Raw genomic sequence first — 53,741 nt, forward strand, 5'->3', positions numbered from 1 at the left:
GACAGCTGCCATCCGCCCTGGAACGGGGTGAACTCCATCGGGAAGGTGAACTCGCGGTGCTGCGGGTTGGCGGTGGTGACCACGACGGTGGCCATCGCGTTCGACGGGTTCTGACTTGACCAGGCGATGTTGTTGGCGACGAACGTCATCGGCAGGTAGCCGCCGTCACGTGCGGCGGTGGTGAAACGGTCCAAGGCGCCGACGGTATCCGGACCGGAGCCCTGAACAAGATTCAACTTCTCGGCACCAGGCACGGCTGGATCGGCAAGCCGAACCAGGATGTCGCTGAGAGCTTCGGGCGCGGGCAGGGGAGCGGTTGGCGGGGCGGCCGGTGCGCTCGACGAGGCAGCTGGCAGCGACGAATCGTTGGCGCCCATATTCTTTGCGGTGTCATGCGAACAGCCAGCTATCGCGACCGCCGCTGTGACGAGGGCGGCGCTCAGTGTTACGCGGACGTTGCGGGACATTCGTTTGCGGGCGCGGTTATCGCCGATAAGTGGGTAACCAGCGGAATGAAACGTAAGTCACATCCGGGCTTGCGCAGCCTGTCGTCGCATCGATAAGAATGCCTGTGGCTAGGGATTTCGTCGTCACAGAAGTCCTTTCGCGCGGCCCGAGTAGAACCCGAGATTACCAGCGTGACCCAACTTGTAACTTTTCAAGGGCATTTGACTGCGCACATCATTCGCGGTTGGCCGGTAGCTTGGATGTATCCGCCACGCCATTCCTGGTGCGGGAAAGGAGCGCAACATGGGTGACTCAGAGCGTTCTGAAGCATTCAAGAACCCCCGCGATATCCCCCTGTCCAGCGAAGATGCTGCCGAGTTGGAACAGTTGCGTCGTGAAGCAGCAGTGCTGCGCGAGCAACTGGACAACGTAGCGGCCCATCAGAGCTCCACGCGCACGGCCCGCGACGTCCATCAACTCGAAGCCCGTATCGACTCACTCGCCGCGCGCAATTCCAAATTAATGGAAACTCTTAAAGAGGCTCGCCAACAACTGCTGGCGCTGCGCGAAGAAGTGGACCGGTTGGGGCAGCCGCCCAGCGGTTACGGCGTGCTACTCGGCACCCACGAGGACGAGACCGTCGACGTGTTCACCTCGGGTCGCAAGATGCGTCTGACGTGCTCGCCGAACATCGACACCTCGTCGATGCGGAAGGGCCAGACCGTCCGGCTCAACGAGGCACTGACCGTGGTCGAGGTCGGGACGTTCGAATCGGTCGGTGAGATCTCTACGCTGCGTGAGGTGCTCAACGACGGGCACCGGGCGTTGGTGGTCGGCCACGCTGACGAGGAGCGCATCGTCTGGCTGGCCGAACCGCTGGTCGCTGAGGACCTGCCCGAAGGGCATCCCGACGCCCTCAACGACGACAGCCGCCCCCGCAAACTGCGGCCGGGTGACTCGCTGCTGGTCGACACCAAAGCCGGCTACGCGTTCGAGCGCATCCCGAAGGCCGAGGTCGAGGACCTGGTGCTCGAAGAGGTGCCGGATGTCAGCTACTCCGACATCGGTGGTCTGACCCGTCAGATCGAGCAGATCCGTGACGCCGTCGAGTTGCCGTTCCTGCACAAGGATCTGTACCGCGAGTACGCGTTGCGTCCGCCCAAGGGTGTGCTGCTCTACGGCCCGCCCGGTTGCGGTAAGACCCTGATCGCCAAGGCGGTGGCAAACTCGCTGGCGAAGAAGATGGCGGACCTGCGTGGGGACGACGCCCGCGAGGCCAAGTCCTACTTCCTCAACATCAAGGGCCCCGAACTGCTCAACAAGTTCGTCGGCGAGACCGAGCGGCACATCCGGCTGATCTTCCAGCGGGCCCGGGAAAAGGCCTCCGAGGGCACCCCGGTGATCGTGTTCTTCGACGAGATGGACTCGATCTTCCGCACCCGCGGCACCGGCGTCTCCTCGGACGTCGAGACCACCGTGGTGCCGCAGTTGCTGTCCGAGATCGACGGTGTCGAGGGACTCGAGAACGTCATCGTGATCGGCGCCTCCAACCGCGAGGACATGATCGACCCGGCCATCCTGCGGCCCGGCCGTCTGGACGTGAAGATCAAGATCGAGCGCCCGGATGCCGAAGCGGCACAGGACATCTTCTCCAAGTACCTGGTGGACACGCTGCCGGTGCACGCCGACGACCTCGCCGAGTTCGAGGGCGACCGCGGTGCCTGCATCCGGGCGATGATCGAGAAGGTCGTCGAGCGGATGTACGCCGAGATCGATGACAACCGGTTCCTGGAGGTCACCTACGCCAACGGTGATAAGGAAGTCATGTACTTCAAGGACTTCAACTCCGGGGCAATGATCCAGAACGTCGTCGACCGGGCGAAGAAGAACGCGATCAAGTCGGTGTTGGAGACAGGCCAGCCGGGTCTGCGCATCCAGCACCTGCTCGACTCGATCGTCGACGAGTTCGCCGAGAACGAGGACTTGCCCAACACCACCAATCCCGATGACTGGGCGCGGATTTCGGGCAAGAAGGGTGAACGGATCGTCTACATCCGCACCCTGGTCACCGGCAAGTCGTCGAGCGCGTCGCGGGCCATCGACACCGAGTCGAACCTGGGTCAGTACCTGTAGCCCAGGCGCGTTCAGACTCAGGTCACCAGCGAATAGCTGTTGGTCAGGTCATCCTGCAGTACCTGAGCGGCTTGGGTGGTGGTGTCGACGCGCAACTCGTCGGAGAGCACACGCGAGTGATACGCCCAGCCCGTCGGCAGGTTGAGTCGCTCGCCGAGCTTGGGCAGATCCGCCCGCGACAGGTTGGGGTCGGCCACCTGGCTCCAGGTTTGCATCACCCACTGCCGGCCGTGCGGGTCCTGAAGTTCGTAGATCTCCTGGCCGGCGTCGAAGACGAACACCGTGTTGCGGCTCACCTGGTTGACGGTGTACGGCGACGGGTTCATCGACGAGAGCAGCACAGTGGCCTGCAGCAACATGTCGATGCCCCCGAAGGTCTTGATGATCTGCATTCCCGCAGAGGGCTTCTCGATGCTGTTCATCAACCAGTAGCGCGGACCGTTGAGTAGCGCTGTGGCCGCACCGTTTTCGGTTGCGATGGCGTGAGCGTCCAGAGCCGACCAGAGCTCGGCCGGACAGTCGTTGAGCGGGAAGCTGTTGTAGACGGTGGCTTGCGGACCCGCCTCGCCGGGGGTTACGAGAAGTACTTCGCCGTAACGCTTCCCGGACAGGTCACCCGCGGCATGGCGGGATGTGGAACTCGATTGTGGGGCTGACACAGGGTGAACCTAATCACCCAGCTCACCAGCGTCAATCATCGGCGTAGTCGCTACCGGACCGCGATACCGGCCACGCGCTACCAGGGCGGCCCGCAGGTCGGCGATCAGCGGGTCGACGAACGTCGCGCGGTAGTCGTCGTCGCCGGCCGCGCGGGCGCTGACGTACATGAAGGTCAACGCCCCCAGGAATAAGCACAAATGAGTCAGCGAATCAGGCACGGGAACCGTCAGGTTCAGAATCGTCGAGTTGGCCTCGGTGGTGCGGGCCCACTCTTTGAGCAGGGCCGGAGTCAGCACGATCAAACCGAGGACCACATAGATCCCGCTAGTGAGCGCCGCGACCACCGTGATCTGGGTCAGTTGCGAGGCGACCAGCACGAAAACTACGTTGACGCGCTCAATCCTGCTCAACGCGGGTGCGTTCGGCGGGTCCGGCATCGCCGCAAAGGGCGTGTCGGTTAGGCGTTCTGCCTCGTCGGTGACCCCGGTTGGCGAGCGCAGCATTGGCCGGATACGTTCTGCGGTCGCAGAGACCACGAACGCGGCGGCGATGCCGACCAAGAACACCACTGCGAGCGCCAATCGGCCGCCGGTGATTGTCGCCGACATCAGCCAGACATTGCCATTGAAGAAGACCAGGGTGGTCAGCAGAACTACCGGCAGCGCCCGAACCGCGAGGCCGCCGATCGTGGTGAGGTGCGACAGCGTCATGCGGGCCGACCAACCGGCGACGGACCCGACCCCAAGTCCGGTCAACAGCATCAACACCGCGGCGGTGCCCGCAGCGTTGCCGAGATGCTGCGGTCCGTTCTGGAGAGCAATCACGATCCCCACCAGCGCTGTAGACACCGTCGAGGCCGTCGCGCGTCTACGACGGTCCGCCATCCGCGACACCAGCCAACCGACGACCGCCATCGCCACCGGGGCCAGTCCGAGGAGCACCAATAGGAAAAAGTCCCGAGGGGTGAGCTGTCCTTCGATCACGATGTGTTCCGGGTCCGCGACGAACAGGATCGGCAGAGTCCAACAGTGCAGCGTGGCGTAGGCCGCCAACATCGGCGCCGACCGCGGCCAGAGTCGTCGCCACCGCCCGCGTGTCGTCAGCACCGACGGCAGACCGCGCTGCAAGAACCAGCTTTCCGCCTGGTCCGTGGCCGATGATGGGCTCATGGCGGGTCACACTAGCCCGTTCACTCTGCGGGCAGGGTGCGGCTTAGTCGCACTTTGTCGCCCTAGACGCAGAGCCAAGGGCGGGGGAGCAGCCCCCGCAGGGGCTGCATCGTCGGCGGGCTCGGCTTGATTGCCCGCCTCCTCACCAGCCCCCGCAGGGGCTGCATCGTCGGCGGGCCTAGGCTTCAAGGCATGCAACGGATTATCGGGACGGAGGTCGAGTACGGCATCTCCTCGCCGTCGGACCCGACCGCCAACCCGATCCTCACCTCGACCCAAGCCGTTCTGGCCTATGCCGCGGCCGCCGGCATCCAGCGCGCCAAACGTACCCGCTGGGATTACGAGGTCGAATCGCCGCTGCGCGACGCGCGTGGGTTCGATCTGAGCCGCTCGGCCGGACCGCCACCCGTCGTCGATGCCGACGAGGTCGGCGCGGCCAACATGATCCTGACCAATGGGGCCCGGCTCTACGTCGACCACGCCCACCCGGAGTATTCGGCGCCGGAATGCACCGACCCGATGGACGCGGTGATCTGGGACAAGGCCGGCGAACGGGTGATGGAGGCGGCCGCACGGCATGTCGCCAGCGTGCCCGGTGCCGCGAAACTGCAGCTCTACAAGAACAACGTCGACGGCAAGGGTGCGTCCTACGGATCGCACGAGAATTACCTGATGTCGCGGCAGACGCCGTTCTCGGCCATCATCGCCGGCCTGACGCCGTTCCTGGTGTCGCGGCAGGTGGTGACCGGATCCGGGCGCGTCGGCATCGGCGCCTCCGGTGATGAGGCCGGCTTCCAGTTATCGCAACGGTCGGACTACATCGAGGTCGAAGTCGGCCTGGAGACCACGCTCAAGCGCGGCATCATCAACACCCGCGACGAACCGCACGCCGACGCCGACCGGTACCGACGGCTGCACGTCATCATCGGTGACGCCAACCTCGCCGAGACCTCGACCTACCTGAAGCTGGGCACCACCGCCCTAGCGCTGGACCTGATCGAGGAAGGGGTCGACCTCAGTGACCTGGCCCTGGCGCGCCCGGTGCACGCCGTGCACGCGGTCAGCCGCGACCCGTCGCTGCGTCAGACCGTCGCGCTGGTCGACGGTCGCGAGTTGACGGCCCTTGCGCTGCAACGGATCTACCTCGATAGGGTCGCCAAGCTGGTCGACAGCCGCGACCCGGATCCCCGTGCCTCGCACGTCGTGGAAACCTGGGCACACGCACTCGATCTGCTCGAACGGGACCCGATGGAGTGTGCCGAGCTGCTGGACTGGCCGGCCAAGCTGCGGCTGCTGGAAGGGTTTCGCCAGCGCGAGAACCTGAGCTGGTCGGCGCCGCGGCTGCACCTGGTGGATCTGCAGTACTCCGACGTGCGATTGGACAAAGGCCTGTACAACCGCCTGGTGGCGCGCGGATCGATGAAGCGCCTGGTTAGCGAGCATCAGGTGCTCGAGGCGGTGGACAACCCCCCGACGGACACCCGCGCATACTTCCGCGGCGAGTGCCTGCGCCGGTTCGGGGCCGACATCGCCGCGGCCAGTTGGGACTCGGTGATTTTCGACCTCGGCGGTGACTCGCTGGTACGGATCCCGACGCTGGAGCCGCTGCGTGGCAGCAAAGCACATGTGGGGGAGTTGCTGGATTCGGTGGACAGCGCCGTGGAGCTGGTGGAACAGCTGACGCGGTGACCGGTTGACGGCGTGGTCAGACCGACGAAATGTCGGGGCCGACCGGTAGGGTAGAGAAAAGTCAACGGGCGAATGGACACCCGCCCGAAGGGCGTATGACGAGCAGGAGGCGGCGATGGCGCAGGAGCAGACCAAACGCGGCGGTGGCGGCGGCGATGACGACGACGTCACCGGTGCGGCGGCCGCTGGCCAGGAACGCCGCGAGAAGCTGACCGAGGACACCGACGATCTGCTCGACGAGATCGACGACGTCCTGGAGGAGAACGCCGAGGACTTCGTGCGGGCATACGTCCAAAAGGGCGGCCAGTGACCTGGCAGTCGCCCGATCGCCTACCCATCAACTCAGCACTTCCCGGATCCTCAGGCATAGACCTGTCGTCGTTTGCTGACTTCCTGCGCCGTCAGGCACCGGAGTTGCTGCCCGTCGGGGTCACTGGTGCCTCGCTCGGCGACCAGCTGCCGCACGGCACCACCATCGTCGCGCTGAAGTATCCGGGCGGAGTCCTGATCGCCGGAGACCGGCGATCCACGCAGGGCAACATGATCGCCGGGCGCGACGTGCGCAAGGTCTACATCACCGACGACTACACCGCCACCGGCATCGCAGGCACCGCGGCGATCGCGGTCGAATTCGCCCGCCTCTACGCGGTCGAACTCGAGCACTACGAGAAGCTCGAAGGCGTGCCGCTGACGTTCGCCGGCAAGGTGAACCGGCTGGCGATCATGGTGCGCGGCAACCTGCCCGCCGCCATGCAGGGCCTGGTGGCGCTGCCGCTGCTGGTCGGTTACGACATCCATGCCGCCGACCCGGAGTCGGCGGGTCGCATCGTGTCCTTCGACGCCGCCGGCGGCTGGAACATCGAAGAGGAGGGCTACCAGTCGGTGGGCTCGGGCTCGATCTTCGCCAAGTCGTCCATCAAGAAGCTGTATTCCCAAGTCGCCGACGCTGATTCGGCCCTGCGGGTCGCGGTCGAAGCGCTCTACGACGCGGCCGACGACGACTCCGCGACGGGCGGTCCGGACCTGGTCCGCGGCATCTATCCCACCGCGGTCACCATCGACGCCGACGGGGCGATGGAGATCCCGGAGCGCCGGATCGCTGAACTCGCGCGCGGTGTCATCGAAAGTCGTTCGCGCGCTGATACTTTCGGCCCCGATGGCGGTGAGAAGTGAGCTTCCCGTATTTCATCTCGCCCGAACAGGCGATGCGCGAGCGCAGCGAGCTCGCCCGCAAGGGCATTGCCCGCGGACGCAGCGTGGTGGCTCTGGCCTACGCCGGTGGCGTGCTGTTCGTCGCGGAGAATCCCTCGCGATCGCTGCAGAAGATCAGCGAGCTGTACGACCGGGTCGGTTTCGCCGCGGCCGGCAAGTTCAACGAGTTCGACAACCTGCGCCGCGGCGGCATCCAATTTGCCGACACCCGCGGCTACGCGTACGACCGTCGCGATGTCACCGGCAGGCAGCTCGCCAACGTCTACGCCCAGACGCTGGGCAGCATCTTCACCGAGCAGGCCAAGCCCTACGAAGTGGAACTGTGCGTGGCTGAAGTCGCCCACTACGGCGAGACGAAGGCCCCGGAGCTCTACCGGATCACCTACGACGGGTCGATCGCCGACGAGCCGCATTTCGTGGTGATGGGCGGCACCACCGAACCGATCATCAACGCACTCAAGGAGTCATTCGCCGAGGAAGCCGAGCTGCCCGACGCCCTGCGGATGGCGGTGGAAGCGCTGCGCGCCGGCAGTGCCGACTCCAGTAGCAACGGCCAGGCCAGCGTAGGTGTGGCCAGCCTGGAAGTCGCGATCCTCGACGCCAACCGGCCGCGGCGGGCGTTCAAACGCCTCACCCGGTCGACGGTGGAAAGCCTGCTGCAGGACGGCGAGCCGGAATCGGACAGCGCTGCAGAGTCCGAAGGCGAGTCCCCCGAGTAGGCGCGGCACCGGAGTGCGCCGCGGGTCTGCCGGAAACAGGTCCGACGCGTCCGGTCACAGTTGCGGCACAGGCGCGGCTTGCTGACTGCAGCGGTAGGACAGCAAGTACCCTCGATAACGTGCAGCGACGAATCATGGGCATCGAGACCGAGTTCGGTGTCACCTGCACCTTCCACGGGCATCGTCGACTCAGCCCGGACGAGGTGGCCCGCTATCTGTTCCGCCGCGTGGTGTCGTGGGGACGCAGCTCCAACGTGTTCCTGCGCAACGGCGCCCGGCTCTACCTCGACGTGGGCAGTCACCCCGAGTACGCCACCGCCGAATGCGACAGCCTGGTGCAACTAGTCACCCACGACCGCGCCGGCGAATGGGTGCTGGAAGACCTGCTGGTCGACGCCGAACAGCGGCTCGCCGACGAGGGCATCGGCGGCGACATCTACCTGTTCAAGAACAACACCGACTCCGCGGGCAACTCCTACGGCTGCCACGAGAACTACCTGATCGTGCGCGCCGGCGAATTCTCCCGCATCTCCGACGTGCTGCTGCCGTTCCTGGTCACCCGCCAGCTGATCTGCGGGGCCGGCAAGGTGCTGCAGACCCCCAAAGCCGCGACGTTCTGCCTGTCCCAGCGCGCCGAACACATCTGGGAAGGTGTGTCCAGCGCGACCACCCGCAGCCGCCCCATCATCAACACCCGCGACGAACCGCACGCCGACGCCGAGAAGTACCGCCGTCTGCACGTCATCGTGGGTGACTCCAACATGTCCGAGACCACCACCATGCTCAAGGTCGGCACCGCTGCGCTGGTGCTGGAGATGATCGAGGCGGGGGTGGCGTTCCGGGACTTCTCCTTGGACAACCCGATTCGCGCCATCCGCGAAGTCAGCCACGACGTCACCGGTCGCCGCCCGGTCCGGCTGGCCGGCGGCCGTCAGGCCAGCGCGCTGGACATCCAGCGGGAGTACTACAGTCGCGCGGTCGAGCACCTGCAGAACCGTGAACCCAACGCGCAGATCGAGCAGGTCGTCGACCTGTGGGGCCGCCAGCTCGACGCCGTGGAGAGCCAGGACTTCGCCAAGGTCGACACCGAGATCGACTGGGTCATCAAGCGCAAGCTCTTCCAGCGCTACCAGGACCGCTACAACATGGAGTTGTCCGACCCCAAGATCGCGCAGCTCGACCTGGCCTACCACGACATCAAGCGCGGCCGCGGTGTCTTCGACCTGCTGCAACGCAAGGGTCTGGCCACCCGGGTCACCACCGACGAGGAGATCGCCGACGCGGTGGACCACCCGCCGCAAACCACCCGCGCCCGGCTGCGCGGGGAGTTCATCAGCGCAGCCCAGGCTGCCGGTCGTGACTTCACCGTCGACTGGGTGCACCTGAAGCTCAATGACCAGGCGCAGCGCACGGTGCTGTGCAAAGACCCGTTCCGGGCGGTCGACGAGCGGGTGAAACGACTCATCGCGAGTATGTGACCGAACCCGGCGCTACTCGAACCTGCGCATAAGCTCGCGCCCGCGCATGAAAAGGAGTCGAGGCATCTAACCTAGGACGGATGCCCACTTCGAAAGTCGAACGGCTGGTCAACCTCGTGATCGCCCTGCTGTCCACGCGCGGCTACATCACCGCCGAGAAGATCAGGTCCAACGTCGCCGGCTACTCCGAAAGCCCCACCGCCGAAGCGTTCTCGCGGATGTTCGAGCGGGACAAGAACGAGTTGCGCGACTTGGGCATCCCGCTCGAGGTCGGCAGAGTGTCCAATCTGGACCCCACCGAGGGCTACCGCATCAACCGCGAGGCCTACGCGCTGCCGGAGGTCGAGTTGACTGCCGCCGAGGCGGCGGCGGTCGCGGTCGCCACCCAGTTGTGGGAATCGCCGGAGCTGATCACCGCCACTCAGGGCGCCCTGCTCAAGCTGCGCGCGGCCGGTGTGGAGGTCGATTCCGGTGCCCCGGTGGCCATCGCCTCACCGCCCGGTGTTCCCGGCCTGCGGGGCTCGGAAGACATCCTGGGAATCCTGTTGGCGGCCATCCAATCTCGGCAGGCCGTCCAGTTTCCGCACCGCCCGTCGCGCGCCGAACCGTTCACCACCCGCACGGTCGAACCGTGGGGCGTCGTCACCGAGAAAGGCCGCTGGTATCTCGTCGGGCATGACCGGGACCGCAACGCCACCCGCACGTTCCGACTCTCGCGGATCGGTCCCGGCGTCACGCCCATCGGGCAGCCCGGCGCGGTCACCGTGCCCGAGGATGTTGATCTTCCCGGGATCGTGGCCGCCGCCGTCGCCGAAGCACCGACCGGCGCGCAGGCCAGCGTCTGGGTGGCCGACGGACGCGGCACCGCATTGCGGCGCACCGGCAGGCCGGTCGGCCCGCAGCGACTGGCCGGCCGCGACGGCGACGTGATCGAGATCGACATCGGATTCAGCGACCGACTGGCCCGTGAGATCGCCGGATATGGCGCCGACGCGATCGTGTTGCAGCCGCAATCGCTGCGCGAGGATGTCCTGGCGCGGCTCCGGGCGGCGGCCGCTGTGGCGGAGGCGCCGGCGTGACCCAACTGTCCAACCGGCTGGTGCGGCTGCTGAACATGGTGCCCTACCTGATGTCGAATCCGGAGATCACCAAAGCCGAGGCGGCCGCCGAACTCGGCGTGTCCGACAAGCAGTTCGAAGCCGACCTCAACCAGCTCTGGATGTGCGGTCTGCCGGGCTATTACCCCGGCGACCTGATCGACTTCGAGTTCTCCGGCGACACCGTCAAGGTGACGTTCTCGGCGGGAATCGACCGGCCGCTCAAACTGACGTCGCCGGAGGCAACCGGGCTGTTGGTGGCATTGCGCGCGCTGGCCGACATTCCCGGTGTCGTCGATCCGCAGGCAGCGCGCAGCGCGATCGCCAAGATCGCCGCGGCGGCCGGCGCCGTCGGACATGAGGACACCGTGTCCGCGGTGGAGGAACCGGCGCCGGTGGAGAGCCGCGCCGCAGCGGTCGTACGTGCGGCCATCCGCGACGGACATGCGCTGACCCTCGACTATTACGCCGCCTCGCACGACTCGCTGACCCAGCGGACCGTCGACCCGATCCGGGTGCTGCTGATCGGCGGCCACAGCTACCTGGAAGCGTGGTCGCGCGAGGCCGAGGGGGTCCGACTGTTCCGGTTCGACCGCATCGTCGACGCCACCGACCTGGGTGAACCCGCCTCGCCGCCGGAACCGGCCCGGCAATCGCCGCCGGACACCTCGCTGTTCGACGGCGACCCGTCCTTGCCGTCGGCGACGCTGCTGGTGGCGCCGTCCGCGTCGTGGATGTTCGAGTACTACCCGTTGCGGGAGGTACGCGAACACTCCGACGGCTCCTGCGAGGCGACGATGACCTATGCCTCCGACGACTGGATGGCGCGGCTGGTGCTGGGCTTCGGATCCGAGGTCAAGGTGCTGGCGCCAGAGTCGCTCGCGTCCCGGGTCCGATCCGCCGCGGAGGCGGCCATCGCGGCCTACCAGGCCGCTGAACTCGGCTGATGCCGGTCGCGCCGACGGCGCGCAGCGCGCGTGTCCCGGTGCGGCAGCCGTACTGCGGTAACATCAGGGCCAACGTCTGGAGGTAATCAAAGTGGGCAGTCTTCAACCGTGGCACTGGCTGATCCTGGCCGTTGTGGTGATCGTGCTGTTCGGTGCCAAGCGGCTCCCCGATGCAGCGCGCTCGCTGGGCAAGTCGCTGCGGATCTTCAAGTCCGAGGTCCGCGAGATGCAGAGCGAGAACAAGACCGACGCCGCCATCGAAAACCCCACGCCGGTGCAGTCGCGGCGCGTCGAACACCCCGCGCCCGCGGAGCAGGGTCACACCGAGGCGCGGCCGGCCTAGCCCGGCGGCATTCTGACCGAATGTGGTGAAAGGTTCCAGGGCCTCAGCGCGCGCTCTCGGTCCGCTGAGACGGCTGAACCCGCGTAACCGGCGCAGCCGGGTCAATCCCGACGCGACCATGTCGCTGGTCGACCACCTCACCGAACTGCGGGCCCGGCTGCTGGTCTCGCTGGGCGCGATCGTGGTTACCACGGCGTTCGGATTCATCTGGTACTCCCACCCGATCTTCGGGGTGGAGAGCCTGGGCGAATGGCTGCGCCAGCCGTACTGCGCACTGCCGCAATCGGCGCGCGCCAGTATCAGCGCCGACGGGCAGTGCCGGCTGCTGGCCACCGCGCCGTTCGATCAGTTCATGCTGCGGCTCAAGGTTGGGATGACGGCCGGGATCGTGGCCGCCTGCCCGGTGTGGTTCTACGAGCTCTGGGCGTTCATCACGCCCGGCCTGTACAAGAAGGAACGCCGGTTCGCGGTGGCGTTCGTGATCCCGGCGGCGTTTCTGTTCGTCGCCGGCGCGTTTCTGGCCTATCTGGTGTTGTCCAAAGCGCTCAGCTTCCTGCTGACGGTCGGCAGCGACGTGCAGGTGACCGCGCTGTCGGGCGACCGGTACTTCGGCTTCCTGATCAATCTGTTGGTCGTATTCGGGGTCAGCTTCGAATTTCCGCTGCTGATCGTGATGCTCAACTTCGCCGGTGTGCTCACCTATGAGCGGCTCAAATCCTGGCGGCGCGGCCTGATCTTCACCATGTTCCTGTTCGCCGCGGTGTTCACCCCGGGCTCCGACCCGTTCTCGATGACCGCGCTCGGACTGGCGCTGACCGTGCTGCTGGAGTTCGCCATCCAGATCGCCAGACTGCACGACCGGCGTAAAGCCAAACGCGAAGCCGCCGCCATTCCCGACGACGAGGCATCGCCAATCGACAAGCCCGAGCCGATACCCGCGCCGTCGGTGATCGGCGGAAGTCATGACGACGTCACTTAAGCACCCACGCGCCACCGTTGCGGCGCCCAGCGCCCCTAAATGTGCGACAAAAGGGCATGTTGACCGCCAATTTGGGGACGCTCGCGCAAGCCCGGGCAAGGTGGTGGGGTGACTGATCTGCCCGAGTTGGCCCGATTCAGCGCCGAACTGCCCTTTGCCCTCGACGATTTTCAGCGACGGGCCTGTGGCGCGCTGGAGGGCGGCCACGGCGTGCTGGTCTGCGCGCCGACCGGCGCCGGAAAAACGGTGGTCGGGGAGTTCGCCGTGCACCTGGCGCTGGCCGCCGGCGGCAAATGCTTCTACACCACCCCGCTCAAGGCGCTGAGCAACCAAAAACACTCGGACCTGACGGCCCGCTACGGCAAGGATCGGATCGGGTTGTTGACCGGCGACGTGTCGGTCAACGCCGATGCCCCGGTCGTCATCATGACCACCGAGGTGCTGCGCAACATGCTCTACGCCGATTCGGCTGCGCTGCAGGGGCTTTCCCACGTGGTGATGGACGAGGTGCACTTCCTGGCCGACCGGATGCGCGGGCCGGTGTGGGAGGAAGTCATCCTGCATCTGCCCGACGAGGTGCGGGTGGTGAGCCTCTCCGCGACGGTCAGCAACGCCGAGGAGTTCGGCGGCTGGATTCAGACGGTGCGCGGTGACACCACCGTGGTCGTCGACGAGCACCGGCCGGTCCCGCTGTGGCAGCACGTCCTGGTGGGCAAACGGCTGTTCGACCTGTTCGATTACCGGTCGCAGGGCCCCAAGGACAAGCCGCACGTCAACCCCGAGCTGTTGCAACACATCGCGCATCGCCGCGAGGCCGACCGGATGTCGGACTGGCAGCCGCGCCGGGGCCCACGCGGTGGCCCGGCGCGCGGTGGGGGACGACCCAGGTTCTACCGCCCTCCCGCGCGGCCGGATGTGATCGCGTCCCTGGACTCCGCCGGGCTGCTGCCCGCCATCACTTTTGTCTTCTCCCGGGTCGGCTGCGACGCCGCCGTCCAGCAGTGCCTGCGATCACCGCTCAAGCTGACCACCGAAGCCGAACGGGCCCGCATCGCCGAGGTCATCGACCACCGCTGTGGCGACCTGGCCGACGCCGACCTGGCCGTCCTGGGCTATTACGAGTGGCGCGAAGGTCTGCTGCGCGGCCTGGCCGCCCATCATGCGGGGATGTTGCCCGCCTTCCGCCACACGGTGGAGGAGCTGTTCACCGCCGGCCTGGTCCGGGCCGTCTTCGCGACCGAGACCTTGGCGCTGGGCATCAACATGCCGGCCCGCACGGTCGTGCTGGAGAAACTGGTCAAGTTCAACGGTGAGCAGCACGTACCGCTGACGCCGGGGGAGTACACGCAGCTGACCGGCCGGGCTGGCCGCCGCGGCATCGACGTGGAAGGCCACGCGGTGGTGCTGTGGCATCCGGATGTGGAACCGTCGGAGGTCGCGGGGTTGGCCTCGACCCGTACCTTCCCGCTGCGCAGCTCGTTCGTGCCGTCGTACAACATGACGATCAACCTGGTGCGTCAGCTCGGGCCCGACGAGGCGCATCGGCTGCTGGAGCAGTCGTTCGCCCAGTATCAGGCCGACCGATCGGTGGTCAGCGTGGTGCGCGGCATCGAACGCGGCAAGAGCATGCTCGACGAGATCGCCGCCGAGATCGGCGGTCACGATTCAGCAGTCCTGGATTACGCCCGGTTGCGCGCCCAGATCAGCGAGCTGGAACGTACGGCGGCGCGGGCTTCTCGGCTGCACCGCAGGCAGGCGGCCAGTGATGCGCTGGCCGCGCTGCGTCGCGGCGACATCATCACCATCAACCACGGCCGCCGGGGCGGGCTGGCCGTGGTGCTGGAGTCCGCTCGTGACACCTCCGACCCGCGGCCGCTGGTCCTGACCGAACACCGTTGGGCGGGGCGGATCTCGTCGGCCGACTACACCGGGGCCACGCCCCCGGTCGGTTCCATGACGTTGCCCAAGCGGGTCGAGCACCGCCAGCCGCGGGTACGACGGGATCTTGCGTCCGCGCTGCGGTCCGCCGCCGAGGGGCTGACGGCTCCTTCGGGGCGCCGCGCGAAGGAGAACGCGCATTACGATCCGGAGCTGACGGCGCTGCGCGAGCAGTTGCGCCGCCACCCGCTGCACAGTTCTGCAGGTCTCGAGGAGCAGGTCCGCCAGGCCGAGCGCTACCTCCGGATCGAACGCGACAATGCGCAGTTGCAGCGCAAGGTGGCCGCCGCCACCAATTCGCTGGCCCGCACGTTCGACCGGATTGTCGGACTGCTCACCGAGCGGGAGTTCATCCGCGGCCCGGCAACCGATCCCCAGGTGACCGACGACGGCCGGCTGCTGGCCCGGATCTACAGCGAGAGCGACCTGCTGGTGGCCGAGTGCCTGCGCACGGGTGCCTGGGCCGGCCTGAAGCCGCCCGAGCTCGCTGCGGTGGTGTCGGCAGTGCTGTTTGAAACCCGCGGCGGGGACGGTCCTGGCGCGCCGTTCGGCACGGATGTACCGACCCCGGCGTTGCGCCAGGCGTTGATGCAGACTGCTCGGTTGTCGACGGCGTTGCGGGCCGATGAGCAGACCCACCGGATCGCCCAGAGCCGCGAACCCGACGACGGTTTTGTGCGGGTGATCTACCGCTGGGCGCGCACCGGCGACCTGGCCGCGGCACTGGCCGCCGCCGACGCCGCGGATGCTGGAACACCGTTGTCAGCAGGGGATTTCGTGCGCTGGTGCCGTCAGGTGCTCGACCTGCTGGACCAGGTTCGCAATGCGGCCCCGGACCCCGATGTGCGTGCCGCCGCCAAGCGCGCTATCAATGACGTTCGGCGCGGCGTCGTCGCAGTTGACGCCGGGTAGGCTAGGCCGAGCTACGGTTACATCCGGACGTGATCGACACAGGACTGGACGGCCCAACGCGTGGCCAGGACAAACCGGACTGAGGAGTAACGATGAGTGGACCAGACCCGAGGTGGCAGCAGCCCGGCCAGGGCTCCTCGGACCCGACGGTGGCCGGGTCGCCCTGGCAGCAGCAGCAGCCGGGTCAGGACGCGACCTGGCACGCGCAGTCCTACCCTGCCGCCGAATATCCCGCCGGATACCAGCAGCCGGCCGAGCAGGCCTACCCCCAGCAGCAGTACGCCCAACCCGGGTATGATCCCAACTCGCAGGCCACCCAGTTCGGCGGGACTCCGCAGTACGACCAATCCCAGTACGGGCAGCCCCAGTACGGGCAGGCTGCTCCGTACGGTCAGCCCCAGTACGGCCAGCCGGGTCAGCCCGGCCAATACGGACAACCCGGCCAGTACCCGGGCCAGCCCTCGCCCTACGGCCAGCCCGGCCCCAAGCGTTCCAAAGGCCTCATTTTCGGTGTGGTCGGCGGCATCTTGGCGCTGCTGATCGTGGTCGTCGGCATTCTCGGGTTCGTCGCGCCCGGTTTCTTCGTCACCACCACACTGGACGTCAACAAAGCCAACACTGGCGTGCAGACGATTTTGACCGACGAAACCAATGGTTATGGCGCCAAGAACGTCAAAGACGTCAAGTGCAATGGCGGATCCAACCCGACCGTGAAGAAGGGCGGTACCTTCGACTGCACGGTCAGCATCGACGGCGCATCCAAGCGCGTCACGGTGACCTTCCAGGACGACAAGGGCACCTACGAGGTTGGCCGGCCGCAGTAGCGGCTACGACGGCAGCCCGTCGAGCGCTTTCTGCAACCGGCCCACCGAGGAACCGACGCGGTATTCGGTCGCCAGCTCAGCAGTGCGTTTGGGATCGGCTGCGTGCAGGGGCAGCTTGTCGTTGCGCGTCGACAGTGTGATCGGGGCGTCGGTAGCGACCCGCACCACCTTTTCTGCTGCCGTGATGTAGTCGGCGGCGTCGCGCAGTTTGGTGCGCACTCCCTTGGCCATCTTGGACTTGGGGTCCGCCGCGGCAGCCATGAGTCGCTCAAGTGACCCGTACTGGGCCAGCAGGGTGGCGGCAGTTTTCTCGCCCACCCCGGGCACACCCGGCAGGCCATCGGACGGGTCCCCGCGCAGCAGCGCGAACTCGGCGTAAGCGGGCCCGGCCCGGTCCACCGGAACGCCGTACTGGTCTGCGACCTGTTCGGGCCCGAACAGGGTGGCGTTCTTCAGGCCGCGACCGAGGTAGAGCACCCGCACCGGCACCGGCTCCTCGGACACCACCTGAAGCAGGTCCCGGTCCCCGCTGACCACCACCACTGGATCATTGCGTTCCTTGGCGGCCAAGGTGCCCAGCACGTCGTCGGCCTCGAACCCGGGCGCGCCCGCCGTCGCGATCCCGAACGCGTCCAGCAACTCCATGATCATGTCGACCTGCGGAGTCAGTTCGTCGGGCACTTCCTCGACGTCGGGTTCACCCGCTGGCTCCTCCTGAGCCACCCGATGAGATTTGTACGACGGGATCAAATCCACCCGGAACTGGGGGCGCCAGTCCAGATCGAGGCACACCGCGAGCCGACTCGGCTTCTGTTGGGCGATCACCGCAGCCATCGAATCGATGAAGCCGCGAACGGCGTTGACTGGGCGGCCGTCCGGGGCTTTGATCGACGACGGCAACCCGTAGAAGGAACGAAACCACATGCTGGCGCCGTCCAGCAGCGCTAGGGGGGCGGGCATGCGGATCATCCTGCCAGGTTGCCCGGTTAGCCTGACTGACCATGGACTCTCACCGATTCGACGCCGGGGTGTATGCCCGTCGGCTGGAGGCCGCCGCCGGGTCGGCCGCCCGGGCAGGTCTGGCCGGCCTGGTGATCACTCCGGGTTACGACCTGAGGTATCTGCTGGGCTCGCGCGCAGAGACATTCGAGCGGCTCACCGCCTTGGTGCTGCCCGCGCTCGGTGACCCGACGGTGGTGTTGCCGCGGTTGGAGCTTGCAACGCTGAAGGATTCCGCAGTGCTGGAAATGGGCTTGCGGGTCCAGGACTGGGTCGACGGCGACGACCCGTATCGGTTGGTGAGCGAGGTATTCAACGTCGCTCCCGCCGCGGTGGCGGTCACCGATTCGATGCCTGCATTGCATCTGCTGCCGCTGGCCGGTGCGCTGGGCGTGATGCCGGTGCTGGCCACCGATGTGTTGCGCGAGCTCCGAATGGTCAAGGAAGAGGCCGAGATTGACGCGTTGCGCAAGGCCGGCGCGGCGATCGACCGGGTGCATGCCCGGGTGCCCGACTTCCTGATACCCGGCCGGACCGAAGCCGACGTCGCCGCCGATATTTCCAAAGCGATTGTCGCCGAGGGGCATTCAGATGTGGCGTTCGTCATCGTCGGGTCCGGGCCGCACGGCGCCGATCCCCATCACCGGTATTCGGATCGCGAGTTGGCGGTCGGAGACATCGTGGTCGTCGATATCGGTGGCACCTACGAGCCGGGATACCACTCCGATTCGACGCGAACCTACAGCATCGGAGAGCCCACTTCGGAAGTGGCGGAGCAATATTCGTTGCTCCAGCGAGCTCAGCGTGCGGCTTTCGACGTTGTCCGGCCAGGGGTGACCGCAGCGCAGGTCGATGCGGCAGCGCGTGATGTGCTGGCTGAGGCCGGACTCGCGGAGTATTTCGTGCACCGCACCGGGCACGGTATCGGGCTGTGCGTGCACGAGGAGCCCTACATCGTCGCCGGCAACGATCTGCCGTTGGCCGCGGGGATGGCGTTCTCCATCGAGCCGGGCATCTACTTTCCGGGTCGGTGGGGTGCGCGGGTGGAGGACATCGTGGTGGTCACCGACGACGGTGCGATGTCGGTCAACAACCGTCCGCATGAGTTGATCGTGGTGCCGGTGGACTGACTCGGCGCCCCGGTGGGGCGGTCAACGTCCCTGCGTCGGTACAGGATTGGCACGGCGTCGCTGATTTTCGCCGCCTAGCCAGGTAGCGCAGCAGGGCGAACTTGCGATAGCCGGGACGGAACTCGTCACGGGTCCGACCGGTCCGTGGTTTGGCTGCTACTGTGGGCGGTCGGTCTGCCGGCCAGGAACCAGGCGAGGTGGTAGTTCGCGATGGTCTTGTTGTCGCTGATGAGCGCTTCGATTGCCGCCAGCAGTTGCCAGTTGCCGACGGCGTGGGCATCGATCTTGTCGGGGTAGCCGTCGAGCACTTGGGAGCTGATGGTGTTCAGGTGCTGGTGTAGCAGGTCAACCTCGGAATCAAGCACACCTGTGCCCGCCGAAGCCGCCTTGGCCAGTGTGTGAGCAAGTCGCGGCAGCCCGTCGCGCCATTGCGTGGCCTGGCACAACTCCCAGCCGAGATCGGTGATGTCGGGCGCAGATCGGGGCCGCGTCGACGTTGCTGGGGGATCGCCGTCGTCGCATGCAAAAAAAACATGATGGATCGGTGTGTAGCTGGCGACGACGGTGACGTCACCGAGCAGGGCTTCCAGGTTGCGGCGGCGCCGGGCCGGAGTCAGCAGCGTCACCGCGGAAGGCAGGTCGATACTCGGCGGGACCCATCCGCTGGCCAAATCCGTTGTCAGCACAGTGGTTTGGTCGGCGCGGTCGCCGGCAGCCCAGGCCAGGCGAGGTTGTTGACGCGCGACCGAGTTGACCAGGCGCTGCAGTCTGGTTCGGGCGGCGGCGTCGGCTGACGCCGCGCCGACGGCAGCTCCGGTGGCGGTGGCAGCGACAGCGTGGGCCGCGACCCCGGTTCCCGGCGACGGCGGGGGAGTCGCTGCACTGCTGCTTTGGCGTACGACCGCAGGCTGGCCCGCGCCAGACTGGCCCGCCGATGGGTTCACCGGCGCCGAGCTCGGCGTCGCCGGCAACGGTGGCGGCACGCTCGAAGGCGCGGGCGGGGCGAGGTTAGTCGTGACCGGGGGCCGTAGGTCAGCACCGTAGGAGGGAAGTGGCCCGACGGGCTGCGGCGTGACGGCGGGTGCCACCGCAGGTGCGGCGGCGACTATCTGCGGGGCCGGCGAGGGTCCTTCGGAGACGGTCGGGTGGTGAACCGGTGGGGGCGAATCCGTCACTGGAACATGTACCGGCGCGTTGGAGACTGCTGCGGGAGTTGTCGACACGGGATGGGTGAAATGCGACTCCGCTGACGTGGTTGGAGTCGACGGCATCGCGTGTACCGGTGGGGAAATCGGTGCGCCCGTTTCGAGACCCCTATTGAAGCTTTGGGCGAGTTCGGAGGGGGAGAGAGCTGACAGATGGGGAGCAGGCATGGCCGTAGCGGAAGGGGGCAAGGCTGCCCGGCTCGACGTCGACATGCTTGGGGCTGCCGGTGGAGCGCTTGTGACGTGAGGAGCGGTTGGCGGTGCCAGGATCGAGGGTTGAGTCGGGGTCGGCTGGTGCCTAGGTGGTTGGGGGTTGGTGCCAGAAGCCGCAGTGCTGGCCAACGAGGTATGTGCTACTCCGGGCGTCGACACGTCTGCGGGCCTGGGCTGTTGAGGCAGCCTCCCGGTCGCAGCGACTGTCGCTAGTGGGTCGGGCACACCGCGCGGCAGCGTTTCGGTCGGCAAAGAAGGGTTCCTATATACCGGTGTTGAAGGGATGGTTTGGGACGGGTGGTTGTGAAGTGCATCGTATACACTATCCTTCAACTCATTTTCGTTATCAGATTGTCGAAACATCTGGCTAATATCCGAGCCGCATTGCCTTACGAACTCGTGTGCTGACAGCGGGCTTCCGTTTGCGCGAAGCACTCTTTGTATCCCATCCAAGACATTTGCGCCATATTTGGCTGCTGCAATGTTCGCACTGGCGCGGCATGCCTGTATTACCGTAATGATCTGTGCTACCTTTGCTGCTTCAGGCTCTTTCGAATTCTTGATCTCTTGGATTTTGTCGTTACCTTCGCTGGCCAACTGCGTCAGCTCTTGGCGCAAACTGATGACACTGTCTAGAGCAGTGGAATAAGCAGCTTCTTTAGTGCGGTTCTTTTCGGCAATTCGGTGAGCTTGATCTTGACCGTGCCGGAAAGCGATACGAAGATCATCAATGGTAAGACCCTGCTGGGATCCTAGTAAATCGTTTTGAGCTTTGTGCAGCGCGTCTTCGAATTCTACGAACCTGCCTGTCAAAGTAGCGCGATTAGCTTTGCTTTGTTGTAAAGCCAGCATGTCGCTACTGTCGGGCCACTGGTCGCCAACAAGAATGGAAGACCAATCTCCCGGAGGTAAGTCAGTCATAATTGTTTACCACAGAAGCTATGACCGGCACCGAGCTTGGAGTGCCGATGCTGCTTCGTCACCGGACCTTACTGATCCAGTAATTTCAGCGTCAGACTCATCTGCGAGTAGCTTTATTGTGAGTAACTGGTAGGAATGCGCAAGAGTACGAATATCTAGTGCGAGATCCGTAGGAGTTGCTGGTTCGTCGCTAAGAGTCGAAAGCAAGTAATTGCTCCCTGCCACGAGCGCTTGACGTGCATTCACAGCCGACGCAAGTTGCGTTGCGTAGTCAGCACCTCTATCGCGAGAACTCGTTGCGGTCACGGCGCTGCTTACTCTCGCATACGCAGCGCATACCTTCCCCTTCGCATCCGCCACCTGCTGACTCGAATACGTCGGCGCCGGAGGCGGCTTATACGGAGCAGGAATAGGACGCAACCAGGCTGCAATAGCGACCCCGATCGCAACCAGTGCGATCACGAGTGACACCAACGCGGGCCACCGCGACGGCGGACGAAGTGGAGAGGCGACCACGGGCCACGGCGGTGGCACTGGCTGCGGAGGAGGCACATTCGACACGCGTGGATCGTATCGTCCATCAGAAATTCCGCCAGTCAGACTTTGCCCTCCCAGGTAAATCAGCCTGTGAATACCGAATCAACGAACCCGCAGCATTTGCTGAAGAATCTCAGCGGCCGGAATCGGCGCCGTCGTTGCGCTTGTCGTCGGGCAGCAGGATGCGTCGAGTCGGCACCGGCTTGCCTTCGACATGCTTGACGACCGCCGGTCTCGGTGGCGGCGCGGTGATGCGTCCCTGCACGGGCGCCCCGTTTTTCACCGTCGGCCCAACGATGCGTTTGGTATCGGGCTTGGCGTCACTGCCGCTGTTGGCGGCGCCCTGCATGGCGCCCGGCGGCATCATCGGCATCGCGCCCATCCCCCCACGCGGACTTGCCGCAGGTTCGGCCGGGGGCGTCGCCACCGGCGACGCGGCGTGGGAGGACGCCGGCACGGTACCGGCCGACGGTGTTGGCGGTGGGCCGAGCATTGCCGTCGGCGTGGTTCCCTCAAGACCTGCGCCGCCACCTCCGCTGGCGCCACCACCGGCCCCGGCGGATCCACCACTGCCACCGCCGAATTCACCGTCGGCGTCCAGCATGTCGGCGGGCTCGGTCTCGCCCAGGTGCGAACCTTGCTGCTGCATCATCCCCATTCCGGCTTGCATGGCCTGCTGGCCAGCCTGGGCGAGCTGGGAGGGAATCTGGCTGAACGGTTGCAGCAACCCTCCCAGCGCGCCTGCTATACCGCCGGCGATACCGGATGCCATCTGCGGCATCTGCTGCAACATCTGCGACATCTCGCCCTGACCGCCGACGCCGGCCAGCTGCGCAGCCGCCTGTTCTTCATTGGCTGGGAACTTGGCCAGTGCTTCAGATGTCTTTGCCTCGCGCTCGGCGTGGCCGGCCAGAGCTTCACCATTGTCTTCGGCATCACCGGCGTTGGCCGCTGCACCCAATGCGCGTAGCAACTGGCTGATTTTCGAGCTCCCACTCGCCAACTGGTCAGGCGTGATCATGGGCGGAGCCGGTATCCCCAGCAGCTGGGAAAGCTGCTCGAGGATGATCCGCAGCTGGTCGTCCCCGCTCATCACGTCCTCCCATTCATGACGCGTCCCTGCGCGACCGGTCCAGCGAGCCGGCCAGGCGACCGGCTCCCGGAGATCGGGTGATGGTATCGCCTGACAGCACGTCGAGTTAGTCAGCTCAGCGTGGAGCTAGCGGGGTCGGTTCGGCGACGACGGCGTTGTAGCGGTTCATCATGTGCTGGTCAGGTACGACGGGCGCGGGCGCCGCCGGGTCGTGACCGAAGCTCTGGCCGAACAAGTTCACCAATGCCTGATTGAGCACGTGGTCGTACTCGTCGGCGCTCAAACCGCCTATCACGCCGGCTAATTCGTCCGGTGTGCCGATATGTCCGTTCACCAGGTATGCGTCTGGAACGGGGACGTGTTGTCCAGAAGCGATGAGAGCGTTGAGAATTTCTCGGTCAGCCCTCCCAATGGACATCAACGGCACCGACGGATTATATGAACTCGATGGCTGGGGTGCCTCACCCAACACATCACCTTCGACTATCCCGCCCAGGATGTTTACCGCAGCACCACCAATCGTTCCGGCGGGCGTCAAACCCACTGCGGTACTCGCAACTTTGAGTCCGGCTTCGTACGCGGTCTTTCTAAAGTTATACTCGGTCCGCTGGGCGGCGTCCTCCGCGATTTGATGATTGACTACTTGGGCCTGAACCGCGTTGTGAATGCCGGTATCCACCAGTCCGCGCAACGCCATCGCCGATCCCAATTGAGTGTTGTAGCTGTTCATATTCGGTGCATGGCTGACGAGATCTCTGGCGTAGGCAGCTTCGGCCAGCAGTGCGTGCTGTTCGGCGGCGCCGTTGAAATAGTTGGATGCTGTTTGGTCGGTGCTCAACACGGAGAAGATTCCTTTGGCGATCGGCATCCGTCCGTTCTCGATGTCACCGATCGCATCGACAGAATTGCCGAATTCGACCAAACTGCCCGGAATTCCGGCGATATTGTTCACGTATGGTGCCAGCCCGTGCGCCATGCTCTGCACCAAGTCCGGATTGATCTCGCCGACAGTGTGCCCACCGGCAAGGTGGAGCAAGTCCGTTGAGTGGGTCCCGATATACACGCCGTACGCCCGCGCCGTCTCGCCCGCAAGTCGGGCTTCTGGTCCCTGTGCGGCGCCTTGCACCCATTCGAACAGAGATGCAGCACTTTTGCCGCGGTCCAGCCAGGGGTGGCTGGTGAGGTTGTCGAGAAACACGTTGCCCTCAGGGCTAACCACCATGTTGTGCACTATTTGATGATCCGGCGCGACCAAGGCAAGGATTTTGGTGACGACGACGTCTTCATATTTGTCTAAGCCGTCTCTCATCACCGACGCGGCGTGCTGCAGCATGATTGCGTCAAAGCCCGTGTTCGCCCGTAACTTGGGGTCTCCCGCGCTGGCTATCTTGGTTATCCGCTCCAGCACGAAAGGGTTCCATCGGCCGCGAAGCAGAACGTCAGACGGTAACAGAGCGGTCGGCAAGAGGTGCGTATTGCCTTCGACTATTTCGGTACCCTGCACCGCGCCAGGTTTTAGTTCGGTTCGCGGAAACTTCAACCCAGGCGTGCTCATGAGTTGCCAGGAGTTGGCAATCAGTTTGCCCTGGTCACCGAGGTGGCAGAAGGCAGCGTGAAATGCCTCGATCGTCATCCCATTCTGCTGAGCCTGCAATTGACTGAGCACAGACGCCTGCTCGGGCGTGAGCGGCGCCTTGCCGGCCCGTTGTTCTTCTGTGATCGAGTCCAGGATGTCGTTAATCCGCGTCGCGGCCTGGAGGTCACCGGCCAGGGCGGCGTGAACGTCGCGCTCAGCCTGCTCGGGCGTCTCGATGTCGTGCCCATCCCATGCCGCTACGGGTGCCGCATCGTAGCCATCTTCGGACCGCATCTTGTGGGTTAAGTGTCGCAACACATCTGAGTACCGATCCCGGATGAAGTTAATTTCACGCAGCGCGTTGTTGATGCCGCAGACGGCTTGCCCTATGAGGTCGTTGATGGCGTCAGTAGGCAGCCGCAAATCCCACGGGGGCCAGCGGCCGGTCAACGCATGATTGAGTGTTTCACCAAACTTGGGGTCAATTCTTTCCAACTGCTGCTCCAGTGCGGCGATCCGCGCGGCGGATGCACGCTGCGCTTGAGCTAGAACGGCCGCCAGCTGCTCGAGGTCGACGGCAATCTTGGGTAGCTGCGACGCCTGCAACTTGAGTGACTTGGTGACACGCCGGACCTCGTCCGCGTCGTTGATCGGGTGCTCACCGTTCTTGCGGTTCCAGGCCTCTTCAAAACGTCGCCGCGCTTCTTCGAATGCGGCGTCCGCCTCTTTAGTCGATTGGCCCGCCTCGTGAAATGCCTTAGCCAGATCCGAAATCTGTGCCGGACTACCGCGCTGCAGGGTTTGATCGACCGCCCAGGGATCACCATCGGCTCTGGCAATCAATCCTTGAACGTCTAGGTATCGTAAGTGCACCGCACTGCCCTGATCCGGCTGGCATTGTCGCTATCCATCTCGGCGAACCGGGTCGCGGCGACTCGTGCATTGGTGCCGACTGATGCCAGAGTCTCCCGATGGTTCAACAGCATTCGGCCATGACGATCCTGCGCCGAGGACGCGGCGTGATGAAATGCATCCGCAGCGGCAAAATCACCGAACATCAGTGCCGTCAGCGATCCCTGCGCCAGGTGGTTTCCGGCGCGGTGTGCATGCTGACCGGCATGTTGAGAGTGGTCGCCCCCGGAGTGCAGTAACCCGTTGTCGACGAACACAGTTCCTCCTCTCGGTCCGGTCAGTAGTTCGATATCGCCACGGCGACAACAGATCCGCCTCAGATGCTCGCGACGTTAATGTCGGGCCGACCGGCTCGCAATTCACCTCGGGTCGCTGCCTCGTCACGAGGCGGTTGCAACACTCACACGACTCGACAACATTTCTCGTCCCCTCCAACGCCACCGTGCAAAGGTTGCGCGCATGCCCAGCGCCTCGTGGCTGAAATGTGCGGTCGTGTTGAGTGCGTTGGTGTTGACGTGGGCAAGCACTCCCGCGGTGACAGCTGACGTCAACGACGTCCCTAATCCGCCGTCACCGACTGCACCGTGCAACGCCATCAGCCCGGTTGCGTTTCCGTGCGTGGGAACCGGAAAGTTCGCTGACGCCGTTGCCGCCGAATGCCGTCGCATCGGGGTGTCCGACAATTTGTGCCGAGTTCCGCTCGCCCACAAGGTGACTCAAGCCGCAACGCTCGCCTACCTGCAGTCCTGGGTCCATCGCACCGCGCAGTTTCAGTATGCGTTGGGTGACTCGGTCCCGTTCGGTAGCGCTCAGTGGATCGGCACCCACAATTCCTTCAACAGCCTCGCAGATCAGTTCACCCCGTCGCACGCCGACTCCAATCAGCAGCTGTCGATGCCCCAACAGCTCGACATCGACGTCCGGGCAATCGAATTGGACCTGCACTACATCCCCCAGATCAATCAACTCGGCGGTCGTGGCGTGGCCGTCTGCCACGGTCGTCCGGCAAGTCAAGCAAACCTGGGTTGCACCACCGAACCGTTGCTGACCCAGGTGTTGCCGAGCATCACGGCCTGGCTCAATGCCCACCCGAACGAGGTCGTCCTGATCATCGTCGAGGACCAGTTGCAGGACCCGACGGCGTACGCGTCGGCCTTCGACACCCTGGACCGAGAGTTGCGCCGTCCCAACGGAACAAGCCTCATCTATCCGCCGAACCCCGCCGACATCGGTCCCACCGGCTGCGCGCTGCTTCCCCGCTCGATCTCGCGCAACGATGTGCGCGCCGCGGGTGCGCAGGTGGTGCTGGTCAGCGGCGGGGTCTGCGCGCCGGCGCTGGGCACCGTTGTCTTCAACTGGCAAGGCGAAGAGGTCGAGAGCGGCAAGACCTCTCTCTACCAGCCCTACCCGGCGTGCGATGGCACCTATGGGCCGTCGGTCTATGCGAGCAACATCGTGCGCTACTACGAGGACTCGACCTTCATCTCGGCGCTGGTCAACCCGACCACACCGCCTAATAATCCGGAGACGATCACCCCGCTGAAGGCGCAGTCGATGACCAATTGCGGTGTCAACCTATTCGGTTTCGACCAGCTGTTGCCCGAGGACGGACGCATCCAGGCGACGCTTTGGAGCTGGGCCCACGAAGAGCCGCGTGTCGGTGCCGGCCAGTGCACGCTGCAAAGAGCTGACGGGCGCTGGGTTGCAGCACCCTGTACGGACCCGCATCCCGCGGCATGTCGATCCGCAGCGGGCAGTTGGTCGGTGACGGCGGCAGTGCCATTCACCGGTGCCGCGGCAGCCTGCTCCGGGATGAGTTCGACGTTTGCGCTCCCGCGAACCGGAGTGCAGAACTCCCGGCTGCATGCCCTAGCCGGACCCGGCGGTGGAGCGTGGGTGAACTACAGCTTCTGAGACTCGCGAAGGCTATTCGCTTCGGTCCAGCAATTCTGAGGAGCCGAGCACTCGCTCCACCTGAACCTCGATGACGACCCGTCGCGGATTGGCCCGCGGGGTGCGATAACGCTGCGCGTAGCGCAACTCGGCGTCGCGAATGGCGTCGACGTCCTTATTCACGACGGACCGGCCCTCCAAGGACAGCCACCGGGCCCCGTCGACCTGGCTGAGCACGGCTACGCCGCCGCGCTCAGCGTTGACGGCCTTCTGCGAGCCGCCGGTGGTGATGACCCGCGCGATGTGGGTCTTGGGGTCGAACGTGAAGCCCACCGCGACCACATGCGGGGAGTTGTCCGCTCGCAGGGTGGTCAGCATGGCCAGATGACGTTCGGTGAGAAACGCCAGCGCATCATCGGTGAGGCGGGTCGTGGTCTTGGCCATCGCCCTTCACGCTAGCGCAGGCCATAATCACAGCCGTGGACGACACGGGCGTTGGGCCGATAGTAATTTTCGGCGGTCGCAGCGAGATCGGCGCTGAACTCGCGCGGCTGTTGGCCTCCGGCAAGCCCGTAGTGCTGGCCGCTCGCCACGCTGACCGGCTCGCTGAGCAGGTCGCCGCGCTGCGCGACGCCGGCGCCACCGCCGTGCACACCACAGAGTTCGACGCCGACGACCTGACCGCACATGGCCCGCTCGTCGACTCGATCGTCACCGAACACGGCCCCATTGGCACCGCGGTGCTGGCCTTCGGCATCCTCGGGGACCAGTCCCGCGCCGAAATCGACGCGGCGCATGCGGTCGCGATCGCGCACACCGATTACGTCGCCCAGCTCAGTCTGCTCACCCATCTGGCGGTGGCGATGCGTCGCGCCCAGCGCGGGGAGCTGGTGGTGTTCTCCTCGGTGGCCGGGGTGCGGGTGCGGCGCGCCAATTACGTGTACGGGTCGGCCAAGGCCGGCCTGGACGGCTTCGCCAACGGCTTGGCCGACGCCCTGCACGGCACCGGGGTGCGGTTGTTGATCGCGCGGCCGGGCTTCGTCATCGGGCGGATGACGCGGGGGATGACGCCGGCGCCGCTGTCCAGCACCCCCGAACAGGTTGCCGCCGCCACGGCGAAGGCCCTGGCCAAAGGTCGCCGCAGCGTCTGGATCCCGTGGGCGTTGCGTCCGATGTTCTTTGTGATGAAGCTGCTTCCGCAGTCCGTGTGGCGACGGATGCCCCGATGATCACGGTGGTCGGCATCGGCGCCGACGGCATGTCCGGCCTCTCGGCAGCCGCTAAAGCTGAATTGACAAGGGCCACAGTTATTTACGGATCGAAGCGGCAGCTCGATCTGCTCGACGACACCATTGCCGCGGCGCGCCGCGAGTGGCCGTCCCCGATGCTGCCCGCGCTGCGGAGTCTGCCCGTGACCGGACCAGACATTCACGTTGTGGCCAGCGGCGATCCGCTGCTGCACGGCATCGGCGGCACCCTGGTCCGCGTGTTCGGCACCGGCGCAGTCCGCGTGCTGCCGCATGTGTCGTCGGTGACCCTGGCGTGTGCGCGGATGGGTTGGAACGTGCACGAGACGGAAGTGATCAGTCTGGTCACCGCGAAGGCCCACACCGCGGTGCGGCGCGGGGGACAGGCGATCGTGCTGTCCAGCAACCGCGACACTCCCCACGCGCTGGCGATGCTGCTCGACGTGCACGGGCGCGGCGACTCGCAATTCACTGTGCTGCAACAACTCGGCGCACCGCACGAACACCGCCACGACGGCACCGCCCGGGACTGGGCCCGCAACGCACCCCCCGACGTCGACGATCTCAACGTGATAGCCATCCGCTATCTGCCCGACGAACGGACCGCACTGCTGGCCGATGACGCCTTCACCCATGACGGCCAGATCACCAAGCACGGAATCCGGGCGGTGACCCTGGCTGCGCTGGCCCCGGGCCCGGGACAGCGCCTGTGGGACGTCGGGGCGGGATCGGGGAGCATCGCCGTCGAGTGGTGCCGCAGTGGGCCGGGATGCACCGCGGTAGCCTTCGAACTCGACCAGCAGCGCTGCCGCAACATCGAAGCCAACGTCGCGGCCCACGGCGTGCAGGTCGAGGTACGAGGTGAAGCGCCAGCCGCTTTCGGCGGCGCCCCCGAACCGTCGGCGATCTTCGTCGGCGGCGGGGTGACCCGGCCCGGGCTGCTGAACAGCTGCCTGGACCACCTGCCGGTAGGTGGACGTCTGGTCGCCAACGCCGTCACGGTCGAGTCCGAATCCGCGCTGGCGCAGGCACGTTCGCAGCGCGGCGGGGAACTGCGCCGCTTCCAGCACTACCACGGCGAACCGCTGGGCGGTTTCACCGGCTGGCGCCCGCAGTATCCGGTCACCCAGTGGTCGGTGGTCAAACGATGACGGTGTATTTCATCGGCGCCGGCCCGGGCGCCGCCGACCTGATCACGGTCCGTGGCCAACGGCTCCTGCAGCGCTGCCCGGTGTGCCTCTATGCCGGATCGATCATGCCCAAAGACCTACTGGCACACTGTCCTGCGGGTGCCAACGTCATCGATACCGGCCCGCTGACGCTCGATCAGATCATCGGCGAACTCGCCGGGGCCGATGCCGCGGGTCACGATGTGGCCCGGCTGCACTCCGGTGACCCGTCGCTGTACAGCGCGCTGGCCGAGCAGTGCCGCCGTCTCGACGCGCTGGGCATCGATTACGAAATCGTGCCAGGAGTACCAGCTTTCGCCGCTGCCGCCGCCGTGCTCAAACGCGAGTTCACCGTCCCCGGCGTCGCCCAGACCGTGATACTGACCCGGGTGTCCACCCTTTCCACCGCCATGCCACCCGGGGAAGACCTGGCCGGCCTGGCCCGATCCGGTGCCACCCTGGTGCTGCACCTGGCCGCCGCGCAGATCGACGTCATCGTTCCCCAGCTGCTCGACGGCGGATATCGACCTCAAACACCGGTAGCGGTGGTGGCTTTCGCCAGCTGGCCGAAGCAGACCGTGTTGCGCGGCACCCTCGCCGGCATCGCCGGGCAGATGCATCAGGTCGGCATCACCAAGACGGCTGTCATCGTCGTCGGCGACGTCCTGGCGGCCGAAGGGTTCACCGACAGCTACCTGTACTCCCTAGCCCGGCGCGAGACCCATTGATGCGGGTGTTGTTACTCGGCGGCACCGCCGAAGGGCGGGCATTGGCGAAAACGCTGCACCCGCAGGTCGACACCATCAGCTCACTGGCCGGACGGGTGCCCGATCCCGCCCTGCCCGTGGGCCCGGTGCGCATCGGTGGATTCGGCGGCACGGACGGGCTGCGCGCGTGGTTGCGCGAGCAGCGCATCGACGCCGTCGTGGATGCGACTCATCCGTTCGCAGCCACCATGACCGCGCACGCCGCCGCCGTGTGCGACGATCTGGGCGTCCCCCTGCTGGTGCTGGCCCGCCCGCCGTGGGACACCGGTGCAGCCACCGTCGTCAAATCCGATGCCGAAGCAGCTGAAGAGGTTGCTCGACAACGGTATTCGCGGATCTTCCTGACCAGCGGCCGGTCGGCCATCAACGCCTTCGTCAACAGCGACGCGTGGTTCCTGATCCGCGTGGTCACCGCGCCGGACGCGCTGCCGCGTCACCATCAGCTGCTGCTGTCCCGCGGCCCGTATCATCGCGACGACGAACTCGAGTTGATGACCCGCCACCGCATCGATGCGCTGGTGACCAAGAACAGTGGCGGCGAGATGACCCGCGGCAAAGTCGATGCCGCTGCCGCACTTGATATTCCGGTGGTGATGGTGGCCCGGCCGCCGTTGCCCGACGGGGTGACGACGGTCGCGACCGTCGCTGCGGCCGCACGCTGGGTGACCGACCTGGCCTCGGCTCTCGGCGCCGGCTAACCCGGGTACCGTCGCAGCGTGAAAACTCGGTCACCGTAATCGGTTGATTGCCAACGTGTTTGCGACGACCCGATGATCAGCAGGCAGCGCATGTCGACATCGGCGGGGTCGAGGTCGGCCAGCCGCACCACGCGCACCTGCTCATCGGCCCCAGCCACGTTGCGGCCGATCACCACCGGCGTGCACGGTTGCCGATGTTCGAGCAACAGGTCCCGCATCGCACCGACCTGCCAGGTCCGCGATTTCGAGGCTGGATTGTAGATCGCCAGCACCAGGTCGGCGGCGGCCGCCGCGCGCAACCGCGCGGCGATCACCTCCCACGGTTTGAGCCGGTCTGACAACGAGATCACGGCATAGTCGTGACCCAGCGGAGCACCCACCCGGCTCGCGACCGCCTGCGCGGCCGTCATCGCCGGAATCACCCGGACGTGCACCCCCGGCCAGTTCTCGGCCTCTTCCAGCACCGCGGTGGCCATCGCGAACACACCCGGATCGCCGGAGGACACCACCGCCACCGCGTGACCCTGCTCCGCCAGCGAGCAGGCCAGCCGGGCGCGCGCGGGTTCGTCGGTGTTGTCGCTGGAGTGGTGGCGCTGCCCGTCGCGGACCGGCACCCGATCCAGATAGGTGCGGTAGCCGATCACGTCGCTCGCCGCGGCCAATTCGCGGCGGCTCTGCGGCGTCATCCAGTCGGTGTCACCGGGTCCCAGGCCCACCACCGCTACGGAGCCGACGGGGCTGCTACGCCGTCGGCCGCCCGGCAGCATGGCCAGCGAGAAGTACGGCACGCTGGTCTCGTCGACCTCAGCGGCGGGCAGCACGCGTTGCCCCGCGGTGCTGGCTCGCTCCACATAGAACGTGTCGCCGAGCTGACCGGAGGCCGAAAGTGCTTCGCGCACATTGTGATACGAACGTCCGAGCTTCAGAATCACCGCAGCGTCGGCATCGGCGAGACGGCGGGTCAGCTCGCCAACCGGCAACGTGCCCGGCAGGATCGAGAGCACTTCGTCCCCGGCCACCAGCGGCGTCGCGACCGCCGCGGAGGCGGCGCTCACCGACGTCACCCCCGGCACGATCACGGCGTCGAACCGTTGGGTCAGCCGGGTGTGCAGATGCATGTAGGAGCTGTAGAACAGCGGGTCGCCCTCGGCCAGCAGCGCGACGTTGCGGCCGGCGGTCAGGTGCGCGGCGATCCGCTCGGTGGCCGCGACGTAGAAGTCCTCCAGCGCGCCCGCATAACCGCCCGGGTGATCGGTGGTCTCGACGGTCACCGGGTAGACCAGGTGTTCCTCGATCTGGCCCGGCCGCAGATAGGGCTCGGCGATGCCGCGCGCGATGCTGCGACCGTGCCGGGCGCTGTGATAGGCGACCACGTCGGCCGCGCCGATCACCCGGGCCGCTTTGACCGTCACCAGTTCCGGATCGCCCGGACCCAGCCCGACACCCCACAGCGTGCCCCGGCCGGTCATTCGCGTTCGGTCGCGATCGCGTTGACCGCAGCAGCGGCCATGGCGCTGCCGCCGCGGCGCCCCCGCACCACCAGATACGACATGCCGCGCGGGTTGTCGATCAGCTCTTGTTTGGACTGTGCGGAGCCGACGAAGCCAACCGGCCCGCCGAGCACCGCGGCGGGAGCGGCGACACCGTCGTCGATCAGCTCGAGCAGCCGGAACAGCGCCGTGGGGGCGTTGCCGATCGCGACGACCGCGCCGGGCAACCGATCGGCCCACAGCTGCACCCCGGCCGCCGATCGCGTGGTCTGTGCCGACGCGGCCAGCCCGCTCGCGCGCGGGTCGGCGACCAGCGAAACCACCTCGTTGCCCGCCGGCAGCCGCGCCCCGGTGATGCCGGCGGCCACCATCGAGGAATCGCACAGCACCGGAGCACCGGCGCGCAGCGCGGCGCCGGCCCGCACCACGACATCGTCGGTGAACGCCACGTGCTCAGCGACGTCGACCTGCCCGCAGGTGTGGATCAGCCGCACCACCACCCGCTCGACGTCGGCGGGAAAACGGGTCAGGTCGGCTTCGGCGCGGATGGTCGCGAACGACTGCCGGTAGATCTCCGCGCCGTCGCGGATGTAGTCGAGCACCCGCTCACCTTAAGACCTCAGGACGCGGTAGCCCGTGCCGGTGGCGACCAGCACCTCACCAGCCGGCGGACTGCCGCAGGCTCGTTCGCATCCGACGAAGTGCCGGTGCACGGTGCACGCCTCGTTCAGCGATCCCGCGGCGTCGGCCCGAACATCAACAGAGGAGTGCGCGCAGCCCGGGCTGCCGGTGCACGCGCTGACATTCAGCCACGGGGAGTGCTCATCGAACACCAGGCCCAGCGGAGCCAGCACGCGAACGGCTACCTCTGCCATATCTTCGCTGAGGTCACACACCAGCACCGACCGCCACGGCGTGATCACCAGGGGCGCCTCGATCGCTCCGAGAAACTCCGCCACCCGGGCGGGCAGCGTCCCGAGCGGCACCCCGGCGCCGAGAGCGACCCGGCCGTCGTCCTGGGGTAGCCAACCCACCGGTGGTCTGGTGACCGGCGCGTGTCCCGCCCCCAGCACGACGCCCGGAACCAGATCGGTGAGGTCATCGAGTTCCGTTACACGCCAAGATTTTTGGCGGATCTTCACAAATCTCAAAGCCACCTCGATCAGCGCCGCGGTGACATCGTCGACGTACATTCCGGTGTCGCGCCCGGCGACGAGCAGCACCGGTCCGTCCTGGGTGACATGCACGCCGACGTCCGCACGCAGCCCGGACACGTCACCGCGGCCATCGTCGAGGCTGAACAGGAAACGCCCACCCAGCCCGGTGAGCCGCGGCTCAGCGCAGATCGCCGCGTCCAGTTCGGCCACCCACGGGCGCACGTCCGCAGCACCACCGAGCCGTCCCGACAACGGCGACGCCACGATATTGCGGACCCGCTCGTGGGATTCCGACGGCAACAGCCCCACATCGGCTACGGCGCGGGCAACCGCGTCAACGTCGGCGATCGCACGCAACTGCACATTGCCGCGCGCGGTCAACTCCAGCATTCCGGAACCGTGTGCACTCGACAGGGCCGCCAGCGTCGTCAATTGATCGGCGGTGATCATGCCGCCGGGCAACCGCACCCGCACCAGCGCGCCGTCGGCTGCCTGGTGCACCTGCAGCGCACCGGGACAGGCGTCGAAGTCGCGCGACCTGGCCACCCGTCTACGGTACGACTCCAGCCGGACTGCGCTGTGGTTTGGAGTCGATCTTTGCGGGCACCCCGCTTCCTGTGCGAACGGTCGAATACGCCCCCGGACGGCTGGCCGACGTGTTCGGTGATCCAGACCAACCCCTCGTCCTGCTGTGGCACGGCATGCAGACCGACGCCAGGGTGGCGGTCCGGCCGCTGGCGGAACTGATCGCCGGCCATGACGCCGCGGTGGTGGCGCCCGACTGGAACTCACACGCAGCGGACGGCGGCCGCACCGATCTGCTGGGATCACTGGATTTCGCGCGCAATCACGGCAACGACGCCAACGGCATCGTGCTCGTCGGGTGGTCGCTGGGCGGCGCTGCCGCGGCCGGTCTGACGATCGACGCGGAGCGCCACGAAGTCGTTATCGCACATACGGTTTGTCTCGCAGGCGCTTTCATCGCCCGGGATCCGATCACCGGCCGGCGGGCCACCGAGGACTTGCCGACCGACCACGTCGGTGCGCCATTCACGTTGCTGCACGGGCGGTCGGACGACGCGGTGCCGGTGACCGCGAGCCGCGAGTTCGCCGCAGCGCTGCAGCAGATCGGCTGGCCAGTAGAACTGGTGGAGATGGACGCCGATCACGGCTCGATCGCCGGAGCCGAATACGACCGCGCCGCCGACCGTTACGTGCCCGGACACGGCGCAGCGACCCGAGCCACGGCCGCGGAGGTCGCGGCTCGCATCGCGGCGACGTTGCGAATATAGGTAGTCGGCTACTCTACGGCCCGCGTCGGGCGCGGCGGACACTTCGAACAGTCCAGCAACGTTCGAGGGTCAGGGGAAGGCGATGGCACATCGGAGTGGTCATGCGGTGGTGTTGGGCGCCAGCATGGGTGGATTGTTGGCGGCGCGGGTACTGGCCGACTGCTACGACCGGGTGACGGTTGTCGAGCGCGACGTGTTGCCGACGGGTCCGCAGAACCGGCGAGGTGTCCCGCAGGGCAAACAGATTCACGCCTGCCTGGCCCGGCTCACGCAGATCCTCGACGAGCTGTTCCCTGGAATCACCGACGAGTTGGTGGCCGCCGGCGTCAGCTACTGGGACGACGGCGACTTCTCCCGCCTCGACACATCGTTCGGCGGACATCGAATGGTCCGATCGGGCATCGTACCGGATGCACCCCGCATTCTGTCCCCGAGCCGGCCGGTGCTGGAACATCATGTGCGACAACGGGTCCGGGCCATCGGCAACATCGTCTTCCAAGAGGCCCACGACGTCATCGGACTGATCGCAACGCCGGACCGGCGCCGGATCACCGGGGTGCGCGTCGTGGACCGCGCCAGCGATCGCGCGACGACGCTGAGCGCTGACCTCGTCGTCGATGCCACCGGCCGCGGCTCGCGAACGCCGGTCTTCCTCGAGCAACTCGGTTACGGACGTCCCATCGAGGACGAGGTGAAAGTGCACCTGGCCTACGCGGGTCAGCGGCTGCGCATCCCGCCCGGATTGCTGACTGCGAACATGATCATGAGGTTCCCCGAGCCGGGGCAACCGCGGATGTTCGGTCTGGTCAAGTACGAGGACGACACCTGGATGATCGGCGCTGGCACCATGACGGGAGTCGAACCTCCGCGCGATCGCGCCGAGATACTGCGTCTCGTAGCGGAATTGGCGCCGACAACAGTGGTCCAGGCGCTGCACGCCGCGGAGCCGCTCGACGGTGTGGTGCACCACCGGGTCCCGTCCAACCGCTGGCGGCGCTACGACAAGATGCGCCGGCTGCCCGAGGCCCTGCTGGTCGTCGGCGATGCGGTATGCAGTTTCAACCCCATCTACGGTCAGGGCATGACGGTGGCAGCGATCGAGGCGACGGTATTGCGGGATTGCCTGCGCCGCAACAACTGTGGGCTCACGCGGCGCTTCACCCGGCTGTCGGCCAAGACGGTCCGGGTGGCCTGGCAGACTGCCGTCGCCTCCGACTTGGCGCTGCCCGAAGTGCCCGGGCCGCGCCCGCTGTCGATGCGGATCAGCAACGCGTGCTTCGAGCCGGTGATGATTGCGATGGAGACCGATGCTGTGGTCGCCGCGCAGTTCATGCGGATCACCGGGATGCTGGACTCACCGCTTCAGCTGCTGCGGCCGGCCATGATGCGCCGTATCGTGCGGGCCCAGCGCCGCCGGCCGACGAAACAGAAGCTGCTGCCCGAACCTGTCGACGCGGCGATTCAACCGGCCTGACGCGCCACCTGATGTCTGCGGGCTGGTCGGGGGTCAGGACGTCCCGGTCCGCTGCGCGTAGCCGGCACGTTTGTCCGGTTGCAGGTCGGTGGTGAAGACCCGTCCGGTACCCAGCAGACGCCCCAACGCTTCGGCCCACTGACGCGGCATGAAGCGCTGCTGCAGCGAGACCGTGGTGCCCAGCGAGGACGGCACGATCACCCGAGACCGCGGCTTGCCCAGCACGTCAACCACTGCCGCCGCGACGTCCTCCGGCTCGGCGTTGCTGAATCCCTTCGCGTGGCCGACGCCCAGGACCATGTCGGTGTTCGTCAGGGTCGGCATGATGGCGGTGAAGTGAACACCATTGCCGCGGTTCTCCAGTCGCACCGAATCGGTGTAGCCCAGAACGGCGTGCTTGGTGGCGCAATAGGTGGCTATTCCCTCGGTGGGCAGGATGGAACCGAGGGAGGCGATGTTGATCACGTGACCGCGGCGGCGGCCCCGCATCCGCTGCGTGGCCAGCTTGGTGCCCAGCATCACGCCGAAGACATTGACGTCCAGCAGTCGTCGGGTGACGGCGTCGTCCTCGTCGGCGGCGTCGCCCACCGCGATCACCCCGGCGTTGTTGACCAGGACGTCCACCGGTCCCAGCTCGTTCTCCACCGCATCGAGAAACTCGATGAACGACGCACGGTCGGTGACGTCCAGCGCGCGCGCAATCGCCAACCCCAGACGCTCACCCGATGCCTTGACGGCGGTTTCGTCGATGTCCCCGATGGCCACCTTGGCGCCCAGCCGGTGCAGGGCCGTGGCGATGGCCAGCCCGATTCCGCGGGCACCGCCGGTGATGGCTACGACTTTTTCGGCCACATTCTGAGCAGTCATTGCTACACGGTACGACCTCGCGACGATCCCTCGGTGAAAGACCTGATGCGACATCGGAAGTGGTGATGTGCTGTCGGTAAGCAGTTGTGCCGGATTGGTGATCCGGTGGTGGCTGGTGTTCGGGTGCGCACCCGTTTGCACCTGACCGATCGATGCCGTCAATCAGGAGGATGCGTGCAAGAAGCCACGACGGAGCCATCCGGTGACGACGCGGCTGGCGGCGTCGAACGCAAGGGGCAGCGCCACCGACCGTCTCATTCCGGTCTTCGAGGTTCAGATCACCGGGTGAGCGAGGGAAAGGCAGACGTGGAAGGCGACAACCCGAGCCGTCGGCCCGGATTCACCCGGCGATAGATGATCGTCGGCGGCGCCGCGGCAACAGTCGCGGCCACCTGGTGGGCGAGCAGCCCGGTAGCGCGCGCGGACGACCTCGGCGGGCTGCGATCAGCTGTGCGGGGACGGGTGTGGCTACCGTCGGACCCCGAATTCGAACGCGCGAAGACACCGTGGCTGCTCACCGCGGAGCAATCGGTGCGCGGTGGTCCACGTCGCAGACGACCAGGACGCGGCGGCGCTCGTCGGCTTCGCGGCCGACCACGGGTTCGCGCTGTCCTGCTTTTGCATCGAAACCGGGGCCCGGCTTACGTGCCGACGTCGACGATCAGCGGGGCATAGGGTCGAGCAGGTCGCGCAGGCGCGCCGTGTCGATATGGACCCGGCGCGGACCGACCCGGCGAACCGGCAACTCATCGCGAGCGAGCCCAACAACGGTGCCGCGTCGGCAACAGGCAGCAGCGGCAGCGCCTCCCATCGGCGTTCCGCACCGCCGGCAGCCCAGGCTGGCCGGACGGCTCTCACCCGAACACCCTCGAAACGATGTCCGGTTGTGCGCCAAAGCTTTACGGTGAGACCCTCCGGCCCCGACCGCCGGCTCAGTCGTCGATGTGCGACGGCGGGTCTGCCAAGGCGGGATCTCCCGGACGCTGGTCCGGACCCAACACGTCACAGCGTTTGTCCGGCACCAGGTGGGAGCTGGCGCCGTTGGGCACGTAGGACATGAAACCCACGCAACGTTGCCAGGTGCCGTCCGGCTGAATGGGACCGTCGCACCTGCTGATGATCCCCGGACCGCCGTACTGGCAGCCCGCGTTGGCCGGAGGCGACGCAACGATGAGGCCTCCGGCAAGCAGCACCGCGGCGAATCCTGCTCCGACGAGGGAATGCTTCATGGTGATCTCTCCTCGATGGCCGCCGTCTAGCTGGGGGCTATTGGAATACCCAAGTTCGCTGCTCGTCACCCGCGATTCGGCGGCACTGCGACCCTGCGGTACGAATGGGGAGTGGCCGAACCGACCGTCCTATTGTTGTCGACGTCCGACACCGACCTGATCAGCGCCCGCTCCACCGGAAAGAACTACCGGTGGGCCAACCCCGCGCGGCTGGCGGACGTGGAGCTGCCCGACCTGCTCGCCGGCGCCTCGATTGTGGTGGTGCGGATCCTCGGCGGCTACCGCGCCTGGGAGGACGGCATCGACGCGGTGCTGGCCAGCGGCGTGCCGGTGGTGCTGGTCAGCGGTGAGCAGGCCGCCGATGCCGAGTTGACCGGACTGTCTACGGTCGCCGCGGGGATTGCGGTGCAGACCCACATCTATCTGGCCCACGGCGGCGTCGAGAACCTGCGCCAACTGCACGCCTTCCTGTCCGACACCGTGTTGATGACAGGCTTCGGGTTCACGCCACCGGAGCAGACCCCGACCTGGGGAGTGCTCCAGCGTCAAGACGCCGGCACCGTAACCGGCCCGACGATCGCGGTGCTCTATTACCGTGCCCAGCAGCTGGCCGGCAACACCGCATACGTCGAGGCGTTGTGCGCGGCGATCGAAGAAGCCGGTGGGCGGGCACTGCCGGTGTACTGCGCCTCGTTGCGCACCGCCGAGGCGGAGTTGCTCGACACGCTCGGCACCGCCGACGCCATGGTGGTCACCGTGCTGGCCGCGGGTGGGGCCAAGCCCGCCGCGGCGTCCGCTGGCGGCGACGACGACAGCTGGAATGTGGAACACCTTGCCGCCCTTGATATTCCGATACTGCAGGGGCTGTGTCTGACCAGTCCGCGCGCGCAGTGGTGCGCCAACGACGACGGGCTGTCCCCGCTGGACGTGGCCACCCAGGTCGCGGTGCCCGAGTTCGACGGCCGCATCATCACGGTCCCGTTCTCGTTCAAGGAAATTGACGACGACGGGTTGATCTCCTATGTCGCCGACCGCGAACGGTGCGCACGGGTCGCGGGTCTGGCGATCCGGCACGCGCACCTGCGCCGGGTCGCGCCGGCCGATAAGCGGGTGGCGCTGGTGTTCTCGGCCTATCCCACCAAGCACGCCCGCATCGGCAACGCGGTCGGTCTGGACACTCCGGCCAGCGCGGTGGCCCTGGTGCGGGCCATGGACGAGGCCGGTTATCAGGTGGGCGAACTGCCTGGAGTGGCAGCCGGCGACGGCGACGCGCTGATTCACGCGCTGATCGAACGCGGCGGCCAGGACCCGGACTGGCTCACCCAGGGCCAGCTGGAAGGCAACCCGATTCGGGTGTCCGCCAAGGACTATCGCGCCTGGTTCGCCACCCTGCCCGCCGATCTGACCGACGCCGTCGTCCAGCACTGGGGTCCGCCACCCGGCGACCTGTTCGTCGACCGCAGCAACAATCGTGACGGTGAAATCGTCATCGCCGCAATCCAATCCGGCAACCTGGTGTTGATGGTCCAGCCGCCGCGCGGGTTCGGCGAGAAACCGGTGGCGATCTACCACGATCCCGACCTGCCGCCCAGCCACCACTACCTGGCCGCCTACCACTGGCTGGACTCCGGCTTCGGGGCGCACGCCGTCGTACACCTGGGCAAGCACGGCAACCTGGAATGGCTGCCCGGCAAGACACTCGGCATGTCGGCTGCCTGCGGACCCGATGCCGCGCTGGGCAATCTGCCGCTGATCTACCCGTTCCTGGTCAATGACCCCGGCGAGGGCACCCAGGCCAAGCGACGCGCGCACGCAGTGCTCGTCGACCATCTCATCCCGCCGATGGCTCGCGCCGAAACCTACGGCGACATCGCCCGGCTGGAGCAGTTGCTCGACGAACACGCCAACGTCGCCGCCCTGGACCCCGGCAAGCTGCCGGCTATCCGCCAGCAGATCTGGACCCTGATCCGGGCCGCCAAGATGGACCATGATCTGGGTCTGACCGAACGGCCCGAAGAGGACACCTTCGACGACATGCTGCTGCACGTCGACGGCTGGCTGTGTGAGATCAAGGATGTGCAGATCCGCGACGGCCTGCACATTCTCGGCCAGAAACCAACGGGTGCAGGCGAACTCGACTTGGTGCTGGCCATTCTGCGGGCCCGTCAACTCTTCGCCGGACAACAGGCGCTCCCGGGGCTGCGGCAGGCGCTCGGCCTGTCCGAAGACGGCACCGACGAACGCACCTCGGTGGATGCGGCCGAGGCGGCGGCCCGCGAACTGGTCGCCGCGCTGCAGCAGGCCGACTGGGACCCCGCCGTCGTCGAGCGCATCACCGACAACGCCGACGTTGCCGCGGTGTTGCGGTTCGCCGCCACCGAGGTGGTGCCGCGGTTGGCCGGCACCGCCACCGAGATCGAGCAGGTGCTGCGGGCGCTGGACGGCCGGTTCATCGCTGCCGGGCCATCGGGGTCGCCGCTGCGCGGCCTGATCAACGTGTTGCCCACCGGACGCAACTTCTACTCCGTCGATCCCAAAGCGGTGCCGTCGCGGCTGGCCTGGGAAGCCGGTGTGGCACTGGCGGATTCGTTGCTGGCCCGGTATCGCGCCGACCATGGGGTGTGGCCGCAGTCGGTGGGGTTGTCGGTGTGGGGCACCTCGGCGATGCGCACCGCCGGCGACGACATCGCCGAAGTGCTTGCGCTGCTGGGTGTGCGGCCGGTCTGGGACGACGCGTCGCGCCGCGTCGTGGACCTGACCGCCATCGAGGTGTCCGAACTCGGCCGGCCCCGCATCGACGTGACAGTGCGGATCAGCGGATTCTTCCGCGACGCCTTCCCGCATGTCGTGACGATGCTCGACGACGCGGTCCGCCTGGTCGCCGACCTCGACGAATCCGACGATGACAACTTTGTGCGCGCACACGCCAACGCCGACTTCGCCCAGCACGGCGACCAGCGACGCGCCACCACAAGGATTTTCGGGTCCAAGCCGGGGACCTACGGCGCCGGACTGCTGCAGCTGATCGACAGCCGCAACTGGCGGGACGACGCCGACCTGGCTCAGGTGTACACCGCATGGGGCGGATTCGCCTACGGGCGCAACTTGGATGGCTGCGAAGCCGTGGACGACATGAACCGTCAGTACCGGCGGATCGCGGTGGCGGCCAAGAACACCGATACCCGGGAACACGACATCGCAGACTCCGACGACTATTTCCAGTATCACGGCGGCATGGTGGCCACTGTGCGCGCGCTCACGGGACAGGAGCCGGCCGCCTACATCGGCGACAACACCCGGCCCGACGCCATCCGTACCCGCACCCTGTCCGAGGAGACCACCCGGGTGTTCCGAGCCCGGGTGGTCAACCCGCGGTGGATGGCCGCGATGCGTCGTCACGGCTACAAGGGCGCCTTCGAAATGGCCGCGACCGTCGATTATCTGTTCGGCTACGACGCCACCGCCGGTGTGATGGCGGACTGGATGTACGAGCAACTCACCGAGCGCTACGTGATGGACCCGGAGAACCGCAAGTTCATGACCGAGTCCAATCCCTGGGCGCTGCACGGCATGGCCGAGCGGTTGTTGGAGGCCGCCGGCCGGGGGATGTGGGCCGAGCCGCAGCCCGACACCCTCGACGGGTTGCGCCAGACGCTGCTGGAAACCGAGGGCGACCTGGAGGGCTAGGCCCTTTCGCGGCGGTCCTCAGACGAAGTCGCTGCCGCCGTCCACATTCACCGTCGCGCCGGTGACATAACCATTGCGCTTGGACGCCAGGTAGGCGGTGATCGACGCGACCTCTTCGGGCAGCCCGGCGCGACCCAGATCGCAGGGTTGGTGAAAATTGTTGTCAATCCAGGTCATGACATCGCGCGGATCGGTGGCGTCCAATCCGTCGGCGGCCAGGATGTCCCTGAGGTTTTCGGTGAAACTGGCGGTCACGATGGTGCCCGGGCAGATGCAGTTGACCAGGATATCGTCCTCGGCAAGGCTTTTGGCCAGATTCTTGGTGAGGCTGGCCAGCGCCGCCTTCGAGGCCGTGTAGGCCACGATGCGCGGGTTCTGCCGCTGGATCGAGTGCGCCGCGAACGTCACAACCCGAGCCCATTCCGCTGACCGCAGCATCGGCAGCGCAGCCCGGATCGACCGCACCGCCGCCATGGTGCCCAGCGCGAAAGCGTTGTCCCAGTCGGTATCTGACATCTGCTCGAAGTAGCCGTCGCCCGGGCCGATGGTGTGCACCAGGCTGTTGAGGGCTCCCCACCGTTCCTGCACCGCGGCGAATCCGGCAGCGATCGACTCGGCGTCGGTCATATCCACGCTGACCCCGAGGGCGTCCGGTGCGCCCGCCGACCGTAATGAGCGCACAGCGGCGTCCAGCGCCTCCTGTCCTCTGGCCATCACGGCCACCTTCGCGCCCTCAGCGGCAAGCGTTTCGGCGACGGCCAGTCCCATCCCTTTACTGCCGCCGGTGACCACCGCTGTAGCGCCGGCATATCCCAGATCCATCGACCATCTCCCTCGCTAGACGTCCACACCCAATGCGCGCAAACAGAACCGCAGAATGTTCTCGCGAAGCTCTGCGCGGTCACAGTCACCGATTGTCCAGTGCCGCTCGATGCCCGCCCACACCACGCCGTGGATGAACTGTGCGTCGGTCGACGGGTCGATGCCTCGGAATGCGCCGCGTCGCAGCCCACGCGTCAGGGTCTCGTGCAGCGGCAACAGCATTTCAGCGTACGCGGGCTGAATCAGGCTGGGGTAGGCCGAAGTCTGGGACTGTGCCTCCAGCGACAGCCGCCGCAGGTCCGAGCGCACGCCGTCGTCGAACGCCAAATCGAGTCGCCCGTCGATCCAGGCCACAACTGCGTCGATTTCCGTTGCAGCACTCAGCATTCGGCGACGCAGACGGCGTGTCTCGGATCGGGCTGATTCCAGGAACACTTCGGCCACCAGTTCGTCCTTGGAGGCGAAATGCCGGTAGAACGCACGGGTGCCCAGGCCGGCGCGGTCCAGCACCGCGGCGATGCTCAGCCCCCCGACGCCCTGGTCCTGCAGTACCGCCGTTGCCGCCGCCAGGATTTCGCGCCGGACGTCGGGGTCTGGCGCGAGCTTCGCGCGTCGGCGGGTGCGCGGACCGATCGTCTGGTCAGGCTGTTGCGTCATAGGTGGCGAGATAGTCCGCGAACCGTTCCCGAACTCCGTCGGGAGTCAGGCCGTAGTCGGACAGGTCATAGTCGTGCGCGCCGCGAGAGCCCGGCTTGTGCTCCTGCGCCCAGGCTTGCACCGAACCCAGCGTGGCATCGGTGAACGTCAAACCCAGCGTGTCGTAACTCTTCGTCAGCGTGCCCACCGGGTCGGACTGCAGATCGGCGAACGACACGTCCGCGAAGCGGTCGCTGCCGACCCGGCTGCGGAAATCCATGGCCCGACGCACGCCTTCGGCCCAGCTATCGACCTGCTCGGCGCCGAGTTCATGGGCGTCGTCGCGGTCGCTGCTCCAGCTGCGCACGTAACGGATCAGACTGCACACCGATCCCATCACCTTGGCCGGATCACGGTGACTCCACAGGAATTTGGCGTTCGGATACGCCTCGACCAGAGCATCCAGAGCGAAGATGTGCACGGGTGTCTTGAGGTGCCACAGGGTGGGCGGGCAGTGCCATTGCAGCAGCTTGAGCACCCGCCGGTGGTAGGTGTAGGTCTCGCGCATGTCGCAGTCCATCAACCAGGCCAGATACTCCGGCGCGCGTACCGCGCCGTCGAAGTGGAACGTCCGGAAGCTCATGCCCATCAAGTCCTGGCACTCGGTGGGCGCCGTCGCCTCGGAGTTATAGAGCGTCTTCATCAACGGAAACATGTCGTCGAGCATCTTCAGACCCGCTTCGGCCTGGGCGATGCGCGGATCGTTGTGCTGTGTGGCGGCTTCGGGCGGCGGCACCGGCGCCTGGGACTCCCACATCCGCAACGAACGAAACTGCGGATCGGCCGCCACCAACTGGCTCAATGCGGTGGTACCGGTGCGGGGCAAACCGATCACGAACACCGGGCCGCCCACCACCTCGTCATCGATCTCGGGATGGCGGGCGTAGGTGTCCTCGACTTTGAGGCGCTGGATCAATGCATTGCTGATGGTGGCGTGCTGGATCACGCTGCCCAGTTCGTTCAGATCGGCGGCCGTGTTCAGCGCGTCGACGATCCGTTCCAGGCCCTCCCGGTAATACGTCGAACCGAAGTCCTCGAGACCTGTTGCGGCGCCGGCGCCTTGCTCCAATTCATCGGCGTTGAACGTCATCGTCGGAACCTTTCGCGTACGGCGCTGCGGCGCGCAGCCAATATCGATGCCCGCTGCTGCGGGGTAACCCAGATGGTGTCGGCCGGCAGTGCCGACTCGATTTCGCCGAAGGACACCACCCGTGTCGTCGGCGTCGGGGCGGTCTCGGTGCGCACGCAGCGCAGAATGATCGGACCGTTGCTGTGGCCTGCGGTGTCCAGCCAGTTCGCTACCCCGGGGTCATCGGCGCTGAGCACCACCCGCACCAGTCCGTCCGAATCCACCACTGCCTGATGGGCGTTCAGGCTGGACTGATGACGGCCATAGTGGATGGTCTCCCACCACGGGTTGCCGATCGAGTAGCTCCAGTAAACTCCTTCGGGCGGCTGGACTTCCACGATCAATGCCTCATCGGGTGCCAGCTCCCAGCGCCCTATCACCGGACGATTCTCTGCGGCGGCTCCCATATCGCTGCGATCGATGGGGGGCAGGAACCCGTTCACCGGCGCCGCGGCCCCGAACTGCATGAAGAACTTGAGGTTTTCTTCGACGAAGTCCCCGAGCGCGACCAGCTGCCGTGCCAACGCGCCGCCCGCATCGGATGGTCCGTCGCCGGCGGCCACCGGGTCGCCGATCCGTTCGATGCGCAGCGAGGACGCCACCTCGGTATCCCAGTCGTAGAAGAAGTGTCGCACCGTCAGCGTCGGATGCTCGCCTTCGATTTGCATCCAGTTTCCGGGCCGCTCGTCACCGGACAGCACCACTTCGAAATTCCCGTCGGCGTCCACCTCCAACTCGTCGACGAGCGCATTGGCTGTGGCCGCAACGCCATTCATCGTCTGCAGCCCGACGTAGCGTGCCGTACCACGGTTTCCGAACAGCCGGTAGCTTTCACCGCCCCGCAAGACCGCGCGGGTGTAAATGCAGTCCGGGCATTCCATGCCCCAGGTGATCACGTCGTCGGTGCTGGTGGGCTGTACCCGCAGCGGCGGCTCCGGATCGAATCGCAGCACCTCGTCAATGCCCGTGGTCAACAGCACGAGCAGATGGCGCATGCCGGCCGTCAGGTCGGCGCGATTCCGATTGGCCGGGTCGGCTTCCACGGCTTGGGCGGCGGAGCCTAGCCGCTCCAGGAGGTGAATCCAGGCCTGTCCGAGACCGGGCGTCTGGCTGCTTTCCGACGATGCGGCTTCGGCGATGGAGAACGGCAACCAGGACAACAGCCAACCCCTTAAATGAAAATAGTGTTTTCATTTAACTCCACTCCGCGAGCAGACGCAAACTCGCACCACAACGGGCCTGCGCGTGCGAGTCTGCGTCTGCTCGGCGAGTAGGTTGGCACCGTGACGCCCTCGTTCGCCGACCTGGCCAAAGCGCAATACCTCCTGCTCACCACGTTCACCAAGGACGGCCGACCCAAGCCCACTCCGATCTGGGCGGCGGCCCAGGGCGACCGGTTGCTGGTCATCACCCAGGAAAAGTCGTGGAAGGTCAAGCGGATTCGCAACACGCCGCGGGTCACGCTGGCCATCTGCGACATGCGCGGCAATCCGAAGAGCGACGCGGTCGAGGGCACGGCAGCGCTGCTCGACAAATCGCAGACCGGGGCCGTCTACGACGCGATCGGCAAGCGGTACGGCATCGTCGGCAAGGTCTTCAACGTATTCAGCAAGCTGCGCGGTGGCATGGCGAACAACATTGGCCTCGAACTCAGGGTCGCCGCAGACAGCTGAGCCGCGCCCGCGCCATCAGCTCAGGTGTTCACCGAAGAACGCGAAGACCCGCTCCCAGGCGTCTTCGGCCACCGCTTCGTCGTACCCGAATCCGGTGATGCGCAGCAGCGGTTGCCCGGGTAGCTGGTTGGCGAAGCTGTGCCCGGCACCGGGGTAGGACTTGATGTCGGCGGTGATCTGTTTGGCGTCGGTCACCTTGCGCAGCCGCTTAGGCGCGCCGATGCCCAGCGGGTCCCGGCTGCCGAAGCTGGCCACGATGGGGCAGGCACCGTCCAGGGTCTCGCTGAGGTTGCGTGGCAACGGGGTGCCGTAGAACGGTGCCGAAGCACCGAAACCTCTGGGCGACAGCACAAGTGCGAACTGCCCACCCATGCAGAAACCGGCGATGCCGACCTGTCCGGAGCACTCGGGCATGGCCAGCAGATGTTCGCGGGCGGCAAGCACGTCGTCGATGGAACGGCCCCGCTTGGTCAGCACTTCGCGCATCACTCTGGTGATGCAGCGCGCGCGGCCACCGCGCGCGTACAGGTTGGGTGTGATCGCCAGATAGCCCGCGCGGGCGATTCGCTGCGACACCGCCTCGTTGTCGGGTGCGTAACCGATCGCGTCGTGCACCACGACCACACCCGGCCACGGCCCGTCACCGGCGGGGACATTCAGTAGTGCATCGATCGGTCCGGCCGGGGTGTCGAGTTCAATCGTCGTCATAACGTCATCTAACTGCAGCCCCGGCGCGACCGTGCGCGGAACTCACACCACACCCGCAGACGTTGAGCTTCACGTGATTGGACGGCTGCTTCTCGGATATGCCGTCGTCGAGCTCGTGGTGACTGTCGGGCTGGCGGCAGCAATCGGTGTCGGTTGGACAGCGGTGGCGTTGACAGCCACGTTCGTCCTGGGTTTGGTGCTGTGGGCGCCGATGGGTGGGGTGCAGCTCAGCCGCCAGTTCAGGCAGCTGCGGACCGGGACCCAAGAGCCGCGTCGCGCGCTGACCGATGGCGCGCTGACCACTCTGGCCACCGCCCTGGTCGTCGTTCCCGGCCTGGCCAGTACCGCGCTGGGCCTGCTGCTGCTCACCCCGCCCATCCGGGCGGCCGCCCGCCCCGCGCTGGCGTCAATCGCCGGGCGGCTGTTCGACCGGCGGACTCCGCTGATCACCACTGTTACCCGGAGTCGCGATTACATCGACGGCGAGGTGATCGACGTCATCGACGCCGAGCCGCCCGCTCTGCCTGTCGCCTACCGGCGGACCGCCCGGCACCCGTAGCTTTGCCATGTGAGGCAGATCCCGACCCGGTTGCTGCTCAATGGCCGGGTGCACAGCCCGACCCATCCGGATGCCACCGCCCTGGCGGTGCGCGACGGCGTCATCGCCTGGCTGGGCAGCGACGACGTCGGTCGCAACCAATTCCCGGACGCCGAGGTGCAGGATCTTGACGGCGCGTTCGTGGCTCCCGGATTCGTCGACAGCCACATCCATCTCAGCGCGACCGGGCTGTCCCTGAGCGGGCTGGACCTGCGCGCGGCCGGATCGAAGGCGCAATGTCTACAGCTGGTGGCCGACTACGCGGCTGCCCACCCCGGGCGCCCGGTGTGGGGACACGGGTGGGATGAGTCGGCGTGGCCGGAGAACACCCCGCCCAGCACCGCCGACCTGGATGCGGTGCTTGGTGATCGACCTGCCTACCTGGCCCGGGTCGACGTGCACTCGGCGCTGGCGTCCGCTGGTCTGCGACGGCTGCTGCCGGACCTGGCCGCGGCCCCCGGCTTCTCCGCCCAGCAGCCCCTGACCGGCGATGCGCATCACCTGGCCCGGGCCGCGGCCCGTGACCTGCTCACCGAGGGTCAACTGGCCGAAGCGCGTGAGGCCGCGTTGGCGGCACTGGCCGCGGTGGGCATCGTCGCGGTGCACGAATGCGCCGGTCCACAGATCGGCGGGCTCGACGACTGGTTGCAGCTGGCGGCGCTGCGCCCGGGTGTCGAGGTGGTCGGCTACTGGGGCCAGGCAGTGACCAGCGCACAGCAGGCCCGCGTGCTGCTGGCCGAGACCGGGGCTCGCGGCCTGGCCGGTGATCTGTTCGTCGACGGTGCGCTGGGGTCGCGCACCGCGTGGCTGCACGAGCCATACGCTGATGCGCCCGGTTGCACCGGCACCCGCCACCTCGAGCCCGCCGCCCTGGAAGCGCATCTGCGGGCCTGCAGCGAGGCCGAGATCACCGCCGGGTTCCACGTGATCGGCGATGCCGCGGTGTCGGCGGTGGTCGACGCCCTGGAACGGGTCGTCGACGACATGGGAGTGGCTGCCGTCGCCCGCTGCGGGCACCGGCTCGAGCACCTTGAAATGGTCACCGCCGAGCAGGCCGGCAAGCTCGGATCGTGGGGAGTCATAGCCAGCGTCCAGCCCAATTTCGACGCGCTGTGGGGCGGTAGCGACGGCATGTACGCGCGGCGACTCGGTGCGAATCGAGGTGGCCGGCTCAACCCGCTGGCGCTGTTAGCATCCCAAGGCGTGCCCCTCGCCCTCGGTTCTGACGCGCCTGTCACCGCCTTCGAGCCGTGGGCCGGCGTGCGCGCCGCGATGCATCACCGGACACCGGGCAGCGGGTTGTCGGCGCGCGCGGCATTCGCTGCCGCGACCCGCGGCGGCTGGCGGGCGGCTGGTGTGCGCGACGGGGTGAGCGGCACCCTGGTGCCGGGTGCGCCGGCGTCGTACGCGGTGTGGGAGGCCGGGATTCTGGACGTCAGCGCACCCCGCGACAGCGTCCAGCGCTGGTCCACCGACCCCCGCTCGCGGGTCCCGGCGCTGCCGCGGCTCGATGTGACGGACGCGCTGCCGCGGTGTCGCCAAACCGTGCATCGAGGTGCGGTTATCTATGGCTGAGCAGCCACCCGAAGAGGCCCCGGAGCACACGTCCGTTGATTTGCCGGCAGACGCTGCCGATAGTTTGCCAGCTGATTCCGCGCCGGGTCGGACCCCGGTGCTGTCCCGGCTGCGCAGCGCACTGCGGCCCCGGTTGGCCCGGTTGGTCGCTGCATTGATCGCCGGCAGCCTGATGTACGCCAGTTTCCCGCCGCTGGGCTGGTGGTGGGCCGCGGTCGCCGCCGTCGCGCTGCTGGTGTGGGTGCTGACCCGGCCCGGTACCACTCCCGCCGGCGGTTTCGGCTACGGCTTCCTGTTCGGGCTGGCGTTCTACGTGCCGTTGCTGCCCTGGATCAGCACGCTTGTCGGGCCGATGCCCTGGTTGGTGCTGGCGGCGGTATGCGCGCTGTATCCCGGCCTGTTCGGACTGTGCGCGGTCGTGGTGCGACGGCTCCCGGGTTGGCCGGTGTGGTTCGCGGTGGTGTGGGGCGCGGTGGAGTGGCTGAAATGCAGCTTTCCGTTCGGCGGGTTTCCGTGGGGCGCGGTGGCGTTCGGTCAGACCGGCGGTCCGCTGTTGCCGCTGGTCCAGTGGGGCGGCGTCGCGTTGTTGTCGACCTCGGTGGTGCTCTTAGGTGCCAGCCTGACCGCGATGGTGCTCGAGATCGTGCGCTGGTTGCGAGCCGGGGTGCGGGCCACTGACGGGACTACGCCGCCGGCAGTGCTGTTGCCCGGCGTCGCCATCTGCGTGGTGTTGTTGGCCGCCATCCTCGTCTGGCCGCAGGTGCGCAAAGCGGGCGTCGGGTCGGGCGGGGAGCCCAGCGTCACGGTCGCCGTCGTGCAGGGCAACGTGCCCCGGCTGGGTCTGGGTTTCAACGCGCAACGCCGGGCGGTGCTGGACAACCACGTCAGCGAAACGCTGCAACTGGCCGAGGACGTGCGTCTGGGAACCGCGCCGCAACCTCAGTTCGTCATCTGGCCCGAGGACTCCTCAGACATCGACCCGCTGGTCAACCCGGATGCCGCCCAAGGTATCTCCCGGGCCGCCGACGCTATCGGGGCGCCGATCCTGATCGGCACGGTGATGGAGGTGCCCGGCCGGATGCGGGATACCCCGGCCTACACCAACACGATGATCGTGTGGAATCCAGGCACCGGACCGGCCGAGCGCCACGACAAGGCGATCGTGCAGCCGTTCGGCGAGTACCTGCCGATGGCGTGGCTGTTCCGGCACCTGTCCGGATATGCCGACCAAGCCGGGCATTTCGTCCCGGTCTCCGGCACCGGCGTGGTCCGCCTGGCCGGAGTTCCGGTCGGCGTCGCCACCTGCTGGGAGGTGGTCTTCGATCGGGCACCGCGCAACGCCGTGCGCAACGGTGCACAGCTGCTGACGGTGCCCAGCAACAACGCCACCTTCACCAAGACCATGAGTGAACAACAGCTGGCCTTCGCCAAGGTCCGCGCCGTCGAACACGACCGCTACGTGCTGGTCGCGGGCACCACCGGAATCAGCGCGGTGATCGCACCCGACGGCGGGGAGCTGCTGCGCACCGACTTCTTCGTGCCCGCCTACCTGGATACTGCGGTACGTCTCAAGACGAGGCTGACCCCGGCGACCCGCTGGGCACCGATCGTGCAGTGGACGCTGGTCGGAGCGGCCGTAGTGCTCATTCTCGCCGCGATACGGCAGAATGGTCGGTTCGCGAGCCGTCTCCCGGGTTCGTTTCCGCGGCCGACGCGTCGGCGCTCCGGATCAGTCGATGACGTTGCGGATCCCGCTACGCCCTCGGCTGAACGGGACGACTCGGAAGCTGAGAACGAATCACCTTCGGCACACGTTGAGATTGCGAACGACGCCGCGTCCTCCGACGATGAAGACAGCGGGCGCACCCCTATCGGGCGAAATGAAGGAGCTACATGACCACCGGCCAACCTGTCCCTGCGGTACCGGGCGACAGTCCCAGCCAGCGTGTCCTGGTGATCATCCCCACCTACAACGAACTGGAGAACCTGCCGCTGATCCATCGGCGGGTCAAGGACGCGTGCCCTGACGTACACATCCTGGTCGTCGACGACAACAGTCCGGACGGCACCGGCCGGCTTGCCGACGAGCTGTCGGCCGCAGACGCCGGCCGCACCCACGTCCTGCATCGCACCGCCAAGAACGGCTTGGGCGCCGCATACCTGGAAGGCTTCGGCTGGGGACTGAGCCGGGACTACGCGGTCCTGGTCGAGATGGACGCCGACGGCAGTCACGCGCCCGAGCAATTGCACCGCCTGCTGGAGGCGGTCGACGCCGGCGCGGACCTCGCGATCGGTTCGCGCTACGTGCATGGCGGCACTGTGCGGAACTGGCCGTGGCGCCGTCTGGCGTTGTCCAAGACGGCGAATACCTATTCGCGGCTGGCCCTGGGCGTCGGTGTGCACGACATCACTGCCGGGTACCGCGCCTACCGTCGCGAGGTTCTCGAGACGATCGATCTGGACACCGTCGACTCCAAGGGCTATTGCTTTCAGATCGAGATGACCTGGCGCACCGTCAACGCGGGTTTCGATGTGGCCGAGGTGCCGATCACGTTCACCGAACGCGAGATCGGCGTGTCGAAAATGAGCGGATCCAACATTCGCGAGGCGCTGTTCAAGGTCACGCGGTGGGGCGTGCAGGGTCGCCGAGAGGGCCGCAAGACCAGCCGCGCCCGCAGCCGCGCCTGACGGGTCAGCCGCGCCGGCGCGAGCGGATCAGCTCGAGGCGTTCTTTGAGCAGTTCTTCGAGCTCTTCGACCGAACGCCGCTCCAAGAGCATGTCCCAGTGCGTACGAGGCGGCTTGACCTTCTTCGGCTCCGGCAGGTCGCCCTCGATGAGGGTGCCCTCCATGCCGTTGCGGCACAGCCAGGTGCCGGGGATCTCGGCATCGTCGGCGAACGGCACTTCGAACTCTTCGCCGTTGTCGGTGCGGTACCGCGCAATCTGTCGGGGGGCGAGGTCATGGTTGCGGTCCGTCTCGTAGCTCACGGCGCCGAGGCGACTGCCTCGCAGGACACGATCAGCCATTGCTGCTCCTTTGGGTCCGGTGCGCTTGTGACGCTCCCGTAATGAGATTCTCTCTAAGCAAACGTTAAGACCGTTCACGTAGTTCCCGGCTGTCAGCCGCGGCATATCGCGCGACTCGGCATCCCATGATACCGGGATCGACGGGCGGACCGGACTAAAGTCGGCAGGCGTGAGTCGCCGCACCCGACCCCAGCCCTGTCGGTGGTGTGGCCGTGACGTGACAGAGGTCGGAATGGGACGCCGTCGCCAGTACTGCCGGCAGTCGTGCCGGCAGCGCGCCTACGAGCAGCGGACCATGATCACTCGTGGCGACGCCGCGGCTCTTCCTGCCGATGCGGTGGTGTTATCGGCCGAGGAGGCCATGGACCTTTCGGATCGCGTCTATCAGGTGCGGTGCGCGGCCGAGGACGTCGCGACTGCCCTGAATGAAGGCGCCGCCGGCGCTGAGTTGCGCGAACTCTGCGACCAGCTGTTGCAGGCTGCCAGAGCGGCCGACGGATGGCGGCGCGTCGGCGTCTAGCTTCGCTTCACCGACGGTCTTGCGGTGGTGCTGAGCGGGGCTGCGGGACGGCGGTGCCCTGACAACGACGCCCGCACAACTATTGGCGGTACAGTTCGCGCCATGGGCCGCGGGCCGGGTGCACAAGGGAGTGCAAGCCTGTCGGTCGATGTGCGGCACGGGCGCCCGAGTGCTTATCGGTGAAGTCGGGAGTGCCCGACGTTTTTGAGATACTGCTGGAGTTGGCGATACTCACCAGCGACATTCTTGGTCGGAGGTCAGCCCGAAGTCGCCGCTTCGTGCAGCCACCTCGATGACTCGGCAGCAGCCGCAACCGACGGTCAACGACGACCAAATTAGGCGAGGGGTTCAGGTAATGGTTGATCAACTCCAGCATGCAACCGAAGCGTTGCGAAAGGCGCTGGTGCAGGTTGAACGCCTGAAGCGCACCAACCGCACGCTGCTGGAGCGGTCGAGCGAGCCGATCGCCATCATCGGAATGTCCTGCCGATTCCCCGGCGGCGTGGATTCCCCGGAGAAGCTGTGGCAGATGGTGGCCGATGGCCGCGACGTGATCTCCGAATTCCCCACCGACCGCGGGTGGGACGTCGGCGCGCTGTTCGACCCTGACCCCGACGCGGCCCACAAGACCTACGCGAACACCGGCGGCTTCGTCGAAGGCGTCGCCGACTTCGATCCCGCCTTCTTCGGAATCGCACCCAGCGAGGCGCTCGCGATGGATCCCCAGCACCGGATGCTGCTAGAGCTGTCCTGGGAGGCTCTCGAACGAGCCGGCATGGATCCGAGCGGACTACGCGGAACCGCGACCGGAGTGTTTGCCGGGATCATCGCACAGGGTTACGGCATGTTTGCCGAGGAGATCGAGGGCTACCGACTGACCGGCATGACA

General features: G+C 66.7%; 46 protein-coding genes and 1 pseudogene (1 of these 47 running past the window's edge). 27 read left to right on the forward strand and 20 right to left on the reverse strand.

Translation table 11 applies throughout. From position 1 onward, the window contains the following. Nucleotides 1–467: the 5' portion of a lipoprotein LppK gene (gene lppK, locus AC5Y5Z_RS02150; RefSeq protein ID WP_499923099.1), read on the reverse strand. It extends 148 nt beyond the left edge of the window; the window shows 467 of its 615 coding nt (coding positions 1–467); the start codon lies at nucleotides 465–467; its stop codon lies beyond the left edge, outside the window. 283 nt (nucleotides 468–750) lie between these two features. Here lppK and arc point away from each other — a divergent pair, with 283 nt between their 5' ends. Beyond that, nucleotides 751–2,580, forward strand: a complete 1,830-nt coding sequence (gene arc / locus AC5Y5Z_RS02155; protein ID WP_463824414.1) for a proteasome ATPase — start codon at nucleotides 751–753, stop codon at nucleotides 2,578–2,580. 17 nt (nucleotides 2,581–2,597) lie between these two features. Here arc and AC5Y5Z_RS02160 read toward each other — a convergent pair whose 3' ends face one another. Both AC5Y5Z_RS02160 and AC5Y5Z_RS02165 read right to left on the reverse strand, forming a co-directional pair. Continuing rightward, nucleotides 2,598–3,239 (reverse strand): hypothetical protein, encoded by a 642-nt coding sequence (locus tag AC5Y5Z_RS02160; RefSeq protein ID WP_463824413.1) that lies wholly within the window; start codon nucleotides 3,237–3,239, stop codon nucleotides 2,598–2,600. Between the two features lie 9 nt (nucleotides 3,240–3,248). Beyond that, nucleotides 3,249–4,409, reverse strand: a complete 1,161-nt coding sequence (locus AC5Y5Z_RS02165) for a hypothetical protein (RefSeq protein ID WP_499923101.1) — start codon at nucleotides 4,407–4,409, stop codon at nucleotides 3,249–3,251. Nucleotides 4,410–4,601: 192 nt separating this feature from the next. On the opposite strand from AC5Y5Z_RS02165, the gene dop reads away from it, so the two are divergent. From dop to AC5Y5Z_RS02220, 11 genes are all read left to right on the forward strand, one after another. Then, entirely contained in the window at nucleotides 4,602–6,098 is a 1,497-nt protein-coding gene (gene dop, locus AC5Y5Z_RS02170) for a pup deamidase/depupylase (protein ID WP_463824411.1), read from the forward strand. 115 nt (nucleotides 6,099–6,213) lie between these two features. After that, a complete protein-coding gene (locus AC5Y5Z_RS02175; RefSeq protein WP_065049939.1) occupies nucleotides 6,214–6,408 on the forward strand; it encodes a ubiquitin-like protein Pup in 195 nt (64 codons plus the stop codon). After that, complete coding sequence (gene prcB / locus AC5Y5Z_RS02180; RefSeq protein ID WP_499923103.1) at nucleotides 6,405–7,271, forward strand: proteasome subunit beta; 867 nt, start codon at nucleotides 6,405–6,407, stop codon at nucleotides 7,269–7,271. Before AC5Y5Z_RS02175 ends, prcB begins: the two co-directional genes overlap by 4 nt. Further along, nucleotides 7,268–8,029, forward strand: a complete 762-nt coding sequence (prcA, locus tag AC5Y5Z_RS02185; RefSeq protein WP_463824409.1) for a proteasome subunit alpha — start codon at nucleotides 7,268–7,270, stop codon at nucleotides 8,027–8,029. Before prcB ends, prcA begins: the two co-directional genes overlap by 4 nt. A 119-nt stretch (nucleotides 8,030–8,148) precedes the next feature. Then, a complete protein-coding gene (pafA, locus tag AC5Y5Z_RS02190) occupies nucleotides 8,149–9,507 on the forward strand; it encodes a Pup--protein ligase (RefSeq protein WP_463824408.1) in 1,359 nt (452 codons plus the stop codon). Nucleotides 9,508–9,587: 80 nt separating this feature from the next. Beyond that, on the forward strand, nucleotides 9,588–10,586 hold the full coding sequence (locus AC5Y5Z_RS02195; protein WP_463824407.1) for a helix-turn-helix transcriptional regulator: 999 nt from the start codon (nucleotides 9,588–9,590) through the stop codon (nucleotides 10,584–10,586). Then, entirely contained in the window at nucleotides 10,583–11,551 is a 969-nt protein-coding gene (locus AC5Y5Z_RS02200; protein WP_499923104.1) for a helix-turn-helix transcriptional regulator, read from the forward strand. Before AC5Y5Z_RS02195 ends, AC5Y5Z_RS02200 begins: the two co-directional genes overlap by 4 nt. A 91-nt stretch (nucleotides 11,552–11,642) precedes the next feature. Continuing rightward, nucleotides 11,643–11,894: a Sec-independent protein translocase subunit TatA gene (gene tatA / locus AC5Y5Z_RS02205; RefSeq protein ID WP_499923106.1), complete on the forward strand. Its 252-nt coding sequence runs from the start codon at nucleotides 11,643–11,645 to the stop codon at nucleotides 11,892–11,894. A 118-nt stretch (nucleotides 11,895–12,012) separates the two neighbouring features. Next, nucleotides 12,013–12,873 carry a twin-arginine translocase subunit TatC gene (tatC, locus tag AC5Y5Z_RS02210; RefSeq protein ID WP_463824907.1) on the forward strand — a complete coding sequence of 287 codons (861 nt, stop codon included), beginning with the start codon at nucleotides 12,013–12,015 and terminating at the stop codon, nucleotides 12,871–12,873. Nucleotides 12,874–12,981: 108 nt separating this feature from the next. After that, on the forward strand, nucleotides 12,982–15,723 hold the full coding sequence (locus AC5Y5Z_RS02215) for a DEAD/DEAH box helicase (protein ID WP_499923107.1): 2,742 nt from the start codon (nucleotides 12,982–12,984) through the stop codon (nucleotides 15,721–15,723). Nucleotides 15,724–15,815: 92 nt separating this feature from the next. After that, nucleotides 15,816–16,547: a DUF4333 domain-containing protein gene (locus tag AC5Y5Z_RS02220; protein ID WP_499923108.1), complete on the forward strand. Its 732-nt coding sequence runs from the start codon at nucleotides 15,816–15,818 to the stop codon at nucleotides 16,545–16,547. A 3-nt stretch (nucleotides 16,548–16,550) separates the two neighbouring features. On the opposite strand, the gene AC5Y5Z_RS02225 is transcribed toward AC5Y5Z_RS02220, so the two are convergent. After that, entirely contained in the window at nucleotides 16,551–17,507 is a 957-nt protein-coding gene (locus AC5Y5Z_RS02225) for a 5'-3' exonuclease (protein ID WP_499923110.1), read from the reverse strand. A gap of 41 nt (nucleotides 17,508–17,548) precedes the next feature. Between AC5Y5Z_RS02225 and AC5Y5Z_RS02230 the strand changes: the two genes are divergently transcribed. Next, nucleotides 17,549–18,676: a M24 family metallopeptidase gene (locus tag AC5Y5Z_RS02230; protein WP_499923111.1), complete on the forward strand. Its 1,128-nt coding sequence runs from the start codon at nucleotides 17,549–17,551 to the stop codon at nucleotides 18,674–18,676. 125 nt (nucleotides 18,677–18,801) lie between these two features. On the opposite strand, the gene AC5Y5Z_RS02235 is transcribed toward AC5Y5Z_RS02230, so the two are convergent. From AC5Y5Z_RS02235 to AC5Y5Z_RS02250, 4 genes are all read right to left on the reverse strand, one after another. Beyond that, on the reverse strand, nucleotides 18,802–19,620 hold the full coding sequence (locus AC5Y5Z_RS02235) for a DUF5631 domain-containing protein (RefSeq protein WP_499923113.1): 819 nt from the start codon (nucleotides 19,618–19,620) through the stop codon (nucleotides 18,802–18,804). A gap of 2,065 nt (nucleotides 19,621–21,685) precedes the next feature. After that, nucleotides 21,686–22,645: a hypothetical protein gene (locus AC5Y5Z_RS02240; RefSeq protein WP_463824399.1), complete on the reverse strand. Its 960-nt coding sequence runs from the start codon at nucleotides 22,643–22,645 to the stop codon at nucleotides 21,686–21,688. 115 nt (nucleotides 22,646–22,760) lie between these two features. After that, nucleotides 22,761–25,064, reverse strand: coding sequence for a putative alpha/beta hydrolase (locus AC5Y5Z_RS02245; RefSeq protein WP_499923115.1), 2,304 nt, complete (start codon nucleotides 25,062–25,064; stop codon nucleotides 22,761–22,763). An 11-nt stretch (nucleotides 25,065–25,075) separates the two neighbouring features. Further along, nucleotides 25,076–25,390: a DUF2563 family protein gene (locus AC5Y5Z_RS02250; protein WP_499923117.1), complete on the reverse strand. Its 315-nt coding sequence runs from the start codon at nucleotides 25,388–25,390 to the stop codon at nucleotides 25,076–25,078. A gap of 202 nt (nucleotides 25,391–25,592) precedes the next feature. On the opposite strand from AC5Y5Z_RS02250, the gene AC5Y5Z_RS02255 reads away from it, so the two are divergent. After that, nucleotides 25,593–27,047 carry a phosphoinositide-specific phospholipase C-related protein gene (locus tag AC5Y5Z_RS02255; protein ID WP_499923118.1) on the forward strand — a complete coding sequence of 485 codons (1,455 nt, stop codon included), beginning with the start codon at nucleotides 25,593–25,595 and terminating at the stop codon, nucleotides 27,045–27,047. A gap of 12 nt (nucleotides 27,048–27,059) precedes the next feature. Here the strand turns inward: AC5Y5Z_RS02255 and AC5Y5Z_RS02260 are convergent, their stop codons facing one another. Next, the gene (locus AC5Y5Z_RS02260) at nucleotides 27,060–27,470 is read right to left on the reverse strand and encodes a F420-dependent biliverdin reductase (RefSeq protein ID WP_499923120.1); all 411 of its coding nucleotides are present in this window, start codon (nucleotides 27,468–27,470) and stop codon (nucleotides 27,060–27,062) included. A gap of 35 nt (nucleotides 27,471–27,505) precedes the next feature. On the opposite strand from AC5Y5Z_RS02260, the gene AC5Y5Z_RS02265 reads away from it, so the two are divergent. Genes AC5Y5Z_RS02265 through AC5Y5Z_RS02280 form a run of 4 tightly spaced genes read left to right on the forward strand, consistent with a single transcriptional unit; the run spans nucleotide 27,506 to nucleotide 30,907 of the window. Continuing rightward, nucleotides 27,506–28,255: an SDR family NAD(P)-dependent oxidoreductase gene (locus AC5Y5Z_RS02265; RefSeq protein WP_499923122.1), complete on the forward strand. Its 750-nt coding sequence runs from the start codon at nucleotides 27,506–27,508 to the stop codon at nucleotides 28,253–28,255. Next, a complete protein-coding gene (gene cbiE / locus AC5Y5Z_RS02270) occupies nucleotides 28,252–29,424 on the forward strand; it encodes a precorrin-6y C5,15-methyltransferase (decarboxylating) subunit CbiE (protein WP_499923124.1) in 1,173 nt (390 codons plus the stop codon). Before AC5Y5Z_RS02265 ends, cbiE begins: the two co-directional genes overlap by 4 nt. Next, nucleotides 29,421–30,170 (forward strand): precorrin-4 C(11)-methyltransferase, encoded by a 750-nt coding sequence (gene cobM / locus AC5Y5Z_RS02275; protein ID WP_499923125.1) that lies wholly within the window; start codon nucleotides 29,421–29,423, stop codon nucleotides 30,168–30,170. The genes cbiE and cobM overlap by 4 nt, the downstream gene beginning before the upstream one ends. Beyond that, on the forward strand, nucleotides 30,170–30,907 hold the full coding sequence (locus AC5Y5Z_RS02280; protein WP_499923127.1) for a cobalt-precorrin-6A reductase: 738 nt from the start codon (nucleotides 30,170–30,172) through the stop codon (nucleotides 30,905–30,907). Before cobM ends, AC5Y5Z_RS02280 begins: the two co-directional genes overlap by 1 nt. Here AC5Y5Z_RS02280 and AC5Y5Z_RS02285 read toward each other — a convergent pair. From AC5Y5Z_RS02285 to cobG, 3 genes are read right to left on the reverse strand one after another with little or no spacing between them, the layout of a single operon-like run. Then, entirely contained in the window at nucleotides 30,904–32,376 is a 1,473-nt protein-coding gene (locus tag AC5Y5Z_RS02285; RefSeq protein ID WP_463824390.1) for a precorrin-2 C(20)-methyltransferase, read from the reverse strand. The two genes, AC5Y5Z_RS02280 and AC5Y5Z_RS02285, sit on opposite strands and share 4 nt — an antisense overlap. Beyond that, nucleotides 32,373–32,999: a precorrin-8X methylmutase gene (locus tag AC5Y5Z_RS02290; RefSeq protein ID WP_463824389.1), complete on the reverse strand. Its 627-nt coding sequence runs from the start codon at nucleotides 32,997–32,999 to the stop codon at nucleotides 32,373–32,375. The genes AC5Y5Z_RS02285 and AC5Y5Z_RS02290 overlap by 4 nt, the downstream gene beginning before the upstream one ends. A gap of 9 nt (nucleotides 33,000–33,008) precedes the next feature. Then, complete coding sequence (cobG, locus tag AC5Y5Z_RS02295) at nucleotides 33,009–34,100, reverse strand: precorrin-3B synthase (protein ID WP_499923128.1); 1,092 nt, start codon at nucleotides 34,098–34,100, stop codon at nucleotides 33,009–33,011. A 71-nt stretch (nucleotides 34,101–34,171) separates the two neighbouring features. Between cobG and AC5Y5Z_RS02300 the strand changes: the two genes are divergently transcribed. Both AC5Y5Z_RS02300 and AC5Y5Z_RS02305 read left to right on the forward strand, forming a co-directional pair. After that, nucleotides 34,172–34,846, forward strand: coding sequence for an alpha/beta hydrolase (locus AC5Y5Z_RS02300; protein ID WP_499923130.1), 675 nt, complete (start codon nucleotides 34,172–34,174; stop codon nucleotides 34,844–34,846). An 82-nt stretch (nucleotides 34,847–34,928) separates the two neighbouring features. Next, nucleotides 34,929–36,320 carry an FAD-dependent oxidoreductase gene (locus AC5Y5Z_RS02305; protein ID WP_499923131.1) on the forward strand — a complete coding sequence of 464 codons (1,392 nt, stop codon included), beginning with the start codon at nucleotides 34,929–34,931 and terminating at the stop codon, nucleotides 36,318–36,320. Between the two features lie 33 nt (nucleotides 36,321–36,353). On the opposite strand, the gene AC5Y5Z_RS02310 is transcribed toward AC5Y5Z_RS02305, so the two are convergent. Both AC5Y5Z_RS02310 and AC5Y5Z_RS02315 read right to left on the reverse strand, forming a co-directional pair. Next, nucleotides 36,354–37,187 carry an SDR family oxidoreductase gene (locus AC5Y5Z_RS02310; RefSeq protein WP_499923133.1) on the reverse strand — a complete coding sequence of 278 codons (834 nt, stop codon included), beginning with the start codon at nucleotides 37,185–37,187 and terminating at the stop codon, nucleotides 36,354–36,356. 932 nt (nucleotides 37,188–38,119) lie between these two features. After that, nucleotides 38,120–38,416 carry a CDGP domain-containing protein gene (locus AC5Y5Z_RS02315; protein WP_463824383.1) on the reverse strand — a complete coding sequence of 99 codons (297 nt, stop codon included), beginning with the start codon at nucleotides 38,414–38,416 and terminating at the stop codon, nucleotides 38,120–38,122. 111 nt (nucleotides 38,417–38,527) lie between these two features. On the opposite strand from AC5Y5Z_RS02315, the gene cobN reads away from it, so the two are divergent. Then, on the forward strand, nucleotides 38,528–42,103 hold the full coding sequence (cobN, locus tag AC5Y5Z_RS02320; RefSeq protein ID WP_499923135.1) for a cobaltochelatase subunit CobN: 3,576 nt from the start codon (nucleotides 38,528–38,530) through the stop codon (nucleotides 42,101–42,103). Nucleotides 42,104–42,121: 18 nt separating this feature from the next. Here the strand turns inward: cobN and AC5Y5Z_RS02325 are convergent, their stop codons facing one another. From AC5Y5Z_RS02325 to AC5Y5Z_RS02340, 4 genes are read right to left on the reverse strand one after another with little or no spacing between them, the layout of a single operon-like run. Continuing rightward, nucleotides 42,122–42,925 carry an SDR family NAD(P)-dependent oxidoreductase gene (locus AC5Y5Z_RS02325; RefSeq protein ID WP_499923137.1) on the reverse strand — a complete coding sequence of 268 codons (804 nt, stop codon included), beginning with the start codon at nucleotides 42,923–42,925 and terminating at the stop codon, nucleotides 42,122–42,124. 15 nt (nucleotides 42,926–42,940) lie between these two features. Continuing rightward, nucleotides 42,941–43,582 (reverse strand): TetR/AcrR family transcriptional regulator, encoded by a 642-nt coding sequence (locus tag AC5Y5Z_RS02330; protein ID WP_499923138.1) that lies wholly within the window; start codon nucleotides 43,580–43,582, stop codon nucleotides 42,941–42,943. Continuing rightward, nucleotides 43,566–44,711 (reverse strand): sulfotransferase family protein, encoded by a 1,146-nt coding sequence (locus AC5Y5Z_RS02335; RefSeq protein WP_499923139.1) that lies wholly within the window; start codon nucleotides 44,709–44,711, stop codon nucleotides 43,566–43,568. Before AC5Y5Z_RS02335 ends, AC5Y5Z_RS02330 begins: the two co-directional genes overlap by 17 nt. Then, entirely contained in the window at nucleotides 44,708–45,910 is a 1,203-nt protein-coding gene (locus tag AC5Y5Z_RS02340; RefSeq protein ID WP_499923140.1) for a DUF1214 domain-containing protein, read from the reverse strand. The genes AC5Y5Z_RS02335 and AC5Y5Z_RS02340 overlap by 4 nt, the downstream gene beginning before the upstream one ends. A gap of 123 nt (nucleotides 45,911–46,033) precedes the next feature. Between AC5Y5Z_RS02340 and AC5Y5Z_RS02345 the strand changes: the two genes are divergently transcribed. Then, nucleotides 46,034–46,423 carry a PPOX class F420-dependent oxidoreductase gene (locus tag AC5Y5Z_RS02345; RefSeq protein ID WP_499923142.1) on the forward strand — a complete coding sequence of 130 codons (390 nt, stop codon included), beginning with the start codon at nucleotides 46,034–46,036 and terminating at the stop codon, nucleotides 46,421–46,423. A gap of 15 nt (nucleotides 46,424–46,438) precedes the next feature. Here AC5Y5Z_RS02345 and AC5Y5Z_RS02350 read toward each other — a convergent pair whose 3' ends face one another. Next, nucleotides 46,439–47,131, reverse strand: a complete 693-nt coding sequence (locus AC5Y5Z_RS02350) for a dienelactone hydrolase family protein (protein ID WP_499923143.1) — start codon at nucleotides 47,129–47,131, stop codon at nucleotides 46,439–46,441. Between the two features lie 73 nt (nucleotides 47,132–47,204). On the opposite strand from AC5Y5Z_RS02350, the gene AC5Y5Z_RS02355 reads away from it, so the two are divergent. From AC5Y5Z_RS02355 to lnt, 3 genes and pseudogenes are all read left to right on the forward strand, one after another. Further along, nucleotides 47,205–47,690, forward strand: coding sequence for an FxsA family protein (locus tag AC5Y5Z_RS02355; RefSeq protein WP_499923145.1), 486 nt, complete (start codon nucleotides 47,205–47,207; stop codon nucleotides 47,688–47,690). A 9-nt stretch (nucleotides 47,691–47,699) separates the two neighbouring features. After that, complete coding sequence (locus AC5Y5Z_RS02360; protein WP_499923146.1) at nucleotides 47,700–49,304, forward strand: amidohydrolase; 1,605 nt, start codon at nucleotides 47,700–47,702, stop codon at nucleotides 49,302–49,304. A 97-nt stretch (nucleotides 49,305–49,401) separates the two neighbouring features. Further along, nucleotides 49,402–51,992 (forward strand): annotated as a pseudogene (lnt, locus tag AC5Y5Z_RS02365) (apolipoprotein N-acyltransferase). 4 nt (nucleotides 51,993–51,996) lie between these two features. Here lnt and rbpA read toward each other — a convergent pair. Then, on the reverse strand, nucleotides 51,997–52,332 hold the full coding sequence (gene rbpA / locus AC5Y5Z_RS02370) for an RNA polymerase-binding protein RbpA (RefSeq protein WP_149655556.1): 336 nt from the start codon (nucleotides 52,330–52,332) through the stop codon (nucleotides 51,997–51,999). 169 nt (nucleotides 52,333–52,501) lie between these two features. On the opposite strand from rbpA, the gene AC5Y5Z_RS02375 reads away from it, so the two are divergent. Beyond that, nucleotides 52,502–52,852: a hypothetical protein gene (locus tag AC5Y5Z_RS02375; protein ID WP_499923148.1), complete on the forward strand. Its 351-nt coding sequence runs from the start codon at nucleotides 52,502–52,504 to the stop codon at nucleotides 52,850–52,852. A gap of 355 nt (nucleotides 52,853–53,207) precedes the next feature. Continuing rightward, on the forward strand, nucleotides 53,208–53,741 hold a 534-nt coding region (locus AC5Y5Z_RS02380; RefSeq protein WP_499919612.1), incomplete at its 3' end, for a beta-ketoacyl synthase N-terminal-like domain-containing protein.

This window comes from Mycobacterium sp. NGS29 (assembly GCF_059812965.1).

Bases quoted from the DNA above. Each gene is read 5' to 3' on its own strand.
- arc (WP_463824414.1), top strand. From the start codon at position 751: ATGGGTGACTCAGAGCGTTCTGAAGCATTCAAGAACCCCCGCGATATC.
- AC5Y5Z_RS02165 (WP_499923101.1), bottom strand. From the start codon at position 4,409: ATGAGCCCATCATCGGCCACGGACCAGGCGGAAAGCTGGTTCTTGCAG.
- dop (WP_463824411.1), top strand. From the start codon at position 4,602: ATGCAACGGATTATCGGGACGGAGGTCGAGTACGGCATCTCCTCGCCG.
- AC5Y5Z_RS02175 (WP_065049939.1), top strand. From the start codon at position 6,214: ATGGCGCAGGAGCAGACCAAACGCGGCGGTGGCGGCGGCGATGACGAC.
- AC5Y5Z_RS02195 (WP_463824407.1), top strand. From the start codon at position 9,588: ATGCCCACTTCGAAAGTCGAACGGCTGGTCAACCTCGTGATCGCCCTG.
- tatC (WP_463824907.1), top strand. From the start codon at position 12,013: ATGTCGCTGGTCGACCACCTCACCGAACTGCGGGCCCGGCTGCTGGTC.
- AC5Y5Z_RS02220 (WP_499923108.1), top strand. From the start codon at position 15,816: ATGAGTGGACCAGACCCGAGGTGGCAGCAGCCCGGCCAGGGCTCCTCG.
- AC5Y5Z_RS02225 (WP_499923110.1), bottom strand. From the start codon at position 17,507: ATGCCCGCCCCCCTAGCGCTGCTGGACGGCGCCAGCATGTGGTTTCGT.
- AC5Y5Z_RS02230 (WP_499923111.1), top strand. From the start codon at position 17,549: ATGGACTCTCACCGATTCGACGCCGGGGTGTATGCCCGTCGGCTGGAG.
- AC5Y5Z_RS02240 (WP_463824399.1), bottom strand. From the start codon at position 22,645: ATGAGCGGGGACGACCAGCTGCGGATCATCCTCGAGCAGCTTTCCCAG.
- AC5Y5Z_RS02255 (WP_499923118.1), top strand. From the start codon at position 25,593: ATGCCCAGCGCCTCGTGGCTGAAATGTGCGGTCGTGTTGAGTGCGTTG.
- AC5Y5Z_RS02260 (WP_499923120.1), bottom strand. From the start codon at position 27,470: ATGGCCAAGACCACGACCCGCCTCACCGATGATGCGCTGGCGTTTCTC.
- cbiE (WP_499923124.1), top strand. From the start codon at position 28,252: ATGATCACGGTGGTCGGCATCGGCGCCGACGGCATGTCCGGCCTCTCG.
- cobM (WP_499923125.1), top strand. From the start codon at position 29,421: ATGACGGTGTATTTCATCGGCGCCGGCCCGGGCGCCGCCGACCTGATC.
- AC5Y5Z_RS02280 (WP_499923127.1), top strand. From the start codon at position 30,170: ATGCGGGTGTTGTTACTCGGCGGCACCGCCGAAGGGCGGGCATTGGCG.
- AC5Y5Z_RS02285 (WP_463824390.1), bottom strand. From the start codon at position 32,376: ATGACCGGCCGGGGCACGCTGTGGGGTGTCGGGCTGGGTCCGGGCGAT.
- AC5Y5Z_RS02305 (WP_499923131.1), top strand. From the start codon at position 34,929: ATGGCACATCGGAGTGGTCATGCGGTGGTGTTGGGCGCCAGCATGGGT.
- AC5Y5Z_RS02310 (WP_499923133.1), bottom strand. From the start codon at position 37,187: ATGACTGCTCAGAATGTGGCCGAAAAAGTCGTAGCCATCACCGGCGGT.
- AC5Y5Z_RS02315 (WP_463824383.1), bottom strand. From the start codon at position 38,416: ATGAAGCATTCCCTCGTCGGAGCAGGATTCGCCGCGGTGCTGCTTGCC.
- AC5Y5Z_RS02325 (WP_499923137.1), bottom strand. From the start codon at position 42,925: ATGGATCTGGGATATGCCGGCGCTACAGCGGTGGTCACCGGCGGCAGT.
- AC5Y5Z_RS02330 (WP_499923138.1), bottom strand. From the start codon at position 43,582: ATGACGCAACAGCCTGACCAGACGATCGGTCCGCGCACCCGCCGACGC.
- AC5Y5Z_RS02335 (WP_499923139.1), bottom strand. From the start codon at position 44,711: ATGACGTTCAACGCCGATGAATTGGAGCAAGGCGCCGGCGCCGCAACA.
- AC5Y5Z_RS02350 (WP_499923143.1), bottom strand. From the start codon at position 47,131: ATGACGACGATTGAACTCGACACCCCGGCCGGACCGATCGATGCACTA.
- rbpA (WP_149655556.1), bottom strand. From the start codon at position 52,332: ATGGCTGATCGTGTCCTGCGAGGCAGTCGCCTCGGCGCCGTGAGCTAC.